This window comes from Ruegeria sp. CJ6 (assembly GCF_056536665.1).
Window position 1 is genome coordinate 742,165 of record NZ_JBQFQB010000002.1, and the last position, 54,818, is coordinate 796,982.

57 protein-coding genes (2 of these 57 only partly in view) are annotated in these 54,818 nt (G+C 57.6%); 35 read left to right on the top strand and 22 right to left on the bottom strand.

What is annotated here, in order from left to right; genetic code table 11:
• Both ACR0BT_RS09050 and ACR0BT_RS09055 read right to left on the bottom strand, forming a co-directional pair.
• On the bottom strand, positions 1-754 hold the 5' portion of the coding sequence (locus ACR0BT_RS09050; protein ID WP_170562302.1) for a TldD/PmbA family protein. Its footprint begins 593 nt before the window's first position; only the first 754 of its 1,347 coding nucleotides appear in the window; its start codon is at positions 752-754; its stop codon lies off the left edge, out of view.
• 125 nt (positions 755-879) lie between these two features.
• Positions 880-2,403 (bottom strand): DUF2125 domain-containing protein, encoded by a 1,524-nt coding sequence (locus tag ACR0BT_RS09055; RefSeq protein ID WP_170398911.1) that lies wholly within the window; start codon positions 2,401-2,403, stop codon positions 880-882.
• 132 nt (positions 2,404-2,535) lie between these two features.
• Here ACR0BT_RS09055 and ACR0BT_RS09060 point away from each other — a divergent pair, with 132 nt between their 5' ends.
• From ACR0BT_RS09060 to ACR0BT_RS09070, 3 genes are read left to right on the top strand one after another with little or no spacing between them, the layout of a single operon-like run.
• Entirely contained in the window at positions 2,536-3,285 is a 750-nt protein-coding gene (locus ACR0BT_RS09060; RefSeq protein ID WP_170398908.1) for an SDR family oxidoreductase, read from the top strand.
• Positions 3,282-3,890 carry an enoyl-CoA hydratase/isomerase family protein gene (locus ACR0BT_RS09065; protein ID WP_170425866.1) on the top strand — a complete coding sequence of 203 codons (609 nt, stop codon included), beginning with the start codon at positions 3,282-3,284 and terminating at the stop codon, positions 3,888-3,890. Before ACR0BT_RS09060 ends, ACR0BT_RS09065 begins: the two co-directional genes overlap by 4 nt.
• Positions 3,887-4,624 carry a VOC family protein gene (locus tag ACR0BT_RS09070; RefSeq protein WP_480762981.1) on the top strand — a complete coding sequence of 246 codons (738 nt, stop codon included), beginning with the start codon at positions 3,887-3,889 and terminating at the stop codon, positions 4,622-4,624. Before ACR0BT_RS09065 ends, ACR0BT_RS09070 begins: the two co-directional genes overlap by 4 nt.
• On the opposite strand, the gene ACR0BT_RS09075 is transcribed toward ACR0BT_RS09070, so the two are convergent.
• Entirely contained in the window at positions 4,625-4,921 is a 297-nt protein-coding gene (locus ACR0BT_RS09075) for an HNH endonuclease (protein WP_170406707.1), read from the bottom strand.
• Positions 4,922-4,965: 44 nt separating this feature from the next.
• Between ACR0BT_RS09075 and ACR0BT_RS09080 the strand changes: the two genes are divergently transcribed.
• On the top strand, positions 4,966-6,144 hold the full coding sequence (locus ACR0BT_RS09080) for a TIGR03862 family flavoprotein (RefSeq protein ID WP_170590217.1): 1,179 nt from the start codon (positions 4,966-4,968) through the stop codon (positions 6,142-6,144).
• Positions 6,145-6,147: 3 nt separating this feature from the next.
• Here ACR0BT_RS09080 and holA read toward each other — a convergent pair whose 3' ends face one another.
• The 4 genes from holA to ACR0BT_RS09100 all read right to left on the bottom strand — a co-directional run bounded on the left by holA (position 6,148) and on the right by ACR0BT_RS09100 (position 10,758).
• A complete protein-coding gene (holA, locus tag ACR0BT_RS09085; RefSeq protein WP_480762982.1) occupies positions 6,148-7,176 on the bottom strand; it encodes a DNA polymerase III subunit delta in 1,029 nt (342 codons plus the stop codon).
• Positions 7,173-7,664 carry an LPS assembly lipoprotein LptE gene (gene lptE / locus ACR0BT_RS09090; RefSeq protein ID WP_170398890.1) on the bottom strand — a complete coding sequence of 164 codons (492 nt, stop codon included), beginning with the start codon at positions 7,662-7,664 and terminating at the stop codon, positions 7,173-7,175. Before lptE ends, holA begins: the two co-directional genes overlap by 4 nt.
• The gene (leuS, locus tag ACR0BT_RS09095; protein ID WP_480762983.1) at positions 7,651-10,203 is read right to left on the bottom strand and encodes a leucine--tRNA ligase; all 2,553 of its coding nucleotides are present in this window, start codon (positions 10,201-10,203) and stop codon (positions 7,651-7,653) included. Before leuS ends, lptE begins: the two co-directional genes overlap by 14 nt.
• Before the next feature lie 72 nt (positions 10,204-10,275).
• Positions 10,276-10,758, bottom strand: a complete 483-nt coding sequence (locus ACR0BT_RS09100; RefSeq protein WP_170398884.1) for a DUF3576 domain-containing protein — start codon at positions 10,756-10,758, stop codon at positions 10,276-10,278.
• Between the two features lie 278 nt (positions 10,759-11,036).
• Here ACR0BT_RS09100 and ACR0BT_RS09105 point away from each other — a divergent pair, with 278 nt between their 5' ends.
• Both ACR0BT_RS09105 and ACR0BT_RS09110 read left to right on the top strand, forming a co-directional pair.
• Positions 11,037-12,044 (top strand): porin, encoded by a 1,008-nt coding sequence (locus ACR0BT_RS09105; RefSeq protein WP_170398881.1) that lies wholly within the window; start codon positions 11,037-11,039, stop codon positions 12,042-12,044.
• A 101-nt stretch (positions 12,045-12,145) separates the two neighbouring features.
• A complete protein-coding gene (locus ACR0BT_RS09110; RefSeq protein WP_480762984.1) occupies positions 12,146-12,805 on the top strand; it encodes a YggS family pyridoxal phosphate-dependent enzyme in 660 nt (219 codons plus the stop codon).
• Here the strand turns inward: ACR0BT_RS09110 and ACR0BT_RS09115 are convergent.
• Positions 12,789-13,289 carry a L,D-transpeptidase family protein gene (locus ACR0BT_RS09115; protein WP_480762985.1) on the bottom strand — a complete coding sequence of 167 codons (501 nt, stop codon included), beginning with the start codon at positions 13,287-13,289 and terminating at the stop codon, positions 12,789-12,791. The two genes, ACR0BT_RS09110 and ACR0BT_RS09115, sit on opposite strands and share 17 nt — an antisense overlap.
• Entirely contained in the window at positions 13,286-14,380 is a 1,095-nt protein-coding gene (gene ribA / locus ACR0BT_RS09120) for a GTP cyclohydrolase II (RefSeq protein ID WP_170425856.1), read from the bottom strand. Before ribA ends, ACR0BT_RS09115 begins: the two co-directional genes overlap by 4 nt.
• A 161-nt stretch (positions 14,381-14,541) precedes the next feature.
• Here ribA and ACR0BT_RS09125 point away from each other — a divergent pair, with 161 nt between their 5' ends.
• The 5 genes from ACR0BT_RS09125 to ACR0BT_RS09145 all read left to right on the top strand — a co-directional run bounded on the left by ACR0BT_RS09125 (position 14,542) and on the right by ACR0BT_RS09145 (position 18,191).
• A complete protein-coding gene (locus ACR0BT_RS09125) occupies positions 14,542-15,228 on the top strand; it encodes a response regulator transcription factor (protein WP_170398869.1) in 687 nt (228 codons plus the stop codon).
• 318 nt (positions 15,229-15,546) lie between these two features.
• The gene (locus tag ACR0BT_RS09130) at positions 15,547-16,335 is read left to right on the top strand and encodes an exodeoxyribonuclease III (RefSeq protein WP_170425855.1); all 789 of its coding nucleotides are present in this window, start codon (positions 15,547-15,549) and stop codon (positions 16,333-16,335) included.
• Between the two features lie 87 nt (positions 16,336-16,422).
• Positions 16,423-17,340, top strand: coding sequence for a thioredoxin family protein (locus tag ACR0BT_RS09135; RefSeq protein WP_170398864.1), 918 nt, complete (start codon positions 16,423-16,425; stop codon positions 17,338-17,340).
• Positions 17,341-17,367: 27 nt separating this feature from the next.
• Positions 17,368-18,009 (top strand): LON peptidase substrate-binding domain-containing protein, encoded by a 642-nt coding sequence (locus ACR0BT_RS09140; protein WP_170398861.1) that lies wholly within the window; start codon positions 17,368-17,370, stop codon positions 18,007-18,009.
• Positions 18,006-18,191 carry a Trm112 family protein gene (locus ACR0BT_RS09145; RefSeq protein ID WP_170398842.1) on the top strand — a complete coding sequence of 62 codons (186 nt, stop codon included), beginning with the start codon at positions 18,006-18,008 and terminating at the stop codon, positions 18,189-18,191. The genes ACR0BT_RS09140 and ACR0BT_RS09145 overlap by 4 nt, the downstream gene beginning before the upstream one ends.
• Here ACR0BT_RS09145 and ACR0BT_RS09150 read toward each other — a convergent pair.
• A complete protein-coding gene (locus ACR0BT_RS09150; protein ID WP_480762986.1) occupies positions 18,188-19,414 on the bottom strand; it encodes an FAD-dependent monooxygenase in 1,227 nt (408 codons plus the stop codon). The genes ACR0BT_RS09145 and ACR0BT_RS09150 overlap by 4 nt on opposite strands.
• Positions 19,415-19,502: 88 nt before the next feature.
• On the opposite strand from ACR0BT_RS09150, the gene ACR0BT_RS09155 reads away from it, so the two are divergent.
• The 4 genes from ACR0BT_RS09155 (at position 19,503) to ACR0BT_RS09170 (ending at position 25,690) form a co-directional block, all read left to right on the top strand.
• Positions 19,503-20,831 carry an amidase family protein gene (locus ACR0BT_RS09155; RefSeq protein ID WP_170732523.1) on the top strand — a complete coding sequence of 443 codons (1,329 nt, stop codon included), beginning with the start codon at positions 19,503-19,505 and terminating at the stop codon, positions 20,829-20,831.
• Between the two features lie 108 nt (positions 20,832-20,939).
• Positions 20,940-22,121, top strand: coding sequence for an aminotransferase class I/II-fold pyridoxal phosphate-dependent enzyme (locus ACR0BT_RS09160; protein ID WP_170562329.1), 1,182 nt, complete (start codon positions 20,940-20,942; stop codon positions 22,119-22,121).
• Positions 22,122-22,135: 14 nt separating this feature from the next.
• Positions 22,136-25,054, top strand: coding sequence for a DNA translocase FtsK (locus tag ACR0BT_RS09165; protein ID WP_480762987.1), 2,919 nt, complete (start codon positions 22,136-22,138; stop codon positions 25,052-25,054).
• Between the two features lie 39 nt (positions 25,055-25,093).
• Positions 25,094-25,690, top strand: a complete 597-nt coding sequence (locus ACR0BT_RS09170) for an outer membrane lipoprotein carrier protein LolA (protein WP_170406673.1) — start codon at positions 25,094-25,096, stop codon at positions 25,688-25,690.
• 15 nt (positions 25,691-25,705) lie between these two features.
• Here ACR0BT_RS09170 and ACR0BT_RS09175 read toward each other — a convergent pair whose 3' ends face one another.
• Positions 25,706-26,287, bottom strand: coding sequence for a transglycosylase SLT domain-containing protein (locus tag ACR0BT_RS09175; protein WP_170425842.1), 582 nt, complete (start codon positions 26,285-26,287; stop codon positions 25,706-25,708).
• Positions 26,288-26,347: 60 nt separating this feature from the next.
• Complete coding sequence (locus ACR0BT_RS09180) at positions 26,348-27,229, bottom strand: AEC family transporter (protein ID WP_170406666.1); 882 nt, start codon at positions 27,227-27,229, stop codon at positions 26,348-26,350.
• Between the two features lie 80 nt (positions 27,230-27,309).
• Between ACR0BT_RS09180 and hspQ the strand changes: the two genes are divergently transcribed.
• Positions 27,310-27,636, top strand: a complete 327-nt coding sequence (hspQ, locus tag ACR0BT_RS09185) for a heat shock protein HspQ (RefSeq protein ID WP_170398818.1) — start codon at positions 27,310-27,312, stop codon at positions 27,634-27,636.
• Positions 27,637-27,660: 24 nt separating this feature from the next.
• Here hspQ and ggt read toward each other — a convergent pair whose 3' ends face one another.
• The 3 genes from ggt to ACR0BT_RS09200 all read right to left on the bottom strand — a co-directional run bounded on the left by ggt (position 27,661) and on the right by ACR0BT_RS09200 (position 30,261).
• Positions 27,661-29,238: a gamma-glutamyltransferase gene (gene ggt, locus ACR0BT_RS09190; protein ID WP_480762988.1), complete on the bottom strand. Its 1,578-nt coding sequence runs from the start codon at positions 29,236-29,238 to the stop codon at positions 27,661-27,663.
• 212 nt (positions 29,239-29,450) lie between these two features.
• A complete protein-coding gene (locus ACR0BT_RS09195; RefSeq protein WP_480762989.1) occupies positions 29,451-29,867 on the bottom strand; it encodes an ATP-binding protein in 417 nt (138 codons plus the stop codon).
• A gap of 55 nt (positions 29,868-29,922) precedes the next feature.
• Positions 29,923-30,261: an STAS domain-containing protein gene (locus tag ACR0BT_RS09200; RefSeq protein ID WP_170398809.1), complete on the bottom strand. Its 339-nt coding sequence runs from the start codon at positions 30,259-30,261 to the stop codon at positions 29,923-29,925.
• Between the two features lie 101 nt (positions 30,262-30,362).
• On the opposite strand from ACR0BT_RS09200, the gene ACR0BT_RS09205 reads away from it, so the two are divergent.
• A complete protein-coding gene (locus tag ACR0BT_RS09205; RefSeq protein WP_480762990.1) occupies positions 30,363-31,535 on the top strand; it encodes a thiolase family protein in 1,173 nt (390 codons plus the stop codon).
• Positions 31,536-31,609: 74 nt separating this feature from the next.
• On the top strand, positions 31,610-32,062 hold the full coding sequence (locus tag ACR0BT_RS09210; protein ID WP_170425832.1) for a GAF domain-containing protein: 453 nt from the start codon (positions 31,610-31,612) through the stop codon (positions 32,060-32,062).
• A gap of 11 nt (positions 32,063-32,073) precedes the next feature.
• Here ACR0BT_RS09210 and ACR0BT_RS09215 read toward each other — a convergent pair whose 3' ends face one another.
• Entirely contained in the window at positions 32,074-32,358 is a 285-nt protein-coding gene (locus ACR0BT_RS09215) for a DUF1294 domain-containing protein (RefSeq protein WP_170562347.1), read from the bottom strand.
• Between the two features lie 117 nt (positions 32,359-32,475).
• Between ACR0BT_RS09215 and ACR0BT_RS09220 the strand changes: the two genes are divergently transcribed.
• The 9 genes from ACR0BT_RS09220 to rarD all read left to right on the top strand — a co-directional run bounded on the left by ACR0BT_RS09220 (position 32,476) and on the right by rarD (position 43,192).
• The gene (locus ACR0BT_RS09220; RefSeq protein ID WP_170425828.1) at positions 32,476-33,045 is read left to right on the top strand and encodes an XRE family transcriptional regulator; all 570 of its coding nucleotides are present in this window, start codon (positions 32,476-32,478) and stop codon (positions 33,043-33,045) included.
• Positions 33,045-33,668 (top strand): LysE family transporter, encoded by a 624-nt coding sequence (locus tag ACR0BT_RS09225; protein WP_170611291.1) that lies wholly within the window; start codon positions 33,045-33,047, stop codon positions 33,666-33,668. The genes ACR0BT_RS09220 and ACR0BT_RS09225 overlap by 1 nt, the downstream gene beginning before the upstream one ends.
• A 4-nt stretch (positions 33,669-33,672) precedes the next feature.
• Positions 33,673-34,053, top strand: coding sequence for a GFA family protein (locus ACR0BT_RS09230; protein ID WP_480734998.1), 381 nt, complete (start codon positions 33,673-33,675; stop codon positions 34,051-34,053).
• 15 nt (positions 34,054-34,068) lie between these two features.
• Positions 34,069-36,519, top strand: a complete 2,451-nt coding sequence (locus ACR0BT_RS09235) for a GcvT family protein (RefSeq protein ID WP_480762991.1) — start codon at positions 34,069-34,071, stop codon at positions 36,517-36,519.
• 24 nt (positions 36,520-36,543) lie between these two features.
• On the top strand, positions 36,544-37,590 hold the full coding sequence (locus tag ACR0BT_RS09240; RefSeq protein WP_480762992.1) for an alcohol dehydrogenase family protein: 1,047 nt from the start codon (positions 36,544-36,546) through the stop codon (positions 37,588-37,590).
• 11 nt (positions 37,591-37,601) lie between these two features.
• Positions 37,602-38,495: a homocysteine S-methyltransferase family protein gene (locus ACR0BT_RS09245; protein ID WP_480762993.1), complete on the top strand. Its 894-nt coding sequence runs from the start codon at positions 37,602-37,604 to the stop codon at positions 38,493-38,495.
• 9 nt (positions 38,496-38,504) lie between these two features.
• Positions 38,505-39,485 (top strand): GlxA family transcriptional regulator, encoded by a 981-nt coding sequence (locus tag ACR0BT_RS09250; protein ID WP_170406633.1) that lies wholly within the window; start codon positions 38,505-38,507, stop codon positions 39,483-39,485.
• An 89-nt stretch (positions 39,486-39,574) separates the two neighbouring features.
• Complete coding sequence (locus ACR0BT_RS09255) at positions 39,575-42,028, top strand: GcvT family protein (protein ID WP_480762994.1); 2,454 nt, start codon at positions 39,575-39,577, stop codon at positions 42,026-42,028.
• 258 nt (positions 42,029-42,286) lie between these two features.
• Entirely contained in the window at positions 42,287-43,192 is a 906-nt protein-coding gene (gene rarD / locus ACR0BT_RS09260) for an EamA family transporter RarD (RefSeq protein WP_170406626.1), read from the top strand.
• Here rarD and ACR0BT_RS09265 read toward each other — a convergent pair.
• Positions 43,189-43,848, bottom strand: coding sequence for an SGNH/GDSL hydrolase family protein (locus ACR0BT_RS09265; RefSeq protein ID WP_480762995.1), 660 nt, complete (start codon positions 43,846-43,848; stop codon positions 43,189-43,191). The two genes, rarD and ACR0BT_RS09265, sit on opposite strands and share 4 nt — an antisense overlap.
• Positions 43,849-43,895: 47 nt before the next feature.
• A complete protein-coding gene (locus tag ACR0BT_RS09270; protein ID WP_480762996.1) occupies positions 43,896-44,306 on the bottom strand; it encodes a nuclear transport factor 2 family protein in 411 nt (136 codons plus the stop codon).
• A gap of 97 nt (positions 44,307-44,403) precedes the next feature.
• On the opposite strand from ACR0BT_RS09270, the gene ACR0BT_RS09275 reads away from it, so the two are divergent.
• Positions 44,404-45,051, top strand: coding sequence for an RluA family pseudouridine synthase (locus ACR0BT_RS09275; protein WP_170625796.1), 648 nt, complete (start codon positions 44,404-44,406; stop codon positions 45,049-45,051).
• 2 nt (positions 45,052-45,053) lie between these two features.
• Here ACR0BT_RS09275 and ACR0BT_RS09280 read toward each other — a convergent pair whose 3' ends face one another.
• The gene (locus ACR0BT_RS09280) at positions 45,054-45,245 is read right to left on the bottom strand and encodes a hypothetical protein (RefSeq protein WP_170398761.1); all 192 of its coding nucleotides are present in this window, start codon (positions 45,243-45,245) and stop codon (positions 45,054-45,056) included.
• Between the two features lie 104 nt (positions 45,246-45,349).
• On the opposite strand from ACR0BT_RS09280, the gene ACR0BT_RS09285 reads away from it, so the two are divergent.
• The 4 genes from ACR0BT_RS09285 (at position 45,350) to ACR0BT_RS09300 (ending at position 48,329) form a co-directional block, all read left to right on the top strand.
• Complete coding sequence (locus ACR0BT_RS09285) at positions 45,350-46,042, top strand: helix-turn-helix transcriptional regulator (protein ID WP_170406614.1); 693 nt, start codon at positions 45,350-45,352, stop codon at positions 46,040-46,042.
• A gap of 118 nt (positions 46,043-46,160) precedes the next feature.
• Entirely contained in the window at positions 46,161-46,832 is a 672-nt protein-coding gene (locus ACR0BT_RS09290) for a YiaD family glycine zipper/OmpA-like lipoprotein (protein ID WP_170398755.1), read from the top strand.
• Positions 46,833-46,928: 96 nt separating this feature from the next.
• Positions 46,929-47,471, top strand: coding sequence for an NADPH-dependent FMN reductase (locus tag ACR0BT_RS09295; RefSeq protein WP_480762997.1), 543 nt, complete (start codon positions 46,929-46,931; stop codon positions 47,469-47,471).
• A 45-nt stretch (positions 47,472-47,516) separates the two neighbouring features.
• Positions 47,517-48,329 carry an HTD2 family dehydratase gene (locus ACR0BT_RS09300; RefSeq protein WP_480762998.1) on the top strand — a complete coding sequence of 271 codons (813 nt, stop codon included), beginning with the start codon at positions 47,517-47,519 and terminating at the stop codon, positions 48,327-48,329.
• On the opposite strand, the gene ACR0BT_RS09305 is transcribed toward ACR0BT_RS09300, so the two are convergent.
• Positions 48,321-49,355, bottom strand: a complete 1,035-nt coding sequence (locus tag ACR0BT_RS09305) for an NAD(P)/FAD-dependent oxidoreductase (protein ID WP_480762999.1) — start codon at positions 49,353-49,355, stop codon at positions 48,321-48,323. The genes ACR0BT_RS09300 and ACR0BT_RS09305 overlap by 9 nt on opposite strands.
• Before the next feature lie 55 nt (positions 49,356-49,410).
• On the opposite strand from ACR0BT_RS09305, the gene mnmC2 reads away from it, so the two are divergent.
• Both mnmC2 and ACR0BT_RS09315 read left to right on the top strand, forming a co-directional pair.
• Positions 49,411-50,076, top strand: a complete 666-nt coding sequence (mnmC2, locus tag ACR0BT_RS09310; RefSeq protein WP_480763000.1) for a tRNA (5-methylaminomethyl-2-thiouridine)(34)-methyltransferase MnmC2 — start codon at positions 49,411-49,413, stop codon at positions 50,074-50,076.
• Positions 50,073-50,951 carry a DMT family transporter gene (locus tag ACR0BT_RS09315; protein ID WP_480763001.1) on the top strand — a complete coding sequence of 293 codons (879 nt, stop codon included), beginning with the start codon at positions 50,073-50,075 and terminating at the stop codon, positions 50,949-50,951. The genes mnmC2 and ACR0BT_RS09315 overlap by 4 nt, the downstream gene beginning before the upstream one ends.
• Here the strand turns inward: ACR0BT_RS09315 and ACR0BT_RS09320 are convergent.
• A complete protein-coding gene (locus ACR0BT_RS09320; RefSeq protein WP_480763002.1) occupies positions 50,916-52,889 on the bottom strand; it encodes a lytic transglycosylase domain-containing protein in 1,974 nt (657 codons plus the stop codon). The two genes, ACR0BT_RS09315 and ACR0BT_RS09320, sit on opposite strands and share 36 nt — an antisense overlap.
• 123 nt (positions 52,890-53,012) lie before the next feature.
• Here ACR0BT_RS09320 and dapA point away from each other — a divergent pair, with 123 nt between their 5' ends.
• Positions 53,013-53,885 carry a 4-hydroxy-tetrahydrodipicolinate synthase gene (gene dapA / locus ACR0BT_RS09325; RefSeq protein WP_480763003.1) on the top strand — a complete coding sequence of 291 codons (873 nt, stop codon included), beginning with the start codon at positions 53,013-53,015 and terminating at the stop codon, positions 53,883-53,885.
• Positions 53,886-54,019: 134 nt separating this feature from the next.
• On the opposite strand, the gene ACR0BT_RS09330 is transcribed toward dapA, so the two are convergent.
• On the bottom strand, positions 54,020-54,818 hold the 3' portion of the coding sequence (locus ACR0BT_RS09330; RefSeq protein ID WP_170818436.1) for a DmsC/YnfH family molybdoenzyme membrane anchor subunit. Its footprint extends 89 nt past the window's final position; the window shows 799 of its 888 coding nt (coding positions 90-888); the start codon falls outside the window, past its right edge — the gene reads right to left on this strand; the stop codon is at positions 54,020-54,022.

The following is a 54,818-nucleotide window of genomic DNA, read 5'->3' on the forward strand; positions in this document are numbered from 1 at the left end:
CCAGCAGATGGCCGATCAGGGATGATGAAATCCGTTCGTCGAACACCACCGGGAAACTACCGGTCTGGGGCTTGCGTGCTCCCACGATCTGAACCGCACGTTCACCAGCCGTGCGACCAATCTCGGCGGGGCTGCGCAGGTCAGACTGAAAAGTCCGGCTGTCACCGTCATAGTCACGCTCCATTCCCGTCCCTTCGCCGGAAATGGCGACGCATGAGGTTGAACGGCTGCTGCGCATGTAGCCACCCGAAAAGCCGTTTGTCGCGGCAAGATGGACCCGGTGGGTACCATAGGCAGCCGCAGCGTCGGACACCTGTGAGACACCCGTAACGTCCATCGCTGCTGCCTCGGCCGCCAGCGCATCCTGCATCAGAGCTTCAGCGCTGGGTTCAGGGGCTGGGTCAAACAGCTCCAGCGTGTCGATATTACAGTCGGCGACCAATTGGTCAGGCGCGGCCAAGCCGGTGAACGGATCTTCCGGCGCTTCCCGTGCCATGGCCACGGCGCGCTCGGCCATCGCGGCAAGCGTATCGGGGCGACTATCCGAACTGGATACGATTGCCTGCTGTTTGCCAAGGAAGACCCGCAGCCCTAGATCGGTCGCTTCCGAGCGTTCGGCATGTTCCAATGCACCACTACGTACTTCCACAGAAACGGATGAGCCATCAATTACTATGGCATCCGCTGCCTCGGCACCTGCCTTGCGGGCTGCATTCAGCAGCTCTTCACTGATTGTTTGAGGTGTTCGCGTCATGAGGCCTCCGGTCTTGTTGTTCTGGACCTAGCCTCGGATAGCCTGTCCCGCAAGGCCTGCAGCCCACTGGCTTTATGTGCCTCGGGCGGGAAAGGCCAGCGCCGCGGCCTTTCCCGATTTGTTTGTCACTTGATACGCTGACCGTTGGCCAGAATCTGTCCATCCTCGGTAAACTCGATTTTCGAGTTCAACGTGTCCGGTTCTTCGCCCGGAACAGCCATCAGACCCATCATCATACGCGCGCCCAGCGCGTCGTTTTCCGACACAAAGCCCATGCCGATCAGCTTGTCCAGCAGAGCGTTGGCCCCAACAAGTTTCAAGTTGGCAACACCCGACGGGGCAGGCAGGCCATCAAACTCTTCCGTGTTGGAGTTGTCGAACGCAAAGTCGCCATCACCGCTCAATTGGGCTCCGACCAATGATACGAGAAGCTTGTTGATCTTCAGCGAATGCAGTTCGCCCGGAACGATATCAGATGTCTCAAGCTCTTCGACGGCTTCCGGGTCCATGAAATCGACCAGAACTTTGGCGGTGCCGGTTGCATCCAACGCGATGGTCGCCGGATCGCGCGGCAGCGCACTAGCAGGGTCGAACATGCTCCACAATACGTCGGACATGGTGAAATCCGTCAGGTTCATGCCAAACCCAAATGGCTGGATTTCTTCCGAGGCCTGCACCGGAAGCTCGAATTTCAGTCCTGCATTTGCCATCGCGATTTCGATTGGAAAAGGCAGATCCGACGTGGTGACGGCTAGTTTGGTGCTGTTCTGCGCAAGATCGTAGACAAGGCGCTGTGCATCGATGCTGCCGGTAAAGCTGCCTCCTTCGGAACTGCTGCTGAGCGAGAATGGCTCACCCTCGGCAGTGCCTGCCATTTCGGTGCTGCCCGAGGCGTATGTGAATGTACCTGAAGCGGCGAACCCGGCCTTGTAGATGTCTTCAATGTTGGCGACATCCATACCGGGTGGAATGATTGTATCGCCATCAAATTTCAAACCATCTAATTTACCGCTGATCCGGCCCGTGTCTTCACTTTCGGGCTCGTTGAAGGCCACATCATAGGACAGGCTGCTGGCCGTGAACTGCTGCGCGATATCGCGCATCTCGCCGATCTGCATCTGCGATGTGCCTGCGATTTCGTTCATCTGAACGTTCAAGGCAAACATGTCGCTGGATACGGTTTCGCCATCAAACTCCATCGAGTCCATCGACAGAGTCAGGCTGTTCGCCGTATAGTCATATGTCATGTTTTCGGGGGTACCCGAAACGACCATTTCCAAGGCGTCGTGAGCGTACATCAGATCAGCCGAAAATGTCTCGCCCTCGGCTTCACCCGAAATTGTCATCGGGAAGCTGGCAGGAAAGCCGATATTGACTGTACCGTCGCCATTTTCGGTCAACGTCATCTCGGGGATGACCATGTCGAAGGTGCCTTCGGTGTCCGGAATGGCCATGGCCATCGTCATGTTCGCGATGGTGGTGACGTTGCCGGAAACGCTCTGATCGCCAGTGACGTCATAGCCCATGCCGCCCAGATAAGCCTGCCAATCGGCCCAGACATCATTGGCGGTAACATCTGCAAAGGCGCCGTTGGTTGCAACAGCATAGGCCAAAGCTGCACCGCAGCTACGGCGAAGGAAAACAGTCATAAGAGAACCCTTCTTGATCAATTTGCCGGCATGGTCGTGCCTGTAGCGGCCAGCGTCAAGGGGGAAGGGGTGGACCAATTCCCCATTTGCAGGGTACGAGTTAAGACAATTTCAAATGCAGGGATTTAAACGATGCATATGCAAGGGAAAACGGTACTGATCACAGGGGCAAGCCGAGGCATTGGAGCGGAAGCCGGGCGCGTTTTTGCCGCAGCTGGGGCCAATGTGGCCTTGGTCGCACGCAGCCGCGATCAGATTGACGCTCTGGCTGCGGCATTGGGTGAAAATGCCATGGCGCTGGCCTGCGATGTCAGCGATTTTTCCCAGGTCGAACAGACAGTTGCCGATTGCATCGACCGGTTCGGCAAGCTGGATGTGCTAATCGGGAACGCGGGCGTCATTGATCCGATCTTTCATCTTTCGAATGCCGACACCCGGGCCTGGAGCCAAGCAATCGACATCAACTTGAAGGGTGTCTTTTATGGAATGCGTGCCGTCCTGCCCATCATGCGGGCAGCAGGCGGCGGGACCGTTCTGACAGTCTCGTCCGGTGCCGCGTCGAACCCGGTCGAAGCCTGGAGCCACTATTGCGCATCAAAAGCCGGGGCCAAGATGCTGACCGAATGCCTGCATCTGGAAGAGGCGCATCACGGTATTCGCGCAATGGGCCTGTCCCCGGGAACTGTGGCCACAGATATGCAGCGGGTGATCAAGGCCAGCGGAATCAATCCAGTAAGTCAGCTGGATTGGGACGATCACATCCCCGCAGACTGGCCCGCGCGGGCGTTGATGTGGATGTGCTCGGCAGATGCGGATGAGTTCTTGGGGACCGAGATATCGCTGCGCAACGAAGACATCCGAAAAAGGGTTGGGCTGACGTGATCGAACTGACACAGGATAATGGGCTGTGGACCGTCACGTTGAACAATCCGGATAAGGCCAATGCGCTGACCTCAGCGATGCTTAGCGAATTGGTACGCATCGCAGAGGCGGCAACCGAGGCACGTGCATTGATCCTGACGGGGGCGGGCCGGGTCTTCAGTGCGGGCGCCGATCTTGAAGAAGCGCGGGCGGGCCTTGCGACATCCGATCTTTGGGAGAGGTTGTCGGGTGCCATTGCCGCCTTGCCCTGCCTGACGGTGGCCGCGCTCAACGGCACTTTGGCCGGTGGAGCCAACGGTATGGTGCTGGCCTGTGACCTGCGTATCGCAGTGCCCTCGGCCAAGTTCTTTTACCCGGTCATGAAGCTGGGATTCTTGCCGCAGCCCTCGGATCCCAAGCGGATGGCAGAGTTGATCGGTCCGGCCAGAACCCGACTCATACTGATGGCGGGACAGAAGATTTCTGCAGAAGAAGCTTATAGCTTTGGGCTGGTTGATCGGGTGGTTGAGCCCGAACATTTGATACCAACTGCACAAGAACTTGTAGCCGACAGCCTGTCCGCAGATCCGTCTGTTGCTGCGGGCATAGCCGGATTGTGCCCATGAGGTTGGCCGCGCTCCGATTGCGGGTGGCGGACCCGGATGCGTTGGCGGCGTTTTATCGTGATGCGCTTGGCATGTCTGTCAGGGTTGAAGGCGCCAATCGTCGTCTTGGATATTCCGGTCAGGATGCCGATCTGTTGCTGATGCCGGGCGGCGGGGGTTACCGCCATGATCCGGGGCAGCGGTATTGGAAGATCGGGATCACGTTGCCGGATGTTGATCTTGCCGCAGAACACCTGCGCCAGAAGGGTATCCCGGTCAGCGCGCCGCGGCAGTTTCTGGATATCGGCTATATGTGCCATCTGAATGACCCCGAAGGGTTTGCCATTGAACTGCTGCAGCAGGATTTCGAGGGCAACCGGCCCGAAAATGCCGCCAGCGCGGACGCCCCATTTGCCAAGGCCTGTATTGGTCAGATCACTTTGCGAACCGGTGATATCGCTGCCGAAGATGCGTTCTGCCGATCCATGGGAATGTCATTGCTGTCTTTGCAGGATGTCGAACCTCACGGGTTCGATCTGCATTTCTACGCGTTCACTGCTGACAAACCGCTCAATCCCGACCTCTGGGCGGTTGAGAACCGCGAATGGCTGTGGAAGCGCCCATATACCACGTTGGAATACCAACACATCCCAAATGCCCGGTTTGCACCGGTGCCGGACTATCTCGGGATCGAAATTGAAGGGCTGGCTGACCCGCAAAAGGATGCATTCGGCGATCCCTGGCTTCCTGCCTGATCATCGCCCGCGTCGTTTGCCCGGCACTTTTGAGCGAAACCCCGGCGGGCGTTTGCGCACCCAATTCAGGAACTTCTCAAGCCTCGGATGTTTGCGCAGTGCATCGACGGTGTGAAAGTCACGCGCCAGTTCGGCCTCGGTCAGTGTCGCGTGGATCTCTTTGTGGCATATCTGATGCAACAAAACGGTGGGCCCGCCCTTGCCTCCCTTAAGCTTTGGGATCAGATGGTGCAGGCTTCCACCACCTTCGGGGATCGGACGGTTGCAGAGCGGGCAGATCGGATCGGAATTTGCCATGACCTAACTTCGCGCTGATGCGTGTACAGGGCAAGAGGGACACAATGGCGCAAACCATGGTCATCGGGGCAGGGCCAGCGGGGCTAATGGCCGCCGAACAGCTTGCCGCCGCCGGGCACGAGGTTGTAGTGGCCGAAGCCAAGCCGTCTGTCGCGCGTAAATTCCTGATGGCGGGGAAGTCCGGCCTGAACCTGACCAAGGATGAGCCTTTTGACATGCTTATGGGCGCATACGGGGATGCAAAGGATTGGTTGCATCCGATGATACAAGCGTTTGACGCACAGGCGGTGAAGGCTTGGGCCGGTGATCTTGGGCAAGAGATGTTCACGGGCTCTACCGGGCGCGTGTTTCCGAAAGTCATGAAGGCCTCACCCTTGCTGCGGGCTTGGCTGGCCAGATTGGATCAGGCCGGTGTTCAGATCAGGACACGCTGGCGCTGGCAGGGATGGCAAGGTGGCGCGTTGGCTTTTGAGACGCCAGATGGCATGCAGTTTTGCTCGCCCGACGCGACGGTTTTGGCATTAGGGGGCGCCAGCTGGGCGCGGTTGGGTTCGGATGGGGCTTGGGCCCAGTGGCTTGCGGACAGCGGAGTTGATCTAACACCGTTTGCACCGGCTAACGCCGCTCTGTCAGTCGATTGGAGCCCCTATATGCAGCCACATTTTGGCGCGGCGCTCAAGTCGGTGCGGTGGATGGCGGGCGATCTGGATAGCCGTGGTGAGGCCACTATTTCCGCAAAAGGCCTGGAAGGTGGCGGTATGTATGCCCTGACCCCTGCGCTGCGGATGGGGGCGCCGCTGTTTGTTGATCTGGTCCCGGATGTGACGGCTGAAGGGATGCAGGCGCGATTGGACGCGAAGAAATCAAAGGCAACGCTTTCGCATTGGTTGAAGAATGGTCTGCGTCTGTCTCCGCAAAAGGTCGCTTTGTTCCACGAAATGACTAAGGGCCGCGCATTGAAGCAAACGCAATGGATCGGTGCGCTGAAAAACCTGCCCATCAGGTATGCTGGGCTACGCCCGATGGATGAGGCGATCTCAACCGCTGGCGGGGTAGCATTGGGTGCCGTGGACAGCGGTTTGATGCTGACAGCATGTCCGGGCGTTTTTTGCGCGGGCGAGATGCTGGATTGGGAAGCCCCGACCGGTGGTTATCTTCTGACCGCCTGTCTGGCGACGGGACGTTGGGCCGGTCAGTCGGCGGCAACGTGGTTGGCGCGCTAGGCCTTAACCCGATCGGGCCAGCATCGCCAGTCGGATCATTGCACGCTCTACCAGTGACATCGCAGGTGCGGTTTGACCTGCCGAGCGCAAGGATAGGTCCGTATCTGTAAGGACGGTTAAAGCGGTCTGCAGCTTGGGCGCCCCCCATCCCTGAGCTTGCCTCAGGATCCGGTCACGTCGTTTGCCATAGACCGGAGGGCGCAGCTTGCCGATTCCCTGCGCCGCGCCTCCAGGGTCGGATGCGCAGGCATAGAGCGTTCGGAAATGCCGCGTCGCCCCAATACACAAGGTGACCCCGTTGGTGCCCTGCGCCTGCAGGCGTCGGATAAGAGGGCCGATTTCCTGTGCCCGGCCCTCGGCAACGACGTTCAATACATCATCCAGCGCCGCCTCGGTCGACCGCGGCGCACAGGCTTCAATGTCTTCAATCGTCAGTTCACCGGCGTCACCGCGTTTGTAAAGCGACAGTTTATCAACTGATTGAGTGAAATCACCAGGGCTGAGCGCCATCGCAAGTTCGCTAAGCGCCGACATCGAATCGCGCGGAATATTCTTCAATCCGGCTTGCGCCAGAATGCGCTCCACCTCGGCACGCGAGGGCGGGTCATCGTAGATGCCAACAGCGTATGCGGCAGGGTTCGCTTCGAAAGCTTTGCGGATTTTCGAGCTGGGTTTGAGCTGCCCGGCCGTCACGATGATCTGTGCATCGCCATGATCCCAGTCTTCAAGGGCTGTGAGAATCGCAGGCGCTGCGACATCGGTGGCGTCTTCAACAAACACCGCGCGGGGACCGGGGAAAAATCCGACAGCCTTGACCGCGTCCAGCAACAGGGCCGGATCGCTGCGTAGATCGCTTCCGGGAATGCGGGTCAGGCGCATTTCCTCTTCGGCGCCAGGTCCCAGCAAAGCCGCCAGCACCTGTTGACGCTTCAACGCAACGCGCATCGCGTCCGCCCCGTAGATCAGCAATCCGGCTTTGTCCGCGTCCGGCTTGGAAAAATACCCTTCAGCCTCACGCGGGCTCAACTTCATGTGGACAGGCCCGGCGTGGCGTAAAGGCGGTTCACGATCTGATCGGCTAGAATCACCATCAGCCGCTCGGTCGCATCACGCTCATCGGCCAGCGTCGACACAGTTGAGCCCGCAGCAGAATAGCCGACAAATTCGGTAACGTTGCCCGAGGCGATGATTTGCCCGGTCGCATTGGATTTCAGCGCGTAAGTCGCGTTCCCGTCGATGGTGTAGCGATTGGTTTCATTTGCTGTGGTGATCGAGGCCCTGCGGGTGACCGTCGAAACCCCCACATCCAGCTTGTATTCGTTGCCCGAGGTCGCGCTTCGACCTAATTTGCGTTCCAGATTCTGAACAAGCAGAAAGCTTTCGACGGTATTCGGCGCTGACACCTCGACCTTGCCATCCAAGGCCGAGCCTGATCCTCCGGGCGCATAGACCGGCTCGAACCCGCAAGCGGCGAGCGCCAGCGGCATCAATAACAGGGTTCTGCGATCAAACGACGACATTAACGATCCGGCCCGGAACAACGATCACTTTCTTCGGTGCAGCGCCATCCAGCGCCTTTTGCACAGCTTCGGTGCTGAGGGCGATTTTTTCAACCTCTGCTTTATCCAGATCTTTGGCTACGCTGATCTCGGCCCGACGCTTGCCGTTGATCTGAATCGGCAGGGTTATGGTGTCATCGATCAGCATCGTCTCATCCGCGATGGGCCAAGGCGCGGTTGCAACCAGGCCTTCTCCGCCCAGCATCTGCCAAAGTTCTTCGGACAAGTGTGGCGTCATCGGCGACATCAGCTGCGCCAATGTCTTGGCTGCCTCGCGCTTGACTGCAGAGCCCGCTTTGGATTTGGCAAGCGTGTTAGTGAATGCATAAAGCTTTGCGATAGATGCGTTAAAGCCAAAGGATTCGACCCCGCCCGATACGTCATGAATGGCTTTGTGCATCTCACGTAGCAGCGTTTCGTCATCTGCAGTGGCCGGCAGTTCCGATTCTGCGATTTCTGCGGCGATGCGGTGCACGCGGCTGAGATGTTTGAACGCGGCTTCGGCGCCCGACGCGGTCCATTCCACGTCGCGCTCAGGTGGGGAGTCGGACAGAACAAACCAGCGCGCAGTATCCGCACCAAAGGCCGAGATGATGCTGACCGGATCGACGACGTTCTTTTTCGACTTGGACATTTTGGCTGAGGGGATGATTTCAACCTCGGTGCCGTCGGTCAGCTTGCCGTCGGTCACGTCTTCGGGCAGGTGATAGACCGGGCGACCGTTGGCGTCGCGTGTCTGATAAATTTCATGAGTCACCATGCCTTGAGTGAACAGCGCGTTGAACGGCTCAATCGCTTTCTTCGGCAAATGACCAGTGATGTTCATCGCCCGCGCGAAGAAGCGCGAATAGAGCAGGTGCAGAATCGCATGCTCAATCCCACCGATATATTGGTCGACATTCATCCAATACTCGGCTTCGGCAAGATCGGTGGGCGTTTCCGCGCGTGGAGCGGTGAAACGGGCGAAGTACCACGACGAATCGACAAATGTGTCCATCGTGTCAGTTTCCCGCTTGGCTGGAGCGCCGCAGGAAGGGCAAGGGGTGTCGCGCCAGCTGGGGTGGCGGTCCAGCGGGTTGCCGGGGATCGAAAAATCTATGGGTTTGCTGTTGCCGTCATCATAAGGCAGCTCGATCGGCAGATTATCTTTCTTCTCGGGGACCGTGCCGCATTGATCACAATGCACAACAGGAATCGGGCAGCCCCAATAGCGCTGACGGCTGAGCCCCCAATCGCGCAGGCGGTATTTGGTAACACCTTCACCCCAACCGGCCTTTTCGGCGAAATCAACGGTGGCATTGATGGCCTCGTCACCCGTTGCCTCGGTGAGACCCGCAAAATGATTCACCCAGCGGACTTTCTCGGTTTTCGGCGGAACAAACGCGATCTTGTCGACCGGAGTGTCATCATCCAGTGCAAAGAATGTGTCGACCACAGGCAGGCCGTATTTGCGACAGAAATCGAGGTCACGTTGATCATGAGCTGGGCAGGCAAAAATGGCGCCGGTGCCATAGTCCATCAGGATAAAGTTGGCGATCCAGACCGGCAGCTCCCAGCTGGGGTCGAGTGGATGTTTTACACGTATGCCGGTGTCATAACCCAGCTTTTCGGCGGTTTCGATCGCCTCTTCGGTGGTGCCGCCCTTGCGGCATTCGGCAACGAATTCAGCGACTTTCGGGTTTTCTGCCTCAAGCTGCTTGGCAATCGGATGATCGGGCGAGATGCCAACAAACGACGCGCCCATCAGCGTATCGGGCCGTGTCGTGTAGACGGTGATCGGCTCACCTCCATCGGTGCGTTCGAACCCGAATTGCAGGCCACGGGACTTGCCGATCCAGTTCTCTTGCATCAGGCGTACCTTGGCGGGCCAGTTATCCAGCGTATCCAGCGCGTCGAGCAGTTCCTCGGAATAATCGGAAATCTTGAAAAACCACTGAGTCAACTCGCGACGCTCAACCAAGGCGCCTGAACGCCAGCCACGGCCGTTTTCTACCTGTTCATTGGCCAAAACAGTCATATCGACCGGGTCCCAGTTCACCACGGCGTTCTTGCGATAGACCAGACCGGCCTCGAGCATATCCAGGAACAAAGCCTGCTGCTGGCCGTAGTATTCCGGATCACAGGTGGCGAATTCACGAGACCAGTCGATCGACAGGCCCAGCGGCTTCATCTGTCCGCGCATGTCGGCGATATTGCCGTAGGTCCAATCTTTGGGGTGGCCACCACTGGCCATTGCGGCGTTTTCCGCAGGCATCCCGAACGCGTCCCAGCCCATCGGGTGCAGCACGTTATGACCGGTTGCGAGCTTGTGGCGGGCGATCACGTCACCCATCGTGTAGTTGCGTACATGCCCCATGTGGATACGGCCAGACGGGTAGGGGAACATCTCAAGCACATAGTATTTCGGCTTGTCCGCCTTATGATTGGCGGTGAAGATTCCGGCCTTGTCCCAGGCCTCCTGCCATTTTGCTTCGATTTCGTTGGCCGAGTAGCGCGACATCATGCGGTCCTTCGTGAATGAAAACGCCGGGTAGGAACCCGGCGTGGTAATAGTGTGATTTTTGTCGGGTTTCTAGAACTTGTTGTCCGCAATGCGTAGCTGACGCGCGCGAGACAGGATCGCATCTTCGACGGCGCGCGACGTTGCAGCGCTGACCGGAGAACCGCCACTGGTCTGAAGAGCTACGGACAAAGAACGCGCTTCCAAAGCGGGATCACTGATGTGAACTGTCGCGCGATAGGAACGCCCGCCGCCGGGCGGTGTGCCATAACCCGTTACGATCACTCCGGTAAACGGATCGACCTCTTGGATCGGTAAGAAATTCAGTACATCTAGCGATGCGGCCCACAGATAGCGATTTACCTGAGTGACCTGCTCTGAGGTGTTCGGGCCGAATACGTCCCAGATCGTCGAACGATTCGGGTCATTCAGTTCGCGTTCCTCGGTCGAGCTGCCATCAGCGGTCAACACACTTGCATCGCCAGGCGGTGGCCCTCCGCAGGCTGATAAGGCAGCCGTTACCATGATCAAACCTGGAATCGTAATACGGCGCATCGTTGGAAGGTCCCGTGTCACTTGTTTTGCTCTGTCGAGTGATACTCCTAGACAAGGACCCGTACAGCAACAACCCTATTCTTTTATGATCGACTCGCGCGAACCGCACGATCCGTTGAATTCGACTGTGGCATCCTTGCACCAATTTGGGCCGAATGACGTCTTTGCGTTTATGCCAAGCTTGCGCAACGGGGGCAAAAAAAGCGAAACGGTGTCCGTGCTGAGACGCGTGCTTTGCATGTGTCGAGTAGAAAATCTTTGAAACCGAGGGAAACAAGATGAAAAAAGTTCTCTTCGCAACGACCGCACTGATTGCAACCGCAAGTGTTGCAGCGGCCGAAGTAAAGTTCAGCGGTTACGGCCGCTTTGGTCTGGGATACCTGGAAGACCGTACAGGTACCGTTGACGCAATTGGTGGTGGTGAAGCGACCGGCGTAGAAACCGACGAAACCATCCTGGTCTCGCGCTTCCGTCTGAACATCGACGGAATCGTTGAAACTGACGGTGGCGTTCGCTTTGAAGGCCGTGTTCGTCTGCAGGCAGACGAAGATGCCGGCAACGGCGAAGCAAACTCCGCGGGCCTGAACGGCGCACGCTTCTCGGTCATCTTCGGTGGTCTGCGTGTTGACGCCGGTAACGTAGCCGGTTCGTTCGACAACTTGGCAAACTACTACGGTAACGAGCCTGGCCTGGAAAGCTTCATTGGTCAGTACTCGGGCGTCGACTATGACTTCCTGGCGTATTCGTCGACCGGTTCGGGCGCAAACGCTGTGTTCTTCCAGTACGCAGTTGGCGACTTCGCCTTCGGCGCGTCGTATGACCAGCGCACATTTGCTGACGAAGCTGTTGCGGGTGCGGACACTGATGATGCAGACCGCTGGGACATCAGCGCGACCTACACCTTCGGTAACGTGACTGCCGCTCTGGCCTACGGTCAGACCAGCGGTCTGGGCGACGCCGACAAGCAGAGCCTGACCGTTCTGACCCTGGGTGCAGAATTCGGTGACTTCTCCGGTACTCTGTTCGTCGCAGACGATGACGTTGCAAACGATGACCGCAACGGCACCGCATACGGTCTGTCGGCAGCCTACAACCTGGGCGCGGCAACCACTCTGACCTTCGCTTACGGTGACGGTTCGGCAGACGACGATCTGCAGCAGTACGGCATCGGTGCCATCTACGACCTGGGTGGCGGTGCATCGCTGCGCGGTGGTATCGGCAACCAGAAGCGTGGCGACGGCGACAGCCAGCTGCGTGCCGACTTTGGTGCTCAGTTCAACTTCTAAGTTGGTCTGAACCACAAGGTTCAAGGGCAGGTCTTCGGACCTGCCCTTTTCTTTTGCCGCCACATGGTGTTTTGCTGCTGCAAACGCAGAATGAGGGACCCATGTCGCTGCAAGAAATCACCGATCGAATAGCCAAAGCTGAATCTGCGGCAGGACGCGCCGAAGGCTCGGTGCAATTAATCGCGGTTTCCAAGGTGCAACCTAATGACCGGGTCGAAGCCGTGTTGAAGCAGGGCCACCGGTGTTTCGGAGAAAACCGTGTGCAGGAAGCCGCTGGCAAATGGCCTGCATTTCGCGAAAGTTTTCCGGACATCGATCTGCATCTGATCGGTCCATTGCAAACAAACAAGGCACGGCAGGCGATTGATCTTTGCAATGCCATCCATTCAGTTGATCGACCAAAGCTCGCCAAAACATTGGCGCGATTGGCACAAGAAATGGGTAAGTGCCCCGATCTTTTTATACAGATCAACACAGGCGAAGAGGATCAGAAGGCCGGCACTCTTCCACAAGATGCTGATGCGTTCATTGCAGAATGCCGCGGCATGGACCTGCCCGTCCGAGGTTTGATGTGCATTCCACCGGTTGAAGAGGAGCCCGCGCTGCACTTCGCGCTATTAGCAAAAATCGCAGAGCGGAATGGGCTGGAGGGTTTGTCGATGGGAATGAGCAGTGATTTTGAATCGGCAATCGCCTTGGGTGCCACACACGTCCGTATTGGGTCTGCCATATTCGGGGCGCGGGTTAAGCCTCAGGTATGATCAGCCGTGTGCCCGGCGTGATTTTTTGGGCAATCCAACGTAGGTGATCGCGCCTGAATGCGATGCAGCCTTCGGTCGGAAACCGTGGGCGTCGCCATTGATGCAGGAAGATGGCCGATCCCCGACTGGGTTCTGAATTGGGATAGTTCCAATCGGTTATCAAGATCAGGTCATAAAGCGGATCTGGGCGACGCAGTTTTTCGTGACTGAAATCATGAGGCGCCCGCACCAAATGGTTATACGCATCGTCCTCTACGTCGTCTGACCATAAATCGCGCGGTCCGATCGGTCGTGCCCAATGCGCCGGCCGTGGCATTCGGTCTGCGCGATAGAGCATACCCACAATGTGATGCACACCTGTTGGTGTTGTTCCGTCACCTTCCTGCTTGGTTGGGCTCAAGCCCCCTTTGCCTATAGCGCAGGGGAACAGGTGCCCGAGAAACCGAACGCCACGCGGTGTCAAAACCAGATCGCTTGGTGTCACAGCAGGTGGCCTGACTTTGCCGCTTTGGTCGCCAGATACGCGCGGTTGAAATCTGTTTCACCTACTTTCAACGGAACCCGTTCGGTGACGGCGATACCTGTGCGTTCCATCATCGCGATTTTTGCAGGGTTGTTGGTCAGTAGACGGACCGAATTGAAGCCCAGCGATTTCAGGATATCCGAGCCGAGCCTGAAATCCCGTTCATCGTCTTCGAATCCAAGCCGGTGGTTAGCCTCGACAGTGTCAAATCCCTGATCCTGAAGAAAATAGGCGCGCATCTTGTTGGCAAGCCCGATCCCACGCCCTTCCTGATTCAGATAGAGCAGGACGCCCGCACCCTCGTCCCCCATCTGGGCCAAGGCCCCGCGCAGTTGCGGGCCACAGTCACATTTCAGGCTGCCCATGAGATCGCCCGTGAAACAGGCCGAATGCAGCCGCGCGAGGACGGGCTTGTCGCGGTCAGGGCGACCGATTTCAACCGCATAGTGTTCTTCTCCACCATCTTCGGGGCGGAATACATGTAGGCGCCCGGCCTCCGACACTTCCATCGGCAGGCGTGCGGCGACGACAGGGTGCAGAGCGCTGCGATCTGTCAGATGTGGTGCGGCCCGGGCATGGTCAATGCAGGTCAGACCATGATCTGCCGCAAATTCGCGCCCGTCTTGAATTGGGGCGACGACGGCGGCCGGAAGCAAGTGCGCCGACTTGGCCAACGCAATAGCGATCCGGTGCAGATTTGCGCTGCCTTGCCGTTCGGTCATCAGCGGGCCCTTCATCGGGGCGTTCAGATCATCGGACGGGTCGGCCACCGCCTGCACCCAGCTCAGCCCAGCATCCGCCGGGATCATGACGCGAGCAAGATCGCCGTCATATGCACGCGCTTTAAGTGTTTCAGCGCGCCGAACCGTGATGGCGACAACGGGATCCCCGCCCAAGCCGCGCAAATCGGCCAACCTTTGCGGGCTCAGGGTCTCGGTGGCGAATGCGAGTACTCCAAATCCCAGTTCGTCGGTCAGAACAACGGGAACACCCATACGCAGGTCAGCCCGCGCCCGTGCCAGCAATTCGGTGATGTCGGGAGTGAGACTCATGCAGTTTACCTTGAAACGATCAGACCCTGTCCTACCCCGATCACTGGAAAATGTGAAACATTTCCTCGGCGTCAGACACGAGGGCGTGAGACGACTGCAGTAAATCTTGCTGATTGCATTCTTCATACGCAAGTGATGGAAAAGGCTTAGGAGGACCGTACATGGCTCAGCTCAAGAAAATCCTGCTGGTGGATGACGACGAAGACCTGCGCGAAGCGCTCAGCGAGCAACTTGTCATGACTGAAGACTTTGACGTGTTCGAGGCGTCCGATGGCGCGTCGGCAATGGAACGCGCGCGCGAAGCAATTTACGATCTGGTGATTCTGGATGTCGGCCTGCCGGATACCGATGGCCGTGAGCTGTGTCGCCTGATGCGCAAGCAGGGCGTCAAAAGCCCGGTGCTGATGCTGACTGGGCACGACAGCGATGCTGACACGATCCTGGGCCTTGATGCTGGCGCTAATGATTATGTCAGCAAGCCTTTTAAATTTCCGGTTCTTCTGGCCCGGATTCGGGCCCAGCTGCGCCAGCATGAACAATCCGAGGATGCGGTCTTTGTTCTGGGGCCCTACACCTTCAAACCGGCCATGAAGATGCTGATGACCGAAGATGATCGCAAGATCCGCCTGACCGAGAAAGAGACTAACATTCTCAAGTTCCTCTATCGATCAACTGACGGCGTCGTTGCACGTGATGTTCTTTTGCATGAGGTCTGGGGTTACAACGCAGGCGTTACAACGCACACGCTTGAAACCCATATCTATCGTCTGCGTCAGAAGATTGAACCCGACCCGTCGAATGCGCGCCTTTTGGTCACAGAATCGGGCGGATATCGCCTTGTTGCTTGACTAATGGTGGATTGACTTGGATCAAAGTGATACTCTGTAGGTATCTTTAGATTACTCCCAACCCGCGCATGTCCGGGTTATGACATGCACCTCCCTGTTGGACTGCCGGGCCTGATGGCCCGGCTTTTTTTGTAAGGTGCAACTGTATCGTGCAGGGCGATATCGGCACCGGGCATCCGATTTCATTCAATGAAATCGGACCGGAAACTTTGCAAGTTTCCGTAACCGCCGGGTCAGGCAACATTGCTTTGTTTTTCGATGGCACCTCGCTTGGCGCCGCGCTAACCTGCGGCAACTTCGACAAAGGAACCCCCGGATATGCCCTTCACCCTTGCCACATGGAACATCAATTCGGTCCGCCTGCGCGAGCCTATCGTTCTGAAATTGCTGCAGGAAGAGGCGCCGGATGTGCTGTGTCTACAGGAATGCAAATCGCCGGTCGACAAAATCCCGACCGAAGGGTTCGCCGAGCTGGGCTATACGCATATGATTGCGCGGGGCCAGAAGGGGTATAACGGCGTCGCCATACTGTCGCGCCTTCCGCTTGAGGAAGTAGGGGATAAGGATTTCGCGGGTCTGGGTCATGCGCGACACATTGCGGGGCGGTTGGAGAATGGCGTGACCATTCATAATTTCTATGTCCCCGCTGGGGGCGACGTGCCGGATCGCGAAGTGAACGAGAAGTTTGGCCAAAAGCTGGATTACCTCGCTGACATGCGCGATTGGTTCCATGCGGAAAAGCCGAAAAAGTCCATTCTGGTGGGCGATCTGAATATTGCGCCCCGCGAAGATGATGTCTGGTCGCACAAGCAGTTGCTGAAGGTGGTTTCACATACGCCGATCGAGGTTGAAACGCTGGCCGAGACTCAGGATGCAGGTGGCTGGGTCGATATCACCCGGCAGGATATTCCCGAGGGCCAGCTATACAGCTGGTGGTCTTATCGGGCACGAGATTGGGATGCCGCCGACAAGGGACGCAGGCTGGATCATGTTTGGGCTACGCCCGATATCTCGAACGCGGGTCATTCCAGCCGCATTCTGCGCGACGCGCGCGGATGGGAAAAACCCAGTGATCATGCCCCGGTATTTGCCACGTTTGACGTCTGACCGAAGCAAATTCGCCGAACTCTCCCCTTGGTTTCTGCCGCATTGGACTGCATATAGGGCGCAAGTTCGAACCAGAGAGTATAAGCCATGGACCTTCTGAACGGCGCAGGCAGCCCCCAAGCCACTGATCTGATTAAAGACGGGACCGAGGCCACCTTCATGGCCGATGTGGTCGAAGCCTCACAAGAGACGCCGATCATCGTTGACTTCTGGGCGCCTTGGTGCGGCCCCTGCAAAACGCTGGGCCCGGCGTTGGAAGAGGCCGTGACCGCTGCCAAGGGTGCGGTCAAGATGGTCAAGATCAACGTGGACGAAGCGCAGATGATTGCAGGACAACTGCGCATCCAGTCGATTCCGATGGTCTATGCATTTCACAAAGGCCAACCGATCGACGGGTTTCAGGGCGCTTTGCCAGGGTCCGAGATCAAGGCCTTCATAGATCGTGTGATCGAAGCCGCGGGCGGTGAAAGCCCGGGTGGTCAACTAGATGATGCTGTGCAAGCTGCCGAAGAAATGTTGACCGAGGGGGCCGCTGTAGACGCGGCACAGACTTTTGCCGCCATACTGGGTGAAGACCCCAATCACGCTGCCGCTTATGGCGGGTTGGTGCGCGCGCATATTGCATCGGGGGATCTGGATCAGGCTGAGGCGATCCTCAATGGCGCTCCTGCCGAGATTTCCACTTCACCCGAGGTTGAAGCGGCCCATGCGCAACTGGAATTGGCCAAGCAGGCTGCAGATGCTGGTCCGGTAGGTGAGTTGACTGCAACAGTTGAGGCCGAGCCAGACAACCATCAAGCCCGTTTCGATCTGGCGCAGGCCCTGCATGCCAATGGCGATGTCGAAGAGGCAGTGGCTCAACTGTTGGAATTGTTCCGCCGCGATCGCGAGTGGAATGATGGGGCAGCAAAGGCGCAGCTCTTCACAATTTTCGATGCGCTCAAGCCCAATGACCCGATTGTTCTGAACGGGCGGCGCAAGCTCAGCTCGATGATATTTGCCTAATCCCCGATCAGAACTAAACTCGGGTACATGATGCATCCTGCCGATTTGCCGGAAACGGTATCCGTTTTCCCTTTGCCCGGAGCGCTGCTGCTGCCACGGTCTCGCCTGCCGCTGCATATTTTTGAGCCGCGCTACCTACAGATGCTGGACGACGCGCTGAAAACGCAAGAACGCCTGATCGGGATGGTGCAACCGAATACCTGTCAGGGGGACGAAACTAAGTTGCACCAGATTGGATGCGCTGGACGGGTCACCCAGTTTTCCGAGACCGAAGACGGCAGGTATCTGATTACGCTGACGGGAATCTCTCGGTTCAGGGTCAAATCAGAGTTGGACAGTTTCACCCCGTATCGCCGGGTTTCGGTGTCTTGGGACGGGTTTGACCGTGATCTGGGCAAGGCCGAGGTAGATGACGGTTTTGATCGGAACAGGTTCCTGCGGCTGTTGGAACGGTTTTTTTCGTCCCGTCAGTTGTCCACCGATTGGGACACAATGAAAGATGCCGATGATGAGCTTTTGGTCAATTCCCTGTCCATGATGCTGGAATTTGACCCGGAGGAAAAGCAGGCTTTGCTTGAGGCCCCTTGCTTACGCACCCGGCGCGAAACCTTGGTGACATTAATTGAATTCGCCATGCGCGGCGGATCGAATGAGGAAAAACTGCAATGAGCGATACCGAACACGCCTTTGACCGCCATATGCTTGAGGCGTTGATTTGTCCGCAGACCCACACGACGCTGCACTATGATGCCGAACGGCAAGAGCTGGTGTCAAAAGCCGCCGCTCTGGCCTTTCCAATCCGCAACGGTATTCCAGTGATGCTAGTGGATGAGGCCCGAGAGCTGGACTAGATCGGGTGTCCCTGCAGCAGTTTCGGCAGGTCTCCGGTCAGACCTGCAGCCTCGCGCACGAAACCTCGGCGCAGCCCGGGCAGCGATCCGACGATACCCATTCCAATATCCCGACCTATGCGGAGCAGGGGATTATCGTTCGAAAACAGCTTGTTGAACATATCAGTCGCCATCGCAAGCGAGGCTGTGTCGAACCGGCGCCACTCTTGATAGCGCTCCAGCACAAGCGTTGATCCGATATCCTCGCCACGTCGTCCCGCAAGGGTCAGAACCTCGGCCAATGCACCGACATCACGCAGACCTGCGTTCAGGCCTTGCCCGGCGATGGGGTGCATGCCATGGGCGGCGTCTCCGACCAAAGCCAACCGGTCCGAGATGAAGGAATTGGCGATGGTCAGGTTCAACGGGTATGTGAACCGGTCACCCTGCAGGCGGATATCCCCCAGGAAATCGCCAAAGCGCGGGCGCAGAACTTGTAGGTAATCTGCCTCGGGCAGCGCATTGATCTGCTCGGACGTCTCAGTGCGTTCGCTCCAGACGATGGAACTGCGGTTCCCGGTCAGCGGCAGAATCGCCAACGGGCCGGGGGGCATGAAGAACTGATGGGCGATACCGAGATGCGGTAGCTCGTGTTCAATGGCGCAGACCAGAGCGGTCTGGCCATAGTCCCAGCCGGTTCGCTTGATTCCGGCGCGCATAGCGGTCCCGCTGCGGCGGCCATCGCAACCCACCAGTAGGCTGCCGGACAAGGTGGCTCCGTCATCCAGCGTCAGCGTTGCCCCGTTTGCCGAGATGTCCTGAGACACGACCGTTTTGCCGCTGATTTCGGTAATCCCGTCTTGTTCGGTCATGGCCTCCAGAAAAGCCCGCCGCAGGTGGCGATCTTCGACCATATAGCCCATCGGGCCTTCTTCGATCTCGGCATGGTCGAAATGCATAAAGAACGGGGAAGGTCCGGCACCGGCATGACCATCCGTTACCTTGATCTCCAGCATCGGCTGGGCGCGCTCTTCCACCTTTTCCCAAACGCCTATCGCGTCGAGCAGACGTTGCGACGCCAATGCCAGCGCATAGGCGCGCCCGTCGAAGGCCGCATTCTTGCGTACTTTCTCTGCCAGAGCGTCAACAACCGTGACTGAATGCCCGGTCTGGGCCAGCGCCAGCGCAAGGGCAGGGCCATTCAGGCCACCACCAACGATCAGGATATCGGATCTGTGTTCCATGTGCTGCAATATGCGCGCCCTTTCGGGATTGTCCATGTGCGGTCCTGTCGCTACCGTCCGATCACGGAATTACTCGGGAGGGGACCGGATGCAAGACTGGTTGACCATGACGGCATGTGATTTGGGCCGTGGTATCGGAATGGGGCAGATTGATCCGGTTGAACTGACAGAAACTTATCTGAGCGCGATTGACGCCCATCCACATCGCGATCGGATCTATGCCCGGGTGACCCACGATCGCGCCCGCGCCGAGGCCCTTGCGGCGCAAGAGCGGGCCAAGCTTGGCCTGCGTCGGTCTTTGTTGGATGGCGTCCCGATCAGCTGGAAAGACCTGTTCGACACGGCAGGCGTAGGGACCGAGGCCGGTTCGGCCCTGTTGGAAGGCCGCGTGCCCGAATCCGATGCGCAGGTGGTGCGGAACGCGACCGCGATGGGTACGGTCTGTCTGGGTAAAACGCATATGAGCGAATTGGCGTTCTCGGGTTTGGGTCTAAACCCTGTGACGGCTACGCCTCCATGCGTGAATGACGAAGACGCAGTGCCGGGCGGCTCATCTTCAGGTGCAGGAGCTTCGGTGGCTTGGGGGCTTGCTGCAGGCGGCGTTGGCTCGGACACGGGTGGATCGGTGCGGATTCCCTCGGCCTGGAACGATCTGGTGGGGCTGAAAACCACGGCGGGGCGCGTTAGCCTTGAGGGCGTCGTGCCGCTATGTCTGAAATTCGATACCGTTGGGCCGCTGGCGCGATCAGTTGAGGACGCCGCACATATGCTTGCCGCGCTTGAGGGCACCGCCCCGGCTGATCTGCGCGGGGCGTCATTGATCGGTCGCCGCTTTGCTGATTTGCAGAACGTGGCCAAGGACGATCTGCGCGAAGCTCCAGCCAACGCCTATGATGATGCGCTGGCGCGCCTGAAAGAGGCCGGGGCCGAGATCGTTCCGCTTGACGTGCCTGAGCTGAACGAAGCGATGAGCCTGTCGGGCGTGCTTTATACAACCGAAGCCTACGGCTTGTGGCGTGATGTGATCGAAGCGAACCCCGAGGCGATGTATCCCGAAATCCTTGAACGGTTCCGAATGGGCAAGGCCTATTCCGGCCCCGATTACGTGGCCGCTTGGTCGAAACTAACCGCTTGTCGACAGGCTTGGGATGCGGCCACTGCGGGCTTTGACGCCGTGCTTGCGCCGACGGCCCCGATCCTACCGCCCAATCTCGACCGGTTGATGAATGATCATGACTACTATGTTACCGAAAATCTCTTGGCTCTCCGCAACACCCGGATCGGCAATCTGATGGGGCTTGCGGCACTGACTTTGCCCACGGGAACACCCGGTTGCGGGCTGATGATGTTGGGCTATCCGGGGTCGGAAGAGGCCTTGTTACGGCTCGGGTCAGCAGCCGAAAGCGCTTTGACCTGAATGCCACAATCCCCTGATTCGGCACCTCTTTGTCTGGACGAAGCCCGGGTCGATCTGTAATCTGCCATAAAACGGGGCGCAAAATGACCCCGAAATTGAGGCAGTATCATGAATTTCCCCGAGCGGTTTTCGAACCTACCGGAATACGCGTTTCCGCGTCTACGCGCCCTGTTGGATCATCATCAGCCGGGTGGTGAAGTCGTTCACATGACCATTGGCGAGCCCAAGCATGATTTCCCATCTTGGGTGACCGACGTGATCATGGAAAACGCCGCCGGGTTTCAGGGCTATCCCCCGAACGAAGGCTCACCTGAATTGCGCGCAGCGATCACGGGTTGGATCAACCGCCGCTATGGTGTGTCGATGGATGCAGATGCCAATGTGATGGCACTGAACGGTACGCGCGAGGGTCTTTATAACGCTGCAATGGCGCTCTGCCCCGAGCAGAAAAATGGGCAGCAACCGATCATTCTGTGCCCGAACCCCTTCTATCAGGTCTACATGGTTGCCTCGATTTCGGTCGGTGCGCAGCCATATTTCGTGCCGGCAACCGCTGCCACTGGCCATTTGCCAGACTATGCAGGCCTGCCCGAAGAGGTTCTGAACCGTACTGCTGTAGCCTATATCTGCTCGCCCGCGAACCCTCAGGGGGCGGTCGCCTCGCGCGATTACTGGGTCGAGCTGATTCAATTGGCTGAAAAGTACGATTTCCGTATCTTTGCCGATGAATGCTATTCCGAAATCTACCGCGACGCCGCGCCGGTTGGCGCGCTAACCGTTGCGCAGGAACTGGGTGCTGACCCCGAACGTGCCACGCTGTTCAACTCTCTGTCCAAGCGGTCGAACTTGGCCGGGCTGCGGTCGGGGCTAATCGCAGGTGGACCTGAAACAATCAGCCGTGTCAAACTGTTGCGCAGCTATGCGGGCGCCCCTTTGCCCGCCCCGCTGCAGGCCGCCGCCGCCAAGGTTTGGGCGGATGAAGCGCATGTGCAGGAAAACCGCGTGCTGTATCAGGAGAAATACGCCGTCGCGGATGAGGTTTTCGCAGGCGTACAAGGCTTCATGCCGCCCGAGGCCGGGTTCTTCCTGTGGCTGCCGGTCGAAAACGGTGAAGAAACCGCATTGAAGCTTTGGCAGGAAACCGGTGTTCGGGTTCTGCCGGGCGCATATCTTTCTCAAGGTGATCCGGGGCAAAACCCGGGCGAGCAATTTATCCGGGTCGCGATGGTGGCCCCAAAAACAGAGATGAAGCGCGGGCTGATTACACTCCGCGACTGCATCTATTCGTGAGGTACGAGGGCAAAATGGCATCATATAACGCGCGAAACCGTGACCCGCTGCTGGACAGCAACACGCAAGCCGCCATTGAACGGCGTAGCAAAGAACTGATCGGGATCGCTTTGATCCTGTTGGGGTTGGCCGCTGCAGCGATGATCTGGTCCTATACGCCCGATGATCCAAACTGGATGGTTTCGACCGATGCGCCCGTGCAAAACTGGATGGGGCGCATTGGGGCCTCGATTGCCGCGCCGTTGTTTATGATCGTGGGTTGGGGCAGCTTGGGTGTCGCCTTGGTGCTGATCACTTGGGGCGTTCGATTTGCAGGCCATTTAGGTGAAGACCGTGCCATTGCCCGCCTGATTTTTGCGCCGATCTGGATCGCCGTTCTGGCTGTCTATGCAGCGACTCTGGTACCGGGTGCCGAATGGCGGACGACGCACAGCTATGGCTTGGGTGGTCTATTCGGCGATACAGTGATGGGCGCGATTTTGACTTTGTTGCCGATCTCATCGCATTTCCTGGTCAAGCTGATGTCGCTGGCGATGGCGGTCGGTATGCTCGCTCTGGGTGTATTCGTGTTGGGTTTCGGCAAAGCGGACGTTCGCAATGGCTTCCGGGCGTTTCTGTTGGGACTGGTCATGGCCTATGATCTGTTGATGAACGCGCTGGGACGCGGGGCATCGGCGACAGCGCGGGCAGCACGGGACCGGAAGGCCCAATGGGCCGAGCGCAAGGCCGAACGTGCAGTTCCGGTTCAGGCGGATTCTGACGACGACCTGGCCTACGCTGATCCGGTCTTTGAAGACCCTGAGATTGAAGCGCAGGAACCTGTCGCCAAGACAGGCCTTCTGGCTCGGATGCCTTCCCTGATCCGTCGTCCTGACCCAATGCCCGAGCCTGAGTTGGTCGAAAACGTTGCGGTCGAAGGGTATTACGACATGCCGGGTGAGGATCGCATCAGGTCCAAGATATCCGCCGCTGTGCGCAATCGTAAAGTGGCCGCTGGTGTGCTAACGCCCGAACCCGATCCCAACTTGCCATTGACCAAAGGGCGGGGCAGGGGACCGGACCCGTTGATTTTGAACTCTGGCGCGGCAGACGAGTTGCCGCCCGAACCCCCGATGACCTCTGCAGGTTTGCCACCCGAACCACCGCTGACAGCAGGATCTGATGTTGAGACGCTGGCGGCTGACTCCGAGGCTGATAATTGGATGCAGCAGGACTATGTTTCCGAACCGGACTATGATGATGAGGCCGTGTTTGATGATGCCTCCGAACCCGCGCTCCAAGCGAGACAGGCTGTCAAGATTCCTGTCGCTGAGCCGCGTAAACCTGTAGTAGCTCAACCGGTCCGACGCACTCCTCCACCTTCGCGCAGGGCGCAAGCCGAAGCACAGCCGACACTTTCTTTCGAGGAACGGCATTCTGATTTCGAACTGCCACCGCTGGGCCTTCTGTCCAACCCTGCAAGCATCCAACGCCATCACCTAAGCGATGAGGCGCTCGAGGAAAATGCGCGGATGCTGGAAAACGTGCTGGATGACTACGGCGTCAAGGGTGAGATCGTCAGCGTCCGCCCCGGTCCGGTTGTGACCATGTACGAATTGGAGCCTGCACCGGGTTTAAAAGCCAGCCGTGTGATCGGTTTGGCCGACGATATCGCGCGCTCAATGTCGGCTTTGTCCGCGCGGGTTTCAACTCTACCGGGGCGCTCGGTTATTGGCATTGAACTGCCCAATGAAAACCGTGAGATGGTGGTGCTGCGCGAAATCCTCGCCAGTCGCGATTTCGGCGATGGTAACCATGCGCTGCCCTTGGCGTTAGGCAAGGATATCGGCGGTGAGTCCGTGGTGGCGAACTTGGCAAAAATGCCTCACCTCTTGATCGCTGGTACGACCGGTTCCGGTAAGTCGGTGGCAATCAATACGATGATCCTGTCGCTGCTTTATAAGCTAACGCCGGATGAGTGCCGCCTGATCATGATCGACCCCAAGATGCTGGAACTGTCGGTCTATGACGGTATCCCGCACCTGCTCTCGCCTGTTGTGACCGACCCGAAAAAGGCGGTTGTGGCCCTGAAATGGGTCGTGGGCGAGATGGAGGATCGCTATCGCAAAATGTCCAAAATGGGCGTGCGCAATATCGCGGGCTACAATGGCCGCGTGAAGGATGCGCTATCCAAGGGCGAGATGTTCAGCCGCACGGTCCAGACCGGCTTTGACGATGAAACTGGCGAGCCAATGTTCGAGACCGAAGAATTCGCGCCCGAAGCAATGCCTTATATCGTTGTGATCGTCGACGAGATGGCTGACCTGATGATGGTCGCGGGCAAGGAGATCGAGGCCTGCATCCAGCGTCTGGCGCAGATGGCGCGGGCTTCGGGCATTCACCTGATCATGGCGACGCAGCGTCCCTCGGTCGATGTGATCACCGGGACGATCAAGGCGAACTTCCCGACCCGGATTTCGTTCCAAGTGACCTCGAAAGTCGACAGCCGCACGATCCTGGGCGAGATGGGTGCCGAGCAACTGCTTGGTCAGGGCGACATGCTGTATATGGCGGGCGGGGCGAAGATCACCCGTTGCCACGGTCCGTTTGTCTCGGATGAAGAGGTCGAAGAAATCGTCAACCACCTGAAACAGTTCGGTCCGCCGGCCTACATGAGTGGCGTGGTCGATGGCCCGGCTGAGGAAAAGGCTGACAATATCGACGCTGTTCTGGGCCTGAACACGGGTGGCAACACGAACGGAGAAGACGCCCTTTACGACCAGGCAGTGGCGATTGTGATCAAAGATCGCAAATGCTCGACGTCCTACATTCAGCGAAAACTTGCCATTGGCTACAACAAAGCTGCGCGGCTTGTTGAGCAGATGGAGGACGAAGGCGTTGTTTCCGGGGCAAATCACGTTGGAAAACGCGAAATCCTCGTCCCCGAGCAGTAAGATATTTAATAACAAGGGCAGAACGCCTATCTGGGTCCTATGAAACAGATTGCTTTTGCCCTTGCTCTGACACTGGCTGCGCCCGCCGCGTGGGCGGCTGAAAAGCTGCCACTGTCGCAAATCTCTAACTACCTGAACCAGATGAAGACGGCTCAGACCACATTCACGCAGGTGAATGATGACGGATCGCTTAGCACCGGTAAGCTGTGGCTCGAGAGGCCCGGAAAAATGCGGTTCGAATATGATCCGCCCAACAGCGCGGTAGTTTTGGCGCGGTCGGGGACGGTGCAGATCTTTGACCCGAAATCCAATCAGCCGCCCGAACAGTACCCGCTGAAACGCACACCGCTGTCACTGGTGTTGGCGCGGAATGTCAATCTGGGGCAAGCCAATATGGTTGTTGGGCACGATTTTGACGGGACCGCCACGGTTGTGACGGCTCAGGACCCCAAAAACCCGGAAAGCGGGCGGATCGAGTTAATGTTTACATCCAATCCGGTTGAGCTGCGCAAATGGGTGATCCACGATAACGCTGGAAGTCAAACGACCGTACTGCTGGGGCCGTTGACTGAAGGCGGAAACCTCGATTCCAGCGTGTTTTCAAGCAAAACCCGTATCAGGTCAGACGATCGCTGACCTGACAGGGTTTGTTTAGTAACGGCAGTTCGCCAGCTGCGCCTGATACAGTTGCGCTCGGGCGTCTACATCATTCGCAACGTTCAACAGCCAAGATTTGCTGTTGTAGCTGCCGCGCGCGTAGCCGGTTTGCCCTTCGTGATAGGCCAGGTATTGGTTACGCGCGTCGGTGGGATGAATCCCGTTCCGCTCATAGCTTTTGTTCATGTACCAGCCAATGAAATCTGACGCATCACGGATGCGATCCCGCTTGGCGCGGCGTTTGCCGGTTTCGCGCTGATACTGCTCCCACGTGCCATCAAGTGCCTGACCATAGCCGTAAGCACTGCTTTGGCGACCCATCGGGATGACGCCCAGCACGTATTTGTGCGGTGTGCGCGCATCTGCGCGATAACGGCTTTCTTGGTAAATCGTGGCCATCTGAACGTGAACGGGGACACCCCATTTGCGCTCGGTGCTTTTGAAAGCCTTGATATAATCGGGTTTTTCGCGCGCAATGCTGCACGCGTCATTCAGTCTGCTCGGTGGCTGTTTGGACCCGCCACCACAGGATGCCAAAAGCAGCACCCCGAAGAGTACGAAAAGAATTCTGCTCATGTGCCTCGTGCCTTTTTTCTTTATTCTAGCGCAGATTGAGCTCTGAGGAAATCACAATCGTTACAGAATAATAGCGAGAATTATAGGCAGTGCGGCAACCGATAGCACGGTCGAGACCATGACCATGCCTGCAACCGCATCTGAATCCGCCTCAAACCGCTCTGCCAGCAGGTATGAGGTGACAGCGACTGGGGTACACATCTGCAAAACTAAAACTCCGAAAGCCACAGGGCCCAGTTCAAAACTGATGGCAAGAACCCAGCCCAACCCGAAGCACACCGCGAGTTTCAGCAAGGACAACCATATAGCCTGTTGCAGCTTCTGTGTTGTCAGGCGTGCAATCGCGACCCCAAGGGTGATCAGCATCATAGGCACCGCCATCTGGCCCAACAGTTCCAGCGTGTTGGTTAGAAACAGTGGCGTCTGCCATCCACGCCACAGAAACAATGCCCCCAGCAGCGTGGCCCAGACCATGGGCTCGCGCAGAACCCTGCCAAAGGCGCCGCGCCCCGCGACCAGATAGATACCGTAAGTGAAAGAAAACAGAGCGGTAACGGCCAAAAAGATCACCGCGAAACCCAACCCAGCCTGCCCAAAGGCAAAGATGCACAAAGGCAGGCCCAGATTCCCAGTGTTACCGAAGATAAGAGGTGACAGATAGGTCCGCTGCTCAAGCCCTGAGGCACGTACAAAGACCCAGAAAACCACCGCCAAAGCAACATGTGATGCAATCGCAGCGAGCGTGAAAACGGTCAATTCACCGCCAGGAATGTCGGTTTGCATCAAAGCTACGAAGATCAGGCTGGGCACTGCAAGCGTCACCGCAAACCGCGTGACAAATTGCAGCCGATACTCGAACCCGAGCTTGACCCACGCAAACCCGATCCCGGCCAGAAGGAACACCGGGGCAACGATTTCGAACACTGTTAGGAGTAGGTTCACAGACTGTTTCCCCGAATTTCAGCTCATTGGTTGGCTTTTCTGCCCGAAAAGATGTACTAAATGCTTTGGGGGCCGAAACAATGCTAAAGACACAAGCCAAGTACCGCCTGGGACAGGTGGTTCGACACCGTAGACACCCTTTTCGAGGGGTTATTTTTGATGTCGATCCGGAATTCTCGAACTCGGAGGAATGGTATCAGGCCATTCCCGAAGATAGTCGCCCGCTGAAGGACCAGCCGTTCTATCATTTGCTGGCTGAGAATGATCAATCCTTCTATGTCGCTTATGTTTCAGAACAAAATCTGGTTGAGGATCAATCGGGTGAGCCGGTAGACCATCCCGATATCCCCAACATGTTCGGCCCGTTTCAGGATGGATCTTATCCGCTGCACTTTCAGTTGAACTGAATATGTCCGTCATAATGGCGTGTGTCAGTAACCTAATGCGCAACCATCTTTACGGGGATCGCTAGCACCTTCCAGAACTCCGTTTGAACAGATTCGAATGGCTTGCGCACCACCCAGAGACGTTTCCGGTATTTGGACAGTGTGCCCCATATCGGATAATTGTTGCAGAACGGCATCGGAATAGCCTCGCTCAATTTTCAGAACACCCCCATCTGCAAATGCCCGAGGCGCATCGATGGCTTCCTGCAGCTCTATGTCGAAATCCGTGAGATTTGACACTAGCCGAGCGTGTCCGGTTGGTTGATAGGCACCTCCCATGACACCAAAGGGCATCGCGATGCGGCCTTGGGCGCGCAACATTCCCGGTATGATTGTGTGCATTGGTCGCTTTCCACCGGCAAGCTCATTTGGATGACCGGGTTCGAGGTTGAAACCAGCACCCCGATTCTGCAGCAAAATGCCGAACTTTTGCGAAGCGATGCCCGACCCGAACCCGTGGTAGATCGAATAAATAAGTGAAACGGCCATGCGATCCCGGTCAACCACGGTGATATAGACAGTGTCTTTGTGAACAGACTCGGTCAAGGTAGCGGCGGCAGCCATGGCGCGTTTCGGATTGATCAGCGCGGCAAGTTGGGCGGCTGTCTCAGGTGCAAGAAAATGAGCCATCCGCGTGCTGTGGTCGGGATCGGCGATGAAACGATTGCGTGCGTCGTAGGCCAGTTTGCTGGCCTCGGCTTCGATATGTACGCGTTCAGCCCCCCAAGGGTCCATTGCGGCCAGATCGAAGTGCTTCAAGATATTCAGCAACAGGATTGCCGTCGCGCCCTGACCATTCGGTGGGTGCTCGACCAGTTCGACACCGCCATAATCTCCGCTGACGGGCACAGTTTCATCGCTTTGCACGGCCGCGAAATCCTGCGCAGTCTGTACTCCACCCAGATCGGACAGGGCCGCAAGCATGTCATCGGCAATCTCACCAGAATAAAATGCCTTTTGACCGTGTTGGGCCACGCGCCGAAGAACTTCTGCCTGACCGGGTGCGCGAAAAACCTGCCCGGTTTGCAGGGGTTTGCCGTCAATCAGATAATGATCACGGGCCGCGCCTTGCAGGGTGGATGCGCTGTTCTTCCAATCAAAGGCAACGCGTGGAGCCACCGGAACACCTGACTCGGCATAATGGATTGAGGGTTGCAGGATTGCTTCCAGGCCCAGCCGACCTTCGGTTTTTGCTAGACGGCAGAATGCCTCAACCGCTCCGGGAATTGTCACGGCATCCGGGCTGGTCTCGGGAACCGAATTTGAACCGCGATCCCGCAATGCCTGTGCATCCGCTGCTGCCGCGGCCCTACCCGAACCGTTTAGTGCGCGAACAGTCTGCTCGCCTGCGCGATTGTACAGAACAAAGCAATCTCCGCCCAAGCCGGTCATTTGCGGCTCGCAAATTCCCAGAAGCACCGCGCCTGCAATGGCTGCGTCCATGGCATTGCCGCCCTGCTGCAGAATATCCAGCGCGATTTTGGCGGCCAACGGATGGGACGTTGCGCACATCCCTTCGGTTGCCAAAACTTCAGAACGGCCTGTCTTGTGAAAATCGCGCATGGGTCTTTCCTTCTGCAAACACGCAGACACTAAGCCGCAGCTGGGAATTGTCCAATGCTATCAGAGGAAGGAGGTCCTCGGCGCCGCTCACTGGGTGGGGGCTGTGACGCTAGGCGCCGAGGGAAGCTATCTGAGCTACCCCTTACTTATGACCTTTGTTTGCGGCGCGACAATGGTTCGATCTAGGCCTTATTGTGGCCATTTGATGCCTGCTAGGGCATCTCGTCAAAGTCGAACCGCAAGCAGAGCAGGTTCCCGCCGCTTTTGCGTTCATATTGTATGTCGCTGGCAAGTTGATGAATCAGGTGCCAGCCAAAGCCGCCCTCGGGCAGGTCCTGCAAAGCAGTGTCGACAGATGGTGGAGTGCCGCTCGGTATCCGCAATTCGGGCATCGGGTCGCCGGTATCGATGATCTGAATCACCAACTTCTTTGCACATAATGAGCAATCGATTTGAATGTCAGCGGCGGCCACCCCGGCATAGGCATGTTCGACCACGTTGTTGATCGCTTCCGTCAGCGCGATTCTTACGTCATCTGCTTTGCTTTCCGGCAATCCCTGCGCCGCCAGCCGTACGCTTAACGCCGCGATCCCTGCGCTGGCCTGCACTTGTGTCGCGGGAAAGCTCACCTCCAGGCAGTTTTGTTTGCAATTCGAGCACACGCGGTTCCACCTCTGCCGATCGTCAGTCTGCACCAGCGCCGATCGCCTCATCCAGCGATTTGAACAGTCTGAACACGGTGTCCATGCGGGTCAGGCGGAACACTTTTTCAACGATCGGGCGCAAGCCGGCCAGATCCAATCTGCGCCCTTTTTCCAATTGTTTCATCGAGGCGACAATGGCGCCCAGACCGCTGGAATCGATGAATTCGACAGAAGACAAATCCAACACCACCCGTTTGGCATGGGTTTGGGTTTCCGCGCGCATATCTTCCTTGAATTGAATCGCCATTGCGGCATCAATTCGATCACAATGAACGGATATTATCTGTGTCTCGCCGGTGATCTCGCTGCTGAGCCCCATGTTCGTCCGCCTTTGGCAATGCAAAATGATGGTAGAAATACGCTAGACGGTAATTCTTACCATTCGGTATCCATAGGCTGGAAAGTTCAAGGAGATTTCGGATGAACGAGGTTGTGATAGCAGGTGCCGCGCGTACACCAATGGGCGGCTTTCAGGGCATGTTTGACGGCGTCGCCGCTGCTGATCTGGGCGGTGCTGCTATCCGCGCAGCGCTGGAGGGTGCAGGCATTCGGGCCGTGGATGAGTTGCTGATGGGCTGCGTCTTGCCTGCCGGCCAGGGACAGGCCCCGGCGCGTCAGGCTGGGTTTGCCGCCGGTCTGGGAGAAGATGTACCTGCCACAACGCTCAACAAAATGTGCGGTTCAGGCATGAAGGCCGCAATGATCGCGTTTGATCAGATCGCTTTGGGCCATACTCAGACCATGGTCGCTGGCGGGATGGAGAGCATGACCAACGCGCCCTATCTGCTGCCCAAGATGCGCGGTGGCGCCCGGATCGGACATGGGCAGGTCGTCGATCACATGTTTCTGGACGGGCTCGAAGACGCCTATGACAAAGGTCGGCTTATGGGCACGTTTGCCGAGGATTGTGCCGAATCCTATCAGTTCACGCGCGAGGCGCAGGACGAATACGCCCTGCGATCGCTTTCGAACGCGCTGTCCGCGCAGGAAAATAATGCGTTCGACCAGGAAATTACACAGGTCAAGATTCAGACTCGTAAGGGCGAGGTTGTGCTGGACGCGGATGAGCAACCAAAATCGGCGCGGCCCGAGAAGATACCCACACTGAAACCAGCCTTTCGCAAGGATGGAACGGTTACGGCAGCCAATTCTTCTTCGATCTCGGATGGCGCAGCCGCCCTTGTGCTTGCCTCGGCAAAGGCAGCAGAACAGCAGGGCCTGACCGTACGCGCACGGATTCTTGGCCACGCCAGTCACGCGCAGGCACCGGGATTGTTCACAACTGCTCCGGTTCCGGCGGCGCAGAAATTGTTGGACCGTATCGGTTGGAAAAAAGAGGATGTCGATCTGTGGGAGGTTAACGAAGCCTTCGCCGTGGTACCGATGGCCTTCATGCACGAAATGGGCTTGTCCCGTGAGATCGTGAATGTGAATGGCGGCGCATGTGCGCTTGGCCACCCGATAGGTGCCTCGGGGGCCCGGATCATGGTCACGCTGCTCAATGCGCTGGAAAAGCGAAATCTCAAGCGCGGTGTCGCTGCAATCTGCATTGGCGGCGGAGAAGGGACGGCCATCGCAATAGAACGCGTTTGACGCTTTGTCTTTTTGCAAATACTCGGGGAATTGGCGGCAGCGCCCGCAGTTCCCTGGATGCAAGGTCTACCAACATGAAAGCCGACTACGACACACTCGCCAAAACCATAGCCGCCTTGACCGACGGTGAAACCGACGAGGTTGCATTGATGGCTACGGTGGCATGCGAAGTGCATCACTCGGACGACCGATTCGACTGGACGGGATTTTACCGCGTAACTGAGCCCGAAGTGCTAAAGATCGGGCCTTATCAGGGGGGGCATGGCTGCCTAGTAATCCCTTTTGAACGCGGTGTGTGTGGTGCGGCTGCCCGTACAGGGCAAGTGCAATTGGTTTCGGATGTAGATGCTTTCCCCGGCCATATCGCTTGTGCGTCATCCACTCGGTCCGAGTTGGTTCTACCGGTGCGGGATGCGAATGGTAACGTGATCGCTGTCTTTGATATCGACAGCGACCAGCCCGACGCGTTTACCAAAGATGATGCGACCGCACTTGGTGCTATTCTAACGGATGTATTTGCGCGTTAGAGGGTTCCGAGCTATCGCAAAAATGCGCCAAGATCTCGGGACATAATCAGATAGCAAAGCCCGGCCTGAAACGCTGTGATCGTGTATAGCCAAGCCGAGAAACCGCGCTTGCGGGTCTTGTGCCCGAAGATCCAGCGCCCCAGTAGCGCGGCCAAGCTGCCACCTAGTGCCGCCAACCATAACAAGCGCCGCTCGGGGATGCGTCGCCTTCTACGGCGCGCGCGCAGCTTATCCAAGCCAAACGCCATCAAAGTCAGGGTATTAATGGCCCAAAGATAGATTACGGCAATCCACATGGAGCGTGCATAGCCAACTAAATTTGCAGACCCAAGTGAAAAAATGCTTGGAAATTTCACCGATTCGAGGCACCGTGAAAAAGTAACAGAAAATTTCACGCAGACTCGGAGCGCAACTTGAATTCGCAAGCCCCTCATAGCGCATCCCTCGGTGCCGACCTTCGCGCACTGCGCAAGGCGCGCGGGCTGACTCTGACCGAGATCGCCAACCGATTGGATCGGTCCGTTGGCTGGCTCAGCCAGGTCGAGCGTGACATGTCCGAGCCGTCGATTTCGGATCTACGCCAGATTGCCGAATGTCTGGGTGTGCCGATGTCGATGCTGTTTGCCCATTCCGCTGCGCCGGTGGATGAGCAAGGGTATATTGTGCGGGCAGGGTCCCGTCGCCCGATGGGCTCTGGCGAAGAAGGGTTGATCGAAGAACTGCTTTCGCCTGACCTGACCGACGATTTCGAGATGGTGCATTCGACCTTTGAGCCGCATTCGCAGATGCAGACCCCGGCAAACCGGCCGACGCAGGAAGTCGGCTATATGGTTTCAGGCCGTCTGGAACTGACGATCGGCTCGCGCAGCTTTCAGGTCGGCCCCGGCGATAGCTTCCGGATCAAGCACGAGCCCTACACTTGGTCCAACCCCTTTGATGAGCCCGCTGTGGCCATCTGGGTCATCGCCCCTCCGGTGTACTGATGAGTTTTGAGGCCTGGACCATATTCGCTCTGTTCTGGGTGGTGTTCGTGACCACCCCGGGGCCGAATGCGGTCAATTGCATCTCAAATGGGATGAGCCTGCCGTTCTCCAAGGCTATGTTGGGTGTCTTGGCTATTTTGACTCAGGCGAGTGTGTTCCTGATCCTCTCGGCTGTGGGAATCACAGCGTTGATTGCCGCGTCGCCAACGGGTTTCTTTGTCGCCAAACTTATCGGGGCCGGGTTTCTGATCTGGATGGGCATTCGCGGTTGGATGAACGCAGCGAAACCCGCTCCGGCATCAGAGCGTCCGGCAAGACATGTTTACTTTCACGCGCTGGCTGTTGCCACGATCAACCCCAAGAGCGTCGCCGGATACCTTGCGGCGTTTTCGCAATTTGTGCAGCCGGATGTACCCATCTGGCAGCAAATGGCGGTGATCATGCCGACGGCACTGGTCATCACGACGCTCAGCTATACCGGGTTCACGTCGCTGGGGGCGCTGATGGGCAAGGCTGCGTTGGGGGCGGTGTTCAATATCTGGGTACGCCGCGTGATGGCGACCTGTTTCATCATTTATGGCGTTTTGCTGGGTGCCAGTTCGACGCCGACAGCGAGGGGATAAAGACATGCATACCGGTTCCTGCCTGTGCGGCGCGGTCGCTTTTGTTGTTGACGGAGACCTCACGCCACCAAATGCCTGCCATTGCGGGCAGTGTCGCAAACAGTCGGGTCATCTGTGGGCCTCGACCGTTACGCATCAGGACAATCTCAGCTTTACCACCAGCGAAACGCTGGGCTGGTATCGCGCCTCTGCCATTGCCAAGCGCGGATTTTGCCGCGCTTGTGGCTCGTTCCTCTTCTGGCAGCACAATGACGAGGACACGATCGCAATTTCCGTGGGCTCATTGGATGAGCCGACCGGGTTGAAACTCGCCCAGCACATCTTTGTGGCAGACAAGGGCGATTACTATGACATCAAAGACGACCTGCCCCAGCGGGCACACTAATAGGGAACCAAACACATGAGTGATTTTCCAACCAAGGCCCGTGTGGTCATCATCGGCGGCGGCGTTGTGGGCTGTTCATCGCTGTATCATCTGGCCAAGAAGGGCTGGACGGATTGTGTTCTGCTGGAAAAGAACGAACTGACCGCAGGCTCGACATGGCACGCGGCGGGTAACGTTCCGACGTTTTCGACCTCGTGGGCGATCATGAACATGCAGCGCTATTCGACCGAACTGTATTCGCGCCTCGCGGACGAGGTCGACTATCCGATGAACTACCACGTTTCTGGGTCAATTCGTCTGGCGCACAGCAAGGAGCGGATGCAGGAATTCGAACGGGCCATGTCCATGGGCCGCTATCAAGGCATCCCGATGGAGATGTGGACTCCGGAAGAGGCCAAGGAACGCTATCCTTTCCTGGAGACCCATGATCTTGAAGGCGTTCTGTATGACCCGACCGATGGTGACATTGACCCGGCGCAGCTGACTCAGGCTCTGGCCAAGGGAGCGCGGGATATGGGGCAAAAGATTATCCGATTCTGCCCGGCAACCGGTGTGACACAGCAGGACGACGGCACATGGACCGTGCATACCGAAAAGGGTGATATTGCCTGCGATTATGTGGTGAACGCCGCCGGTTACTATGCGCAGCGCGTAGGGGAATGGTTCAAACCCTTTGGCGGCCGAACCGTCCCGGCCATGGTCATGAGCCATCAGTATCTGCTGACTGACGAAGTTCCCGAAATCGAAGCGTGGTCGAAAGAAAATGGTGGCAAGAAGCTGCCGCTGCTGCGCGATGTCGATATCTCGTACTACCTGCGGCAGGAGAAGAACGGCTTCAACCTTGGCCCTTATGAGCCCAATTGCAAGGGCCACTGGATGACCGAGGATGATCCGATGCCCGAGGATTTCAGCTTCCAACTGTGGAATGATGATCTGGACCGGATCGAGGATATCGTCACCGATGCGATGGAACGGGTTCCGCTGATGGCAACCTCGGGCGTTGGTCGCGTCATCAATGGCCCGATCCCCTATGCGCCAGATGGTCTGCCGTTGATTGGCCCGATGCCGGGTGTGACAAATGCGTTCGAGGCTCATACCTTCACTTTCGGTATCGCCCAAGGTGGTGGTGCAGGCAAAGTTCTGGCCGAATGGATCGTCGATGGTCACACCGAATGGGATATGTGGGCCGTCGATCCGCGTCGTTACACCGACTACACCGATCAGGACTACTGCAATCAGAAAGGGATGGAAGTCTACGGCAACGAATACGCCATGCATTTCCCACATCACGAATGGCCTGCCGCACGCGACAAGAAGGTCTCGCCTGTGCACGCCAAGGTCAAGGAATTGGGCGGTGTCATGGGCGCGTACAACGGCTGGGAACGCGCAAACTGGTTTGCGCAAACCGGCGATGACACGTCACTGGAAGCCACCCATACCTGGGGACGTTCGGGCCCCTGGGAGCAACGGGTCAAAGAAGAATGCGAAGCCGTGCGCGATCACTGCGGGGTGCTGGATCTGCCGGGCTTCTCGCGGTTCTGGATACAAGGCGAGGGGGCGGATGACTGGCTGCGTGGCTTCTGTACCGGAGGTATCCCTAAAGCAGGGCGCATGAATCTGATCTATGTCTCGGATGAAAGAGGGCGCATTCTGACCGAGCTGTCCTGTATCCGTCTGGCTGAGAACAATTTCGTCCTAATCACTGCTGCCACGGCACAGTGGCACGATGGTGATTTGATCCGCAATTCGGTGCCCGAAGGTGTGACCGTTCGGGAAACCACAACCGAGCGCGACACACTGATCGTGACCGGACCGATGACGCGGAATGTATTGTCTGGCATCACCGATGCAGATTTGCAGCAAGGGTGGCTGACCCACCAATTCGCCAAAGTGGCCGGGCAGGATGCCTTCCTGATCCGTGTATCTTTCGCGGGTGAGTTGGGTTGGGAAATCCATGCTGAAAATGATGCGATGCCCGCCATCTACGAAGCTGTGCTGGCTGCCGGAGCGAAACCTTTTGGCATGTATGCGTTGAATTCGCTGCGGATCGAGAAAGGCTATCGCGCGTGGAAAGGCGACCTAAGCACGGATTACTCTCTGCTGGAAGGTGGTTTGGGTCGCTTTGTCAAGCTCGATAAACCGCAGGATTTTGTTGGCAAAGCCGCCATTCAGAACGAAAAACAGCAAGGCGTTAAAAAGTCCTTTGTCACTCTGATCGTGGACGCAGGTGAGGTCGATGCGCCTTACATGTCCTGCATCTTGAGCGGTGATGAGATCGTGGGTGAAACCACATCGGGTGCGTGGGGGTATCGCATTGGTGCCTCGGTCGCGCTGGGCATGGTGCGCGCAGATCTGGCTGTCCCGGGAACTGAGCTAGAGGTTGAAATCTACGGACAGAAATGTCGTGCTGTTGTTCAGGAGGATCAGCCGCTCTGGGATCCTGCAAATGAACGGTTGAGGGCCTGACCCCTACGACAGAAAGGCGCTGATATGACCCGGCAGATGGAAGGCGTATATCTGACTGGCCATGGAGGTCCTGAGGTGTTGGAATGGCGGGAAGACGTCCCCGTTCCGACCCCCGGTCCAGGGCAGGTTCTGGTGCGCGTCGCCGCTGCCGGGGTGAACAACACCGACATCAACACGCGGATCGGCTGGTACTCGCCGGATGTTACAGAAGCGACGGATGCGGTAGATCAGCGGGTTGAGGCCGGCGGGTGGGGAGGTGCGCTGCAATTTCCCCGCATCCAAGGCGGTGATCTGTGTGGGATTGTTGAAGAGGTTGGACCGGGAGCGGCGTTCAAGCCCGGCCAACGCGTGACCTGTCCTATCAACTTGCCACGCCCGGGGCCGGGTAGACCGCATGGTTTTATCGCGCTTGGTTCAGAAATCGACGGAGCGTTTGCCCAATACTGTCTGGTCGACGCGGGTGATCTTTATGATGTGACCGCCTCGCCCCTTTCAGACGTGGAAATCGCCGCTATTCCCTGCGCGTTTGGGACTGCAGAAAACCTGCTGACTCGCGCTGGTGTGTCGGCGGGCCACACAGTGCTGATTACAGGGGCTTCAGGCGGTGTGGGCCTCGCCGCGGTCCAGCTCGCGGCGCTACGAGGAGCGACGGTCTGGGGGGTGACAAGCGCTGCCAAGGCGGATGTGGTCAAAGCGCAGGGGGCGTCGGCAACCTTTGACCGGGATGCGCAACTGCCGAAGGATATGTTCGATGTCGTCATCGATGTGGTGGGCGGCTCGGCTTGGCCCGATCTCATACTGGCGCTGAAACCCGGCGGGCACTATGCGGTGTCAGGTGCAATCGCTGGCCCCATAGTCAGCGCCGATTTGCGAGACATCTATCTGCGCGACATCACAATCCATGGCTGCACCCATCAGCCTCCCGAAGTCTTTGGCCGACTTGTTGTGCTGATGAATGCAGGTCAGATCAGGCCTTTGATTTCAAAAACCTACCCGTTGCGTGACATTGTTCAGGCGCAAGAGGATTTTATGTCCAAGACCTTGCCCGGGAAACTGGTATTAATACCGTGAAAGGGGGGTAGATGGCTGACATTACGCTTTTAGATGGCTCGATCGGGCAGGAACTGGTGAAACGCAGCGGTGACCAGCCCACGCCTTTGTGGTCAACGCGGGTGATGATCGACAAACCTGACTTGCTGACCGAAGTTCACGCGGCCTATTTCCGCAGTGGCGCGACGATTGCCACCACGAATACCTATGCCATTCACCGCTCGCGGCTGGTGCGTGAGGGGATCGAAGACCAGATGCCACTTCTGATCGAGGCTGCTCTTTCGCGGGCCGAGCAGGCTTGCGCGGGAACTGACGGTCGTATCGCTGGTGCGCTTGGTCCGCTTTTGGCCAGCTACCGGCCCGATCTGAACCCCGACCCAGACGATGCGGCTGAAAAATTTGCCGAGCTGGCTCAACTGATGGCAGACCGGGTTGATCTATTCCTGATCGAAACCGTGTCCTCGGTTCTGGAAGCCGAAGGTGCGCTTCGCGGTACCGAGAATTGCGGCAAACCCGTCTGGCTGGCATTGTCGGTTATGGATGATGACGGCACGCGATTGCGGTCAGGCGAAGCGCTGGAGGACATCGCCCCGCTTGTTGCGCGTTACGCCCCCGAGGCCGTTTTGATCAACTGCGCGCGCCCGGAAGCGATTCCGGCTGCACTGGAGATCATCGCAAAGCTGGGTCGCCCGTTCGGCGCTTATGCCAATGGCTTTACTGGTATCAAAGACGGTTTTTTGAAGGAAGCCCCGACGGTTGACTCTCTGGAATGCCGTCATGACCTAGACCCTGACGCCTATGCGCAGCATGCCATGGGCTGGGTGGCGCAGGGCGCGACGATCGTTGGCGGTTGCTGCGAAGTTGGGCCAGATCACATCGAAACCCTTGCCGACAGTTTACGCGCGGCCGGGCACACAATTGTTTGAGTGTGCCTCATGTCGATCCGCAACAAACCTGAACGGCGAAAAGATCGGGATCAACAGCATTTCGATATTCTGGTTGCACCCGGTTTCGTGTTGCTTGAATTGGCCTCGTTGGTCGATGTGTTGCGCCTGGCCAACCGGGTATGCGCGCATCCTCCGTTCACATTCACATACCGGTCCCGAAAGGGGGGACCTGTTGAAAGCAGCAGTTGCGCGACGGTGTCGACCGAAACCATACCTGCGCAGCCCGATGCGGATTATCTGTTTGTGATCGGAAACTCGGATCCGGATCAGCCAGAGCTTTCTTTAGGTCGCGTCGTGCCCGACTATACGTACCGGGGAGCCCAGGTCTTTTTGCTGGCCGAAGCGGCAAGCAGGTACATCGACGAAAACGGCGCTGACCATATGGCAACCCATTGGGAAAACGCTTCTTTCTTGCGCGAACGTGGCGCGCGGTTTGAGGCCAAGCTTTCAATTGCGACCGAACAGGGTTCAGTGGTCACCTGCGCAGGAATGGAGGCAACGACGGATGTGGCACTGGCGGTGATTGGGCGGCACATTTCGGGTGCCGCCAAGATGACAGTTGCGGATATCATGCTGCACGAGAACATCCGCGATTTCTCATCCATGCAGCCGTTTTCGGGCGCTCGGAATACAGCCACAGGTGACGCAAAGCTGGATCAATGTATCAAGCTGATGCAGGCGAATATCGAAGAACCGTTACCGATAAATCAGATCGTTGACATGTTACACGTGTCGAACAGATCGCTTGAGCGCAAGTTCAAGGCAACTTTCGCAACCACTCCAAACGGATTCTACCGAGAAATGCGCTTGGCCAAAGCCAACAACCTGCTTTTGAACACAACGATGAGCGTGCGGGAAATCGGCTTGGTGTGCGGCTTTCCAAACGGATTCTCATCCGTTTACAAAAGCGTCTTTGGCGTCACTCCGTTTGTTCTGAGACGTCAAAAAAGACGTGCAGAATATAGGTGATTTTCGCGATTGAGATGACGTTTTTGACGCTTTTTTTGTCGATCCTTCATGGCATTTTGCAAAAAACCTGAGACAGCGGAGACATCAGGATGGTTGATCTTCCCACCAAGGCCCGTGTGGTCATCATCGGCGGCGGCGTCATCGGATGCTCGGTCGCGTATCACCTTACCAAGAAAGGGTGGACCGATGTTGTGCTGCTTGAGCGCAAGCAACTGACCAGCGGCACCACATGGCATGCTGCAGGTCTGATTGCGCAGCTGCGCGCGACCGCAAACATGACCAAGCTGGCTAAGTACAGTCAGGAACTATATGGCGCACTTGAGGAAGAAACTGGCGTTGCCACAGGGTTCAAGCGTTGCGGATCGATCACGGTGGCCCTGACTGAAGAGCGCAAGGAAGAGATCTATCGTCAGGCCGCCATGGCCCGCGCCTTCGGGGTTGAGGTCGAAGAGATCGACAATGATCGTGTGCAGGAGCTGTATCCCCATCTGAACCTCGAAGGGGTCAAGGGGGCGGTTTATTTGCCTTTGGATGGGCAGGGTGATCCGGCAAACATTGCACTGGCTTTGGCCAAAGGTGCGCGCCAACGCGGTGGCATCGTCAAGGAACGTGTGAAAGTCACCGATGTCGTCAAGCAGGGCCGTCAGGTGACCGGCGTGGACTGGATTGCGGACGATGGCAGTGCATCGGGCCATATCGAATGCGACATGGTGGTGAACTGTGCGGGCATGTGGGGCCACGAGGTTGGTAAGATGGCAGGTGTGAACGTGCCGCTTCACGCCTGCGAACATTTCTATATCGTGACCGAAGGGATCGACGGGCTGACCCAACTGCCGGTGCTGCGCGTACCGGATGAATGTGCCTACTACAAAGAGGATGCCGGAAAAATCCTGCTGGGCGCGTTTGAGCCAAATGCAAAACCCTGGGCGATGAACGGCATCCCCGACAGTTTCGAATTCGACCAGTTGCCAGAGGATTTCGATCACTTTGAACCAATACTCGAAGCGGCCTGCAATCGGATGCCGATGTTGGCCGAGGCGGGGATTCACACCTTCTTTAACGGCCCCGAGTCCTTTACGCCGGATGATGCATATCACTTGGGACTCGCCCCCGAGATGGATAACGTTTGGGTCGCTGCAGGGTTCAATTCGATTGGTATTCAGTCGGCGGGTGGTGCTGGTATGGCACTGGCCGAGTGGATGGACTCGGGCGAGAAACCGTTCGATCTGGGCGATGTTGACATCAGTCGCATGCAGCCGTTTCAGGGCAACAAGCAGTACCTCTTTGAGCGTTCGAAAGAGACGCTCGGCCTGCTTTATGCCGACCACTATCCCTATCGCCAAAAGACCACCGCGCGCGGTGTGCGCCGGACACCGTTTCACCATCACCTGATCGAACAGGGTGCCGTGATGGGCGAATTGGCTGGGTGGGAGCGCGCCAATTGGTTTGCCAACGAAGGGCAGGAACGAGAATATCAATACAGCTGGAAACGGCAGAACTGGTTCGAGAATTCGGCTGCCGAACACCGTGCCGTGCGCGAAAATGTAGGCATGTATGACATGTCGTCCTTCGGCAAAATCCGCGTCGAAGGGCCGGATGCCGAGAAATTCATGAACTATATCGGCGGCGGCGATTATTCAGTGCCCAATGGCAAGATCGTCTACACCCAATTTCTGAACCGTAGCGGTGGGATCGAAGCAGATGTCACGGTCACACGGTTGACTGAGACCGCCTACCTGGTCGTCACCCCCGCGGCGACCCGATTGGCGGATCAGACCTGGTTGATGCGTCATGCAGGCGGCTTCAATGTGGTTATCACCGATGTCACCGCTGGCGAGGGCGTTTTGGCCGTCATGGGACCGAATGCGCGTGCATTGCTTGAAAAGGTTTCGCCCGCTGATTTCTCGAACAGGACTAACCCCTTTGGCACGGCACAGCAGATTGAGATCGGTATGGGTCTCGCTCGCGCCCACAGGGTGACCTATGTGGGTGAGCTTGGGTGGGAGATCTATGTGTCGTCCGACATGGCAGGTCATGTTTTTGAGGCGATGCACGAAGCCGGACAAGATATGGGCCTGAAACTCTGCGGCATGCACATGATGGACAGTTGCCGGATCGAGAAGGGTTTTCGCCATTTCGGTCATGACATCACCTGCGAGGATCACGTGGTCGACGCGGGATTGGGATTTGCCGTCAAAGTGGACAAAGGCAGCGATTTCATTGGTCGCGAGGCGGTGATGGCCCGGAAGGAAAGCGGGCCCAAGAACCGGCTTGTCCAGTTTAGACTGACTGATCCCGAACCACTGTTGTTCCACAACGAACCAATCGTGCGCGATGGTGAATATGTAGGTTACCTTAGCTCGGGCAATTATGGTCACACGCTGGGTGGTGCCATTGGTCTGGGCTATGTGCCCTGCGAGGGCGAAAAGCCTGCAGACGTGCTGGCCTCGACCTATGAGATCGATGTCTGTGGTGTGAAAGTCCAGGCAGAGGCGTCGTTGAAACCGATGTATGATGCGAAATCCGAGCGGGTCAAAGTCTAGAAAACATCGACAGTGGTAGGCTCTGCCCCACCGTCCGTACCGGGCGACGCTCGCGAGAGTATTTGTGGCCAGATGAACAAGGGATCACCTGCTCATCTGGCCAACAATATCCATGAGCGTGAGACAGCGCTTCGCATATAGGTTGGCTGCAGAACGCGCGACCAATCAGAAACTTTGATGCCCTGCTTCACAGTTTTGATAGTTCCCAAGCCTATCTGATTTGCCGTAGAGAAACACGGTATCAGTCGGAGACTCGCTGTGGCAGACACCCGCGTACCACCAAACAATACCGATACGCCCAAAGGGCTGGCGTTGGCTGTGATGGCCTATGTGCTTTGGGGCTTCCTGCCACTTTACATGAAAGCAATGGAGCATATCGGCCCGATCGAGGTAGTTGCGCATCGGGTGATCTGGTCGGTGCCGGTGGCCGGGCTGCTGCTGATAGCGCTCGGGCGGACCGGCGATCTGAAAACTGCACTTCGCAATCCCAAAATGTTAGGTATGGCGGCAATTACAGCGGCGCTGATCTCAGTCAACTGGGCGATTTATGTCTGGGCGATTTCATCGGGGCATGCGCTGGACGCGGCTTTGGGCTATTATATCAACCCTTTGTTCAGCATTGCGTTGGGTGCGATATTGCTGCGTGAACCTCTGAACCGAACACAGTTGGTTGCGGTCGGGTTGGCCGCTTTGGGGGTGTTGGTACTAGTGTTTCAGGCGGGAAGCTTACCCTGGGCGGCTTTGGGCTTAATGTTCAGCTGGGGGTTTTATGCGTTCTTCAAGCGCTCACTCCCAATTGGGCCCAACCAAGGGTTTTTGTTGGAAGTCCTGATTCTACTGATACCCGCCCTGGCCTACGTCACCTGGCTTGGAACAAGTGGTGCCGGGCATTTTGGAGCAGCCGTGTCAGACACTGCGCTGCTTGCAGGCGCGGGGCTGGTGACTGCAATTCCGTTGCTGCTTTATGCCAATGGGGCCAAACTGGTGCGTCTGTCGACGATGGGCATCCTGCAGTACATCGCGCCCACGATGATTTTTATCACCGCGATCACGTTGTTCGGAGAGCGTATTGATCAGGCAAGATTGATCGCGTTCCCCCTGATCTGGGCCGGGTTGATTGTATATTCGATCCCGATGATCCGGCAAATACGGTCTCAGGCCTAGCGAATGAGCTGGGCAAGCTGTTCCGCCCAGATTGCATAGGCCTTGGGGCTTGGATGATATCCGTCCGGCGCGGCGAGCGCCGGGTCATCGGGCAGGTTCAGCGCCAGATGTGAAACTTGCGGATATGCTGCAGCCACCGTCTGCAAGCCGTGATCCAGCCTTGCAGCCTGTTGCCCCAAAAACCAGGCGAGCGGCTGAGGCAGAGCGGGAAAACGCGCCATCTGAGGAACCGCAGACACGATCACCCGCCTGGCTTTCATCGGCCCGGTCAGAAGATCCAATAGCCGGGTTTGTCGGTCCTCAAAGCTTTGTCTGCTTACCGCTCGGGTCACGTCGTTCACACCCAGCGCCGTTATGGCCACATCAAACTGTTCGGAAAGCCCTTGCAGCTGCTCAATTGTGTTTTGAGTGGTATGCCCGGTGGCCGCCTCAAGCCGCCATTCCACGGTATAACGCTTTGCCAATTGGCCGACCAGTTGCCCGGATAGCGCCTGGCCTTGTGTGCCAGCCCCAACGCCAGCGGCCGAGCTGTCCCCGGTGATCAACAAGCGCAGTCTGGGCCCGCGCCCTGCACACCCTTGGCGGGGACCAGTCGGTTCTGGCAGAAATTGCGCATTGCGTCTTACCGCGAACCCCTGAATGGCCAGAATAGGCAAAAGCGGAATTCTGAGAATCTGATCGGCGGCAACAGGCAAAGGAACCGTTAGCTCAGCGCATCTTTGAACTTTAGAAAGCGCGCATCTTTCATGACTCGTGCCAACATGGCTTCGCGCAAGGCTCCGACGGTCTTGTAAGGACGCATGACGACCTCAAATTCCTGAATAAGTCCGTCTGCGTTCAGCGTGATCAAGTCTACACCCACGGCGTCCAAGGCACCGACTTTGCATTGAAACTCCAATGCCCAATCGTCGCCGTCGCCCATGATCCGACGATACTGAAATTCGGAAAACACCTGACCCACATGACCCAGAACCGCTGCAACAGGTTCACGCCCGGTCCAGGTGCTGTAGTAAGTGGGTGGTGAAAACCGAACATCTTCGGCCAGCAACTCTTGGATCAGGCCTTCATCGCCCTTGGCCACCACTTCTTGCATTCGTTTGATCGTCGGGTGCATACCGTCTTCCCTCTTGTTGACCAAAGAGTTGCTGAACCTTTTCACTCACGCAAGGACGACGTTGCGGGAGGGGGCCGCCTGAGATAGGCAAGCGCGCATGAGCGAAACCTATGATCCCCCAAACTCCCCTCTGGATGTGCTGTTTGAAGACACGCAATTGATCGTGGTGAACAAGCCGGCGGGTTTGTTGTCCGTGCCGGGGCGGGGCGCGCATCTTGCTGATTGCCTGCTGACCCGCGTACAAGTTGCGTTTCCACAAGCGCTGCTGGTGCATCGGTTGGATCGGGATACATCCGGTGTAATGGTGTTTGCACAGACGCCGCATGCCCAGCGGCATCTGGGGCTACAGTTCGAAAATCGCCAGACCCGCAAAACTTATGTCGCGCGCGTATGGGGGCGGGTAGAACCAAAAACGGGAACGGTTGATCTGCCGCTGATCGTCGATTGGCCCAATCGCCCCCGTCAGATGGTCTGTCACGACACCGGCAAGCCTGCTGTTACGGATTGGCGCGTGGTTAAATACGAGGGCGAGACAACGCGTGTTCGCCTGTCTCCCAAGACCGGACGATCGCACCAGTTGCGGGTTCATATGCAGGCGCTGGGGCATCCTATCTTGGGTGATCCGTTTTATGCCGATGGCGCGGCGCGCGACTTCCCGCGGTTGATGCTTCATTCGGAAGAACTGCGCCTCAAAAATCCCGAAGGCGGGGTGTCGATGAAATTTCGCGCGCCAGCCGAGTTCTGATTCTAAGCGTTACTGGTCCAAAGCATCTTCAGGTTTCCCAGCGAAAACCGCCTGGTGCGTTTGACCGGGCGTATAACTTGGCGTTCCCGTGCGGCGGCAATTTCACGTTCGATTTCGAATCCGCGCAAAACGTGATCTTGGGACCAGCGATCCAGTTTCAAGGTCATCATGACGTGATTGTCGAGGTAGGGCATGGTCACTCTCCTGAGTTGCAATTGCCCAATCTTCGCCCAACACTCCTGACACCACCTTGTCAGGGGGGTGTGCTAAGTTGTCAGCAGATCTTTAGGAGACCCGGATGCGCCGATCGACACGTCTGTTCGAAATCATTCAGATCTTGCGTGCTGCTGAAGCGCCCGTGACGGCCGATGCGTTGGCCGCCAAGCTCGAGGTTTCGGTGCGCACCGTCTACCGCGATATTGCCGCGTTGCAGGCCCAGCGTACGCCAATCGAAGGCGAAGCGGGTGTTGGCTACTTGATGCGGCGCGGCTATGATCTGCCGCCATTGAATTTCGATGCGGAAGAGGTTGAGGCCCTCTGGGTGGGCCTGTCGATGCTGGCCCGCACGGGTGACAGCACCTTGCAACAGGCCGCTGACCGAGTTTGTCGGAAGATCGAGGCCCTGCGCGCGCCAGCCGACTGGCTACAGGTTGCGCCCTGGGGTGCACCGATGGATGATCCGGAAAAGGGATGTGTGCCCGTCGTGAACTATCGCGAAGCGATCCGGGCTGAACGTAAAATTCGCATCACCTACGTGAATTCGGAAGATGAGCGTACCGAGCGCACGATACGGCCCGTCGCCCTGATCTACCATATTGAATGCACCATGCTGGCCGCGTGGTGCGAGCTGCGAAACGGGTTTCGCCATTTCCGCACAGATCGGATCTGGGCATGCGAACTGACCGAGGATCATTTCTGCGGGCAAGGGGAACCTCTGCGCGCGATCTGGCAGGAGCAGAACAGCTGGGATAGCTCCAAAGGGGTCGCCTGAATGGCAGGTATTCGCCGATTTCACTCAATTGTTGCTTGAGGCTCTTTGTTCTCACTGTGTTATACTAAGCGGAACGAAACAAACCCGGTGAACGGGTACGTGAGCAGAAGGTGATTCAATGACGATTTCCAAATGTGTACTGACGGTTGGACTGTGTTCAGCCCTGTTTTTGGGGGCGTGTACCGACCCGGGCACTCTCAGCGTGCAGAACGATCCCAACCAGAATGCCAAGCAAGGCGCGTTGCTGGGTGGTCTGATCGGCGCAGGTGTGGGCGCAATTGCCAATGACTCTGACCCACTGTTGGGGGCGTTGGCCGGTGGTGCCATCGGTGCTGCAGGCGGTGGCGTGATCGGCAACCAACTTGACCGGCAGGCTGCAGAGCTGCGGCAGCAGTTGGCAAATGACGGCATAACGATCGTCAACGCCGGGGATCGCCTGATCGTCACGGTTCCGAATGACATCACCTTTGACACCGACAGTTCCACCGTGCGCCCGGCCTTGCGTGCCGATTTGGTGAAGGTGGGGCAGAATCTGGTCAATTACCCGAATTCGAATGTCCAGATTATCGGTCATACTGACAGTGACGGAGAGGCGTCCTACAACCTCGGACTGTCTGAACGCCGCGCCAATGCGGTGGCTGATATTCTGCAGGCCAATGGTGTCAGCTACGCCCGTATCACTACTGTCGGGCAAGGTGAAAACAACCCGATCGCATCGAACCTGACACCCGAGGGGAAAGCCCAGAACCGGCGGGTCGAGATTGTGGTGGTTCCCAGCGACAACACCTGATCACGCGTCTCGCGCACAATGACTGCGCGTCATCGGGCCTTTGGTTCGATGGTGTCTCGGGATAACTAAGGGGAAACACCAAAGCGGAGTTTCCCCATGTCCCAACCGATCCTTCTTGGCCTTTCCGGCTCGCTACGGCAGGATGCGACCAACCGTAAATTGCTGCGCGAAGCTGCACGCCTGTTCGAACCCGGCACGTTCATTGAGGCTGATCTCAATCTGCCGCTTTATGACGGCGATCTCGAAGTTGGCGAAGGCATACCTGAAACCGTGCAGGTTTTGGCCGATCAGATTGCCCAGGCCCACGCGGTGATCATATCAACGCCGGAATACAACAAAGGGCCGTCGGGTGTTCTAAAAAACGCGCTGGACTGGGTCAGTCGGACGAAAGGCAAGCCATGGATGGATAAACCGCTCGCCGTCATGTCTGCGGCTGCGGGCCGGGCCGGGGGGGAACGGGCGCAAATGATCTTGCGATCCTTCATGGTCCCCTTTCAGCCGCGCATTCTGCAAGGCCCCGAGCTTCATTTAGCTGACAGTTCGAATGAATTTGATGCAGAAGGGCGGCTGTCTAACGACCGCTACGAGCATACGCTGCATAACCTGATGCAGAAGCTGCGGGCAGAGGCCGGGTTTTAATCCCCTTTGCTTGCCGGTCTGTACCGCAACTTCTAGGTTATGCGGATGAAGGATCAAAACCAGATAGAGACTCAGGCCGATGTCGTAGATCCTGCCCGAGCGGCTGCACTGCAGGTAGCATTGGGGCGGGAACCGACGATTGAGGCAGGCTCAGTACTACCTCCCTTCTTTCATCAGCTCTATTTCTGGTCGCCGCATGTGCCGAGCGATCTGGGGCGTGATGGACATCCTCGGGTAGGCCAAGGTCTGATCCCCGATATGGGACTACCAAGGCGCATGTGGGCAGGTGGGCGACTGCAGTTTCATCAGCCCTTTGTGGCAGGGGTCGCAGCCGAGCGTCGGACGGTCAGAGAAAGCGCCGTGGCAAAGACAGGACGTAGCGGACCGTTGGCATTTGTCACACTGCGTCACGAGATTTGGCAAAAGGGCGCGCTGAGCGTGACCGAATGGCAGGATCTGGTTTATCGTGAAGATCCCTCATCAGACGCACCGGCTCCAAAAGTTCCGATGGCTCGAACGGATGAGTTGGATCACCGCATTGTTGAATTTGATACAACCCTGTTGTTCCGCTATTCGGCGCTGACGTTTAACGGACACCGGATCCATTACGATCTTGACTATGCACGCGACGTGGAAGGCTATGCCGGGCTGGTTGTCCATGGGCCTCTGCTGGCCCAATTCCTCATGTTGTTCGCAACCGATCTGATGGGGCCTCTGGCGGAGTTTACGTTTCGCGCATCGTCGCCGCTGATGCATTTCGAAACGGCGACCCTGTGTCGGAACGGTCAGGAGTTTTGGGTGCGTGGACCCGGAGGCCGACAATGCATGTCAGCCAAGGCAATTCCGCAATCAGAGTGAAGCTTCGGGCAGGAAATCCTGCGGGATTCTATCGCGCCCTTCCAGCATCAACTCGGCCATGACCTCGGCCACCTTCGGTGCCATACCAAAACCGATCTTGAATCCCCCATTGGCGATAAACTGCCCTTTGTGCAGGGGATGCGCGCCCAGCATCGGTGCGCGGCTTTTGCTGCGGGGGCGGACACCGGCCCAGCGTTCGATCACTTCCGCCCCGTGCAGGACCGGCACGGCACGCATGGCGCGGTCCAGTACATCGTCCAGAGCGGCATCTGTGCTGGTCGGATCGTCGTATTCGCGTTCTGATGTCGAGCCAATGGCCAACGTACCATCGGCATGAGGCACGATATGAACAGCATCGGCAAACAACTGTGGTACGTCGCCCGCATCAAATCGCAGCAACGCCGCCTGTCCTTTCACGCCGTTACCGATTGTCTTGCCAAACGCCTTGCTGAGCTCTTGCAGACCCGCAAGTCCAGTGGCGTGTACGACTTGTCCCTTGTCAGGCGCTTCGGCGGTAACTTCTACTCCCATTACGGCAAGCGCGGCCACCAGCGCTGCGCAGGCACGCCTTGGGTGCATGCGCGCGCTTAGCGTATCGTGGACGACATATCCCGTCGGGCTGGGTGGGCACCAGGCACCAATCTGATCTATAAACCGGACGCGCCAATTAGCCTGACCCTGCCAGAGTGTTGCAGCTGTTTGTTCACGCGCTTGGGCCAGCTCCAAACCGCGTGCGTCTGGTATGGGTTGCAGACGCCCAAGACGTGCGTAGCCGGGCGACACACCACCGGTGGCCTCGACCTGTTTCCAGAACGGTTCAGCCATGATTAAACTTTCAAACTGGAACGCCTTTTTGGTGTTCCAGTTTTCGGGCACATGTGGGGCCAGCGCGCCAACAAGCCCTCCACTGGACCCCGCGCCCGGACCAAATGGATCGACGATCTGAACCTTCGCGCCGCGCCGTGCGCAGGTCCAGGCGATGGAGAGGCCAAATATTCCTGCGCCCCGCACCGTCACATCGACCATTGCCAATCCCCTTTTCGTTGTTCAGTGTCGCGCCGCTTAGCTACAGGATTCCCCGATGGCAGACCAGCGTGCCGAACTTACTTGGTCGGAAGACCAGATCCCGGTCTCGGATCGGTTCGATGACCCCTATTACTCGTTGCAGAACGGGTTAGAGGAAACGCGTCATGTGTTTCTGGCAGGCAACGATCTGCCAACGCGCTTTGTACCGGGGTTTCACATCGCTGAACTAGGCTTTGGCACCGGCCTGAATCTGTTGACCGCGTGGTCGGCGTGGGAAGCAGCAGGGCAGACTACACCTTTACGGTTCACCAGCTTCGAGGCCTTTCCGATGGCGCCTGACGATATGGCGCGTGCTTTAGCCGCCTTCCCCGAGATGACACCGTGGGCCGATCGCTTTCTGAAAACATGGAATGGGCAGAAATGCGTGCTGGACACGTTGCATCTTGAGGTCATGGTCGGAGACGCGCGCCAGACCTTGCCCACATGGGCAGGTGAGGCAGATGCGTGGTTTCTGGATGGCTTCTCACCCGCAAAAAACCCCGAGCTGTGGGAGGCTGAACTGATGCAGCAGGTGGCGGAGCACACGATTCAAGGCGGTACAGCGGCAACCTATACTGCCGCGGGTTTCGTGCGTCGGGGCCTATCCGACGCAGGTTTTGATGTTACCCGCAGCCCCGGCTTTGGCCGTAAACGGCACATGACCCGGGCGGTGAAGCAATGAGCCAGAAGAACAACGTCAACGCCGGTATAGCGCTTATGGTCAGCGCGACGATCGTGTTTGCTTTGCAGGATGGGATTTCGCGCCATCTGGCCGGTACCTACAATACGTATATGGTGGTGATGATCCGGTACTGGTTCTTTGCCGCATTCGTGATTGCTCTGGCTGCGAGATCTAGCGGAGGTTTGCGGGCGGCGGCGCAAACCAGCCAGTTGGGACTCCAGATATTCCGGGGTGTGTTACTGGCCGCAGAAATTTGTGTCGCCGTTTTCAGCTTTACCATTCTGGGCTTGATTGAAAGCCAGGCCGTTTTCATCAGCTATCCGCTGCTGATCGCTGCCCTCAGCGGGCCGGTTCTGGGTGAGAAAGTCGGCTGGCGTCGCTGGGCCGCCATCGGGGTCGGCTGCATCGGGGTGTTGATCATCCTGCAGCCCGGTGCCGGTGTGTTCAACCCTTGGGCTGTGATCCCGCTGATCTCGGCGTTTATGTTCGCGATTTATGGCCTACTGACACGGTATGCGGCTCGGCGGGACAGTACTGCGACCAGTTTTTTCTGGACTGGGGTGGCTGGTGCAGTCGCAATGACTGCTGTTGGTGTCTGGTTTTGGGAACCCATGGCCAGCAGCGATTGGTTTTGGATGGGGTTGCTTTGCATCGCAGGCGCTCTGGGACACTGGCTATTGATTAAGTGCTACGAAATGGCAGAGGCCAGCGCCGTGCAACCCTTTGCCTATTTCCATCTGATGTGGAGCGCAATTCTGGGCATCACGATCTTCCACGAGATGCTGCGCCCCGAGGTTGTTCTGGGCGCAGCTTTGGTGATCGCGGCGGGCCTGTTCACCTTATGGCGCGAACGACGAAAGGGTCGAACCGGTTAGTTCCTTTGAGAATGGCACTGGTAAAGCTGGCTGCCCAAGCCGAGCGCGATAGACCGGCAGGCTTTCGGCGACACGCATGACATAGTTGCGCGTCTCCTTGAAAGGAATGGTCTCGATCCAGTCGATCACATCCACCTGGCCCCGGCGCGGGTCGCCATAGCGTTCCATCCACGAAATCGGCCGTCTTGGCCCCGCGTTATATCCAGCGGCCATCATCACGACATTGCCGTTGAAGTCCTCTGCAAGCGTTGCAAGATAATTCGCCCCCAGCTTTGCGTTATATTGCCAGTCCGAGGTTAGGCGCGCGGTTTTATGGCCACCCAGAATACCCAAATCCTGAGCCACAAGTTTGGCGGTAGCGGGCATGACCTGCATCAAACCGCGCGCGCCTGCGCCACTGATGACTACCGGATCGAACTCACTTTCGCGTCGGGCAATTGCCAGCGTCATTTCCTTCGCCATGGGAAGTCCCATATCTGCGACCGGGTGCACTGGGTAATAAGCGGCAGGCAAAACAACACCGGTTGTTGCCGCGCGCTTGGCGATCATGACGGCCAGATGCGGTTCGTTCAGTTCGATCACCAGGTCACCCAGCTGAGCGGCCTGGGTTTGATCGAGACCTTCCACCAAATGGGTCAGAAACCGTTCTGAAAGGTTTCCCTCTCCTGCGCGCTGCAACAGCAATCCAGCCTCCAACACGCTTGAGTCAGCGAATGCGGCTTGTTTCCAATGCGGCGCGCGGCGTGGGTTGGCCAATTCGCTGTCAAACGGACGGCCGATTTGTTCCGCCGCCAGCAACCCGTAGAACGAGGTCTGATAGTTCGCGCCTTCGGCATAAGCCTCGTGCGCCTTGTCAGCATCCCCCTGCGCCGCGTAGGCGCGGCCCAGCCAATATCCACCGCGACCCTTCGAAATCGGCGATTGCACCGCCTCCGAGAAATTCTGGAAATGCCGCACCGCCGTGGCCGGATCATTCAGCTTGCGCAGCGCCAGAAATCCCGAGAGCCACTCCAAATCAGCATAGCCATAGCCCATTTCGGGGGTCATGTGGTGATTGGCGGCAATCGCATAGGCGCGTTCGGCATCTCCCGTGCGCATCTCAAGACGTGCCAGTCTGCGTCGCCCTTCCGCCCATTTGTCGGGTTCACCCAGCGATTTTGGTCCGGTCGAGCGTGCCAACATCAGATCAATGGCGCTGTCGTCCAGTTCTTTGCGATCCCGCCACACGAAACGATCAAATGCCAGGCCAGGGTCTTTGGCCAGTGATTCCGGCACTGCGGCGACTTTGCCGTCCACTCCGTTTTCGCGCTTTTGCAGGGCAATGCGCGCCTCGGCCAGTTTGCGCTGATCAGAGTTGACCAGGGGCAGCATCCGCCCGGCGCTGACAAGATGCCCATCCCACAACATCCGATCCAACCTGGCCTCGTGATGTGGTCTCAGAAGCTTCCCGAAGTTCTCAAGATAATCCTTTTGTAGGCCCGACCCCATCGGCATAGTTCGCCACGCGGTTACGACGTCGGCTTCTGCTTCACCATTGCGGCCTTGGCTTTTCAAGGCCACGGCATAATTCAAAGCACCTTCTGCTGTTTGCGGAGGCAACCCTTCGTAGAATTTCAGAACTCGATTCGGATCGGCCCCGGTGAATGATGGCTCGCTTTTACGGCGCAGCCAGGCCAAACCGGGCCAATCCGGGCGCCGCTCAAGAAACACCAGTACATCGCCCGAGCTGCCAAAACCTTCGCGTAGCCAATGCCAGACAATAATGTCCCGCGCCACCGATCCACGCTGGCCTGCCACGCGCAGCGCGGCATTCCAATCGCCCTTGCGCATCTCATGGAGCCCCGCGCGCAAATCCTGCGTCGCATCCGCACGAGTGGCATGCGGCTGTAGCATCAGCGCCAGAATCATCGCTATTCCAAGCGACAGAATACGTCTCATCCCTTGCATTCCCCAACAAACCAAGGATACAGCCATGCAGGATAAACCTTGCGCCGCCGGGATCAACTCACAAACCCATAATCGTGACAGACCGGTGCGCAAAAAACACCTAAGGAGCGTTCCATGTTTAAAGGCTCAATGCCAGCCCTGGTCACCCCGTTCAGCAACGGCGCGTTGGACCTGGAAACGCTCAAACACCTGGTGGAATGGCAAATACAGCAAGGTTCGACCGGTCTGGTTCCGGTTGGTACGACCGGCGAAAGCCCGACCCTCAGCCATGAAGAACATGAAACGGTTATCGCCGAAGTGGTGAAGGCTGTAGCAGGTCGCGTGCCTGTCATCGCAGGCGCGGGCTCCAACAATACTGTCGAGGCAATTCGGTTTGTTCAGTTTGCGCAAAAAATCGGTGCGGATGCGGCGCTGGTCGTAACCCCCTATTACAACAAGCCGACCCAGAAGGGGCTGCTGGCGCATTTCCAAACTCTGCATGACAGTGCCGATATCCCGATCATCATCTACAATATCCCGGGTCGTTCGGTCATCGACATGACTCCTGCAACGATGGGTGAGCTGGCGAAACTGCCGCGCATCATCGGAGTCAAGGACGCGACCGGAGATTTGGCGCGCGTCAGCCAGCAGCGTGCAAGCTGTGGTGCGGATTTCTGCCAGCTGTCCGGAGAAGACGCTACTGCACTGGGCTTCAATGCTCATGGCGGAGTGGGCTGCATCTCGGTCACCGCAAACGTGGCTCCGAAGCTCTGTGCTGAATTCCAGCTGGCAACGCTGAATGGCGACTACAAAATGGCGCTGGAGTATCAGGACCGCCTGATGCCCCTGCACGAAGCGATCTTCATCGAGCCCGGTCTGGTTGGCGCAAAATACGCGCTCAGCAAACTTGGCCTTTGCAGCACCGAAGTGCGTTCGCCTCTGACCGAGCTGGAAGACAGCACCAAAGCCGCTATCGAAGCAGCAATGGCGCATGCTGGATTAATCTGAAATCAATACACGGACTCGTAAGGGCGGCCTCGAAGATCGAGCGCCGCCCTTTTTTTAATTCGGGATCCAAATTTCATCTGGCTAGAAATACCTCGGGGGAGGCGCGGCTTGCCGCGACGGGGGCAGAGCCCCCATCAACGCTTGCCGTAGTACAACCCAACCACATGCTCTGCTTGCGCGAAGAACAACCAGCGTGAAACAGCGACGCCGGTGAGATGCGACAGCACCGCCACCAGCGCGAAGAAATGCTTGATCAGAACACCTGAGACGGGGAGCAGGATCAGCAGTAAAGGCAGCACAAAAGCCAGACCAAAGGATATCATCCGTAGTTTCTGCGCATGCTTCCGACCGACAACATGCACAAACTCACGCAGCAGATAGTTTGTACCTGTATGAGGTGGTTCAAATGCGCGGACAGCGCCTCGCTCACCAAGCCCTGTCGCGGTTGCCAGCGTGGTTCCCGATCGGGACAACGCACCGTCGCCCTTGGCCCAATAGGCAAGCTGTACAGCGCCGGCAATGGCCAGCAACCAAGGGGCAAGCGCTTCTGCTCCGGCCAACAACGCCCCGCCTGCAAGGCTGAACGACAAGAACATGGCCGGTGTCAGGTTCATGTTCCAGCGAGGGATGGTCTTGAGCTGCGTGTAGATCATCGATGTGGTGAAGACCGTGGCCAGCGAAAATGCCGCCCCGATCCAGCCCAGCACACCCCAGCGTTGGCCTAGAAAGACCGCACCAATTGCATAGAGCCCCATGACGAGCAGCGCGATGACCGCGCACCAGCCCTCGCGGCTGAGCCAGCTTGAGCGCCACTGGGTGAAGGCTTTCCAGGCACGCTCTGGGTGGCCGAGGTGGAATGTCGACGCGAGCAAACCGCCGATGGACAAGCCATAGGCAATTGCGAAAAACACAAACGCGACCCAGCCCGAGACG

What these genes read in the sequence shown, in the direction of transcription:
- ACR0BT_RS09055 (WP_170398911.1), bottom strand. Translation starts at nt 2,403, where the DNA reads ATGACTGTTTTCCTTCGCCGTAGCTGCGGTGCAGCTTTGGCCTATGCT.
- ACR0BT_RS09060 (WP_170398908.1), top strand. Translation starts at nt 2,536, where the DNA reads ATGCATATGCAAGGGAAAACGGTACTGATCACAGGGGCAAGCCGAGGC.
- ACR0BT_RS09070 (WP_480762981.1), top strand. Translation starts at nt 3,887, where the DNA reads ATGAGGTTGGCCGCGCTCCGATTGCGGGTGGCGGACCCGGATGCGTTG.
- ACR0BT_RS09075 (WP_170406707.1), bottom strand. Translation starts at nt 4,921, where the DNA reads ATGGCAAATTCCGATCCGATCTGCCCGCTCTGCAACCGTCCGATCCCC.
- ACR0BT_RS09080 (WP_170590217.1), top strand. Translation starts at nt 4,966, where the DNA reads ATGGCGCAAACCATGGTCATCGGGGCAGGGCCAGCGGGGCTAATGGCC.
- holA (WP_480762982.1), bottom strand. Translation starts at nt 7,176, where the DNA reads ATGAAGTTGAGCCCGCGTGAGGCTGAAGGGTATTTTTCCAAGCCGGAC.
- lptE (WP_170398890.1), bottom strand. Translation starts at nt 7,664, where the DNA reads ATGTCGTCGTTTGATCGCAGAACCCTGTTATTGATGCCGCTGGCGCTC.
- leuS (WP_480762983.1), bottom strand. Translation starts at nt 10,203, where the DNA reads ATGTCGCGCTACTCGGCCAACGAAATCGAAGCAAAATGGCAGGAGGCC.
- ACR0BT_RS09100 (WP_170398884.1), bottom strand. Translation starts at nt 10,758, where the DNA reads ATGCGCCGTATTACGATTCCAGGTTTGATCATGGTAACGGCTGCCTTA.
- ACR0BT_RS09105 (WP_170398881.1), top strand. Translation starts at nt 11,037, where the DNA reads ATGAAAAAAGTTCTCTTCGCAACGACCGCACTGATTGCAACCGCAAGT.
- ACR0BT_RS09110 (WP_480762984.1), top strand. Translation starts at nt 12,146, where the DNA reads ATGTCGCTGCAAGAAATCACCGATCGAATAGCCAAAGCTGAATCTGCG.
- ribA (WP_170425856.1), bottom strand. Translation starts at nt 14,380, where the DNA reads ATGAGTCTCACTCCCGACATCACCGAATTGCTGGCACGGGCGCGGGCT.
- ACR0BT_RS09125 (WP_170398869.1), top strand. Translation starts at nt 14,542, where the DNA reads ATGGCTCAGCTCAAGAAAATCCTGCTGGTGGATGACGACGAAGACCTG.
- ACR0BT_RS09130 (WP_170425855.1), top strand. Translation starts at nt 15,547, where the DNA reads ATGCCCTTCACCCTTGCCACATGGAACATCAATTCGGTCCGCCTGCGC.
- ACR0BT_RS09135 (WP_170398864.1), top strand. Translation starts at nt 16,423, where the DNA reads ATGGACCTTCTGAACGGCGCAGGCAGCCCCCAAGCCACTGATCTGATT.
- ACR0BT_RS09140 (WP_170398861.1), top strand. Translation starts at nt 17,368, where the DNA reads ATGATGCATCCTGCCGATTTGCCGGAAACGGTATCCGTTTTCCCTTTG.
- ACR0BT_RS09145 (WP_170398842.1), top strand. Translation starts at nt 18,006, where the DNA reads ATGAGCGATACCGAACACGCCTTTGACCGCCATATGCTTGAGGCGTTG.
- ACR0BT_RS09150 (WP_480762986.1), bottom strand. Translation starts at nt 19,414, where the DNA reads ATGGAACACAGATCCGATATCCTGATCGTTGGTGGTGGCCTGAATGGC.
- ACR0BT_RS09155 (WP_170732523.1), top strand. Translation starts at nt 19,503, where the DNA reads ATGCAAGACTGGTTGACCATGACGGCATGTGATTTGGGCCGTGGTATC.
- ACR0BT_RS09160 (WP_170562329.1), top strand. Translation starts at nt 20,940, where the DNA reads ATGAATTTCCCCGAGCGGTTTTCGAACCTACCGGAATACGCGTTTCCG.
- ACR0BT_RS09165 (WP_480762987.1), top strand. Translation starts at nt 22,136, where the DNA reads ATGGCATCATATAACGCGCGAAACCGTGACCCGCTGCTGGACAGCAAC.
- ACR0BT_RS09170 (WP_170406673.1), top strand. Translation starts at nt 25,094, where the DNA reads ATGAAACAGATTGCTTTTGCCCTTGCTCTGACACTGGCTGCGCCCGCC.
- ACR0BT_RS09175 (WP_170425842.1), bottom strand. Translation starts at nt 26,287, where the DNA reads ATGAGCAGAATTCTTTTCGTACTCTTCGGGGTGCTGCTTTTGGCATCC.
- hspQ (WP_170398818.1), top strand. Translation starts at nt 27,310, where the DNA reads ATGCTAAAGACACAAGCCAAGTACCGCCTGGGACAGGTGGTTCGACAC.
- ggt (WP_480762988.1), bottom strand. Translation starts at nt 29,238, where the DNA reads ATGCGCGATTTTCACAAGACAGGCCGTTCTGAAGTTTTGGCAACCGAA.
- ACR0BT_RS09200 (WP_170398809.1), bottom strand. Translation starts at nt 30,261, where the DNA reads ATGGGGCTCAGCAGCGAGATCACCGGCGAGACACAGATAATATCCGTT.
- ACR0BT_RS09205 (WP_480762990.1), top strand. Translation starts at nt 30,363, where the DNA reads ATGAACGAGGTTGTGATAGCAGGTGCCGCGCGTACACCAATGGGCGGC.
- ACR0BT_RS09210 (WP_170425832.1), top strand. Translation starts at nt 31,610, where the DNA reads ATGAAAGCCGACTACGACACACTCGCCAAAACCATAGCCGCCTTGACC.
- ACR0BT_RS09215 (WP_170562347.1), bottom strand. Translation starts at nt 32,358, where the DNA reads ATGTGGATTGCCGTAATCTATCTTTGGGCCATTAATACCCTGACTTTG.
- ACR0BT_RS09225 (WP_170611291.1), top strand. Translation starts at nt 33,045, where the DNA reads ATGAGTTTTGAGGCCTGGACCATATTCGCTCTGTTCTGGGTGGTGTTC.
- ACR0BT_RS09230 (WP_480734998.1), top strand. Translation starts at nt 33,673, where the DNA reads ATGCATACCGGTTCCTGCCTGTGCGGCGCGGTCGCTTTTGTTGTTGAC.
- ACR0BT_RS09235 (WP_480762991.1), top strand. Translation starts at nt 34,069, where the DNA reads ATGAGTGATTTTCCAACCAAGGCCCGTGTGGTCATCATCGGCGGCGGC.
- ACR0BT_RS09240 (WP_480762992.1), top strand. Translation starts at nt 36,544, where the DNA reads ATGACCCGGCAGATGGAAGGCGTATATCTGACTGGCCATGGAGGTCCT.
- ACR0BT_RS09245 (WP_480762993.1), top strand. Translation starts at nt 37,602, where the DNA reads ATGGCTGACATTACGCTTTTAGATGGCTCGATCGGGCAGGAACTGGTG.
- ACR0BT_RS09250 (WP_170406633.1), top strand. Translation starts at nt 38,505, where the DNA reads ATGTCGATCCGCAACAAACCTGAACGGCGAAAAGATCGGGATCAACAG.
- ACR0BT_RS09255 (WP_480762994.1), top strand. Translation starts at nt 39,575, where the DNA reads ATGGTTGATCTTCCCACCAAGGCCCGTGTGGTCATCATCGGCGGCGGC.
- ACR0BT_RS09270 (WP_480762996.1), bottom strand. Translation starts at nt 44,306, where the DNA reads ATGCACCCGACGATCAAACGAATGCAAGAAGTGGTGGCCAAGGGCGAT.
- ACR0BT_RS09275 (WP_170625796.1), top strand. Translation starts at nt 44,404, where the DNA reads ATGAGCGAAACCTATGATCCCCCAAACTCCCCTCTGGATGTGCTGTTT.
- ACR0BT_RS09280 (WP_170398761.1), bottom strand. Translation starts at nt 45,245, where the DNA reads ATGCCCTACCTCGACAATCACGTCATGATGACCTTGAAACTGGATCGC.
- ACR0BT_RS09285 (WP_170406614.1), top strand. Translation starts at nt 45,350, where the DNA reads ATGCGCCGATCGACACGTCTGTTCGAAATCATTCAGATCTTGCGTGCT.
- ACR0BT_RS09290 (WP_170398755.1), top strand. Translation starts at nt 46,161, where the DNA reads ATGACGATTTCCAAATGTGTACTGACGGTTGGACTGTGTTCAGCCCTG.
- ACR0BT_RS09295 (WP_480762997.1), top strand. Translation starts at nt 46,929, where the DNA reads ATGTCCCAACCGATCCTTCTTGGCCTTTCCGGCTCGCTACGGCAGGAT.
- ACR0BT_RS09300 (WP_480762998.1), top strand. Translation starts at nt 47,517, where the DNA reads ATGAAGGATCAAAACCAGATAGAGACTCAGGCCGATGTCGTAGATCCT.
- ACR0BT_RS09305 (WP_480762999.1), bottom strand. Translation starts at nt 49,355, where the DNA reads ATGGTCGATGTGACGGTGCGGGGCGCAGGAATATTTGGCCTCTCCATC.
- mnmC2 (WP_480763000.1), top strand. Translation starts at nt 49,411, where the DNA reads ATGGCAGACCAGCGTGCCGAACTTACTTGGTCGGAAGACCAGATCCCG.
- ACR0BT_RS09315 (WP_480763001.1), top strand. Translation starts at nt 50,073, where the DNA reads ATGAGCCAGAAGAACAACGTCAACGCCGGTATAGCGCTTATGGTCAGC.
- ACR0BT_RS09320 (WP_480763002.1), bottom strand. Translation starts at nt 52,889, where the DNA reads ATGAGACGTATTCTGTCGCTTGGAATAGCGATGATTCTGGCGCTGATG.
- dapA (WP_480763003.1), top strand. Translation starts at nt 53,013, where the DNA reads ATGTTTAAAGGCTCAATGCCAGCCCTGGTCACCCCGTTCAGCAACGGC.